Origin of the sequence: Novipirellula caenicola (genome assembly GCF_039545035.1) — a bacterium.
GTDB lineage: Bacteria > Planctomycetota > Planctomycetia > Pirellulales > Pirellulaceae > Novipirellula > Novipirellula caenicola.
Genome location: NZ_BAABRO010000003.1, coordinates 576,713 through 634,383, shown reverse-complemented (window position 1 = coordinate 634,383; position 57,671 = coordinate 576,713). Strand labels below are relative to the sequence as shown.

The window sequence follows — 57,671 nt, the reverse complement described above, 5'->3', positions numbered from 1 at the left end:
ACTATTCCCAGCGGTGTTTAACAAAGCCGTGGGCTCGACCATTACCGACATGGAGGGAAACGATTTCATCGATTTCTTCTGTGGTGCGGGGTCTCTGAACTACGGACACAACAATCGGCGAGCCAAAGCGGCGCTACTCGCGTACATCCAAGCGGACGGGATCCAGCATTCGCTCGATACCGTTACCGCGGCAAAGGTTGACTTTCTAGAGGCCTTTAAACGAATCATCCTCACGCCTCGCGCGCTCGATTATCGCGTTCAGTTCACCGGCCCCACCGGAACCAACGCAGTCGAAGCCGCCGTCAAACTTGCTCGCAAACAGACCCAGCGTTCGCATGTCGTTGCGTTCACCAATGCCTATCATGGCCACTCACTTGGCGCGTTGGCATTGACGGGGAACCAGTTCTACCACAGCCAGTTTTACGGCTCGCACAACAACGTCACTCATCTGCCATACGATGGCTACATGGGTGAATACGACACATCGCTGCTGCTGGAAAAAATGCTCCGCGACCCGAGCAGCGGATTGCCGAAACCGGCCGCCGTGATCCTTGAAACCATCCAAGGCGAAGGGGGCATTAACGTTGCCAGCGATCGCTGGCTTCAGCGGATTGCATCCCTTTGCCAAGAGCACGACATTCGCTTGATTGTCGATGACATCCAAGTCGGAAATGGTCGCAGCGGAAAGTTTTTTAGCTTTGAGCACGCCGGCATCACTCCTGACATCGTGTGTGTTTCAAAGTCGATTGGTAGCGGCATGCCGATGTCGATCGTCTTGATCCGTCCAGAAATCGACACCTGGAAACCGGGCGAACACACCGGCACGTTCCGTGGCAACAACTTGGCATTCGTCTCGGCTCGCGCCGTGCTCGAATACTGGACCGAACCAGCCTTCGAAAATCAAATCGACGAACGCAGCCAAATTGTGCAAGCGAAATTGAGAGCGATTTGCGCCAAACACGCCGATCATGCGATGAGCGTTCGCGGCCGTGGGTTAATCTGGGGATTGGATTTGCGTTGTGGTGACTTGGCGAGCCGAGCGATTCAAAACGCGTTTAAAGAAGGGTTGTTGATCGAGGGATCGGGTGCATTTGACCAGGTTTTGAAGGTGATGCCCGCATTGACGATCGATACCGCATTGCTGAATCAGGGACTGCAAATCCTCGAATCCGCAGTGGATGCCGCGGTCGCTAATACCACGCATCGCCCGTCTGCCGTGCCTACCACCGTGAACTAGAACGTTTGTACAACGCCCGCCGCTCTAAAACTACAGACGTTGATCCCGTATGTCTTCCATGCCTAAATCTTCTAGCCGCGAAACGATCGAAGAACTGATTTCGTTCCCAGAACTATGGGCCCGTCAGCTCCAGCAAACTCCCCACCAGGTGGCGATCGTTTGCGAGGACGCCGAGTGGACGTATCGGGATCTTGAACATCAATCCAACGGGATCGCCAATACGTTGGTCTCGCTGGGAATCCACCATGGTTGCCGTGTCGGCTTGTGCGTGGATCGGTCTCCCGAAGCGATTGCGGCGATGCTGGGGATCATGAAACTGGGGGCCGTGTTTGTTCCGCTGGATCCCGATTACCCGGTGGAACGTCTGCGATATATGGTCGAAGACGCAGCCATCACGACGATCGTTGGTCACCGCAGTTACTACGATTCGATTGGCATTCCGCTGATCGATCACGGCGCGGACAACCCAACGGCCGCGTCAAAAATCCGCTGGGTTGACTGCGTCCCCGACGAATCCGACGCGGTTCGATTGACGACGTGTCCAAACGTCTCGATCGCACCGAGTGATTTGGCGTACATCATGTACACATCGGGATCAACCGGGAAACCCAAAGGGGTGCAAATCCAGCATTCGGCGTTGGCAACCTACTGTTTTGCCGACATCGAAGTTTTTCAATTGACTGAGACGGATCGCACGCTGCAATTTTCGACGCTGTGTTTTGACATCGCGATCGAAGAAATTTTCCCACCGCTGCTGACGGGCGGCTGCGTGGTGGTTCGCCCTCGCGACCGAGCCAACCACCGCAACGAATTGTCCACGCTGATCGATCGTTTTAAAATCTCGTCCGTTCACATCGCCGCGGCTTATTGGCACCAATGGGTCGATTTGATGGTCGCGTCAAAAGAACGCGTTCCGCGTTCGCTGCGATTGATCATCCCGACGGGCGAAAAAGTCTCGGTCGAGCACTATCGACGATGGCAATCGTTATGTGATCACGACGTGATGTTCTGTAACGCCTACGGTCCCACCGAAGCGACCGTGACGTCGACCGTTTACATCCCGGACGATTCGTTTGATGCAGCGAATATGCCGATTGGCAAACCGCTGAAACGCTACACGGCCCACATTTTAGACGACGATTTAAAACCGGTCGGCGAGGGTGAAACGGGACATTTGTTTATTGGCGGTCCCGCATTGGCCTTAGGCTACCTGAACCGACCTGAATTGACCGCAGCGGCGTTTTTAAACGTCGAAATCGACGGCAAGACACAGCGTGTGTATCGCACTGGCGATTTAGCCCGCTGGTTGCCCGATGGGAACATCGACTTTGCCGGCCGCGTCGATCACCAAATCAAATTGGGATCGTACCGCATTGAACCCGGCGAAATCGAAGCCGCGATCGACCAGGCCCCCGGCGTACTCGGGTCGCTGGCCAGCTTTGATGAAGTGGACGGCAAAAAATACCTTGTCGCCTATATCGCTCATGGCAAGCATGACGTTTCGGCGAACGCGATCTCGACGTATCTGCGCAGTGTGTTGCCGGCATACATGATCCCGGCACGCTATGTGTTCCTGGAATCGTTTCCGCACACGATCAACGGCAAGATCGATCGACGCGCGCTGCCACCGGCCAGCCAAGGCGTCGTCGCTCGCGATGAAACCTACGTGCCGCCTCGCGATGATCTGGAAAAACGATTGGTCGAACTTTGGCAGGACGTTTTGAATGTGCCCGAGATCGGAATTCACGACGATTTCTTCTTGCTTGGCGGTAGCTCGTTATTGGTCACGCAAGTGGTCGCTCGATTGACCAGCGACATGGACATCGATTTGCCCGTACGTGATTTCTTTGCCAATCCGACGGTTGCGACCTCGGCAAGGCATCTGCGTGAATTGCTTGGGGAAACCATCACGTCGTCGATCGATGATGACATCCGTGCCCTGCGAGACCGCTTGCCCGACGTACATGCGTCGTTCTTTTCCAGCGGCGGACAATCGATCTATGCGGTTCATTATCGTCCCCGCGAAAACTCGCTCGGACGTGGGGTGGTCATCTGTCATCCGATCGGTCACGAATATGCTCGCGGCTACCGCAACTTGCAACAATTGGCGGTCCAGTTGTGTCGCGTTGGTTTTAATGTGCTGCGGTTCGATTACGCCAACACGGGCAATTCCGAAGGTGGATGTGCCGAGTTGACCGCCGAGCGAATGCAACGCAACGTGATCGATGCACGTGATTACTTGATCGCACAAAGCGGTGCAAAACCGATTGCGGTGATTGGACTGCGACTTGGGGCCACAATCGCGGGCACATTACCGGAGGGCACGTTTGATGACGTCGTGTTGTGGGATCCAATCGTCGATGGTCGCCGTTTTGTTGAAATGTTGGACCAATGGCATCAACGTCAATTGACGGAACTGCGTCGCTTTAGCACGATTCGCCAATCCAGCGAGATCGACCAAAGTTACGGACATGCGATGTCGGCAGCGAAGCGAGCCAGTTTGTCGGCACTGAAGGTGCCGGTAAATCGCAAAGACGTTTCGGTGGTGCTCAGTGAGAACAGCCTGACTTCGCTTGAAGAGCAGTCGTGGTTGGCGTCGCAATCCGACGTCATTCATGTTGCCGACGCCATTTATTGGGATTCGAAGCGGTACACCGAAAGCGCATTTTCGTCGCCCGAAAGTGCCACAGCGATCGTGAATCGGCTGCTGAGAAAGTGTGACAGCAGCGGGGCAGCCTGCACGCGACCTACGTCTGCGTCCCCAACCGCGTCCGTTGCCTCCCCCACCACGCACTCAAAAGCCGCAGTCGTGTTTGGCAACTACGAACACCTGCTTGGCGTCTGGCAGCCACCCACCACGACACTCGATTGCGATACCGCCGTCATCCTGGTAACCCCTGGGATGCTGCATCACGTCGGCCCATTTCGTTTGCATGTGGACATCGCCAACGACTTGGCTGCCCGTGGGATCGCATCACTGCGTTTTGATATATCTGGGATCGGAGAAAGTTTCGGCGTCGGCGTTGGAGGCCGATCGATTGATCGTGCCGCAGACGAAATCAGTCAAGCAATCGATTGGATCCATCAAAACAGTAAGCTCAAAAAGATTGTGCTATTCGGTTTGTGCAGTGGCGCCGACGACTCATTGCACGCCGCGGTTCGCGATAATCGCGTCACCGCTGTGGTGCCGATGGACGGCTGTGGATACCGAACGCCTGCGTACTATTGGCACCGTTTCCGCGGCCATCACTTGCACCGGATCATGCGTCCGCAAAAGTGGTGGGAAGTAGCTCAGCGGATGATTGGGCGAAATACCACTGCACCTCCATCGCTACAACAGGGCAACGACATCCGCGAGTTTCCGTCGCGAGAAACTGCAGTCGCGGAATTAAGTAAACTCGCCGATCGCAAGACGCGGCTGCACTTTGTCTACACCGGCGGCGTGGGAATGTACTATTGTTATGCTCGACAGTTCTACGACATGTTCCCTGAACTCGAGGGACGCGAGGAAGTTTCGATGTGCTTTCATCCTGCGATGGATCATGTTGCGTATTTGTGCGAAGACCGAGCGGCGCTCGTCGATCACATTGGATCTCAGATTGGCGAGATCGCAACGCAGCGGAATCCGTAGGGCAGCATCCGCGGTGCAGGTCGTAGCGAATCGCTTGTTCTGACCACGAGAATCCCACCATGTCCCAGTGCCCGAGCACAATGGTTTGATGGCAGGCGGTAGTGGACGAGGCTACGAGTCCTGCAGCTTTATCCAGCCAAAAAGGACTCGTTGCCTCGTCCACTACGGAAGACGCCGCCAGTTATTCTTCGCCGCCGCTAAGGGCAGCAGCGTTTAGCGAACCTTGCAGCGGAAGCGAATGGTCACGCTTTCGCCGACCTTCAATTCGTCCGTCAATTTCCACTGCAACATCAACGATTCGGCTTCGTTTCGTTTTGTCGAGAACACCGCTCCACCGCTGCATGTTTGGCTATCCGGCACGTACTCAAGTCGAGTGGTCAGGTTGTCGGTCAAGGTGACGTGATTGACCGCCGAATCGCCTACGTTTTCGACGCGAATCGCGAACGAAACCACTTCGCCGGGCTGAGCATGTTGACGATCGGCAAACTTGCCAATCTGCAATCGGCCTGCATCGGGAAAATCGTAGACGCGAATCTCTTCGACACGCAAATCCCGCGTCAACGTTGGTGGCTTCAAATCTTCGATCGCCACTTCGATCGACTCTTCGACGCTCCACGAGACGGCCGCGTTGGCGGATTCCTGCAGCAGGGCCAGTTGGTTTTCTTGTAGCTGTGCCAAATCGAGTACCGACAATCCAGCCAATGCGGCCAGCACGTCTTCGGTCATTTCAGGCTGCAGTACATTTTCGATACGAACGCCACGATTGCGGTCTCGCATCGCGTCGATCCGCCGGGTCACGTCGGCATGGGCGAGCCCTTGGGTGTCGTTGATCACTAACCCAGGCAATTCGTCTTGAATTCGATTGAGTCCAACGTCGTGTTTGACGCCGGCGACCCCAACCACATGTCCGCCAGAGGCGGCACCGGTGATCTTGCGTACCGAGGCAAACCTCGGAGCGTAAACGCAAACGCGATTGCTGGCTTTGACCTCGGTATCGCCCGCTTCGGTCATGTAGTGAACCACCGTGTCTTCGGGATCCAGCCCGGCCAACGTATTGTTGCGACGAACGGCAACATCTTGGTGATGATCGCCGCCGTCACACAGAAATTCGTTGGGGTCGATGCCGTGGGCATTCCAACCGCCGGCACCATAGGTCGCGTAGCCTTGCGGGCCACTTTGACATGCGTTGGCATTGCCCGCAGCACATCCACCGCAACCGCAGGCCGCCACACTTTGGGCGTGCGGTTGATGCTGCCAAGCGACCTGTTGGACCGCTGGGTTCGGCCGAGGCTGCGTGTTTTGCATCGCCGTTGCCGCTGGAACGGGCATCGGTTGTGTCGGATGCGTCGCGGGATTTTGCGCGGCATAGCCGGGCTGCGTCGGCATTGATTTGTTTTGCGGCAATTGACATCCGGTCAACACAAATCCCGCCAACAGGGTGACGACCAGCATTACCAAGCTGGCACGTTGGCGACGGTGAGCGGAATTGCGTTGGTTCATCAGAGCGTTTGCTTTCGGAGTCCGCATCATCGCTGCGCTCCTTGCTCGGGTTGATAAATCGGCGTCCAAGCGGGGTAGCCAAAGAAAAATTGAGGCATCAATGCAGCAGCCGACGGCGGGGCCACCGAGCCGATGCGAACGATGGCGACGGGCCGTCCCATCCGATCGGCCACTTCCAACGCATCCTGGTGCTCTGAAAGCTCGATGGCGCGCGAGGTCTGTGGCGTTTCCGCAATGGGAAATGCGGTTGTCGGATCTTCCAAATAGATCACCCGAGTGACCAGCCGGCCTTCGAGTGCGGCTTCGAGATCATCGCGGTCCAAATTGATTGGAATCGGATAACTTGTCGCCAATCCCGGTGGTGGGTAGATGCGATCGATCAATTCGACCGTGGGGTACAACTCGGCACCTTCTGCATCCGGAATGCCGGTGATTCGAAAACGATAGACACCCCCAATCAACAACCCGACTTGCAGCGATTCTTCTTCGGTACCGAACAACTCGCTTCCCTGAGGCATCGAAAAACCGACCCCTGCGGGGCCTGAAAATGCCACCGGCTGAAAGTAGTTTTGCACCGGACCGCGACCCGCCAAGCGGGCTTGTCCGATCACGCCGGCAGGCATGTCGCCGCGAAGGATGTGGTGCCTTTCGCCGCTGCCGAGATAGTCGCTCGGATCCGCCGCCATTGCCGTGTTGCTAATCAAAACATGGCACGACAACGTTGCCAACGCGAGCATCGTGGTGGATAACGCAACGTTGGTTCGAGAGCGGGTTGGGCGAGTCATCATGAAGAACCGGGACGGATCGCGTTTTAGAGAATATGACAGTGAGTGTCGCCTTTCGCATCGCGATGCTGCAAACTTGCTCGCGAGGGGAAAGGCAACACTCGACCCGAAGGTCGAGCGTTGGTTGCCCGAATCAAAACCAAATTACTGGTTGTGATTTCAATGCACTTCTTCGCTGGCGTGTTGGTACAGCGGCCGTGCGTTAGGAACACCCGGGTGGATGTTCTGCTCGGTGATATTGATGTTGCTAACCGGGTTGGGATAGCTGTATCCGGGTTGCATTCGCACTCCGATTTTGACCTTGTCCACTGGTTGTGGCATGTGCATCGGGGTGTGGTTACGCATCACGTGTTTCTTCAATCCGGCGGGGCTTCCCAATGGAATGTGTGGTGGTCCAGGCAATCCGATCGGTGTGCCGGAGATTGGCATTCCGTATTGCGGAGCGTTGACACCGGCGATCATTCCGGGCAATCCCATCGGCAGTGAAGCACCGCCGCCTGCGGGTCCACCACAACCTTCGGTCATGGCCGCCGCGAACGGAGCTGGCAAACCTGCGATCGGTGGCCCCATCATTCCGCCCATCACTCCGCCACTTCCACCGGCTCCCATCATTTCGATGTCTTTGTCACCTAGGCGAATGATTGCAAGGATTGATCCCCGACGATCGGCTTCCACGATCGGATCGATTCCTGGATCAAGCCGAGTGCTGACCAGCGTATCGATTCCTGCCAGTGCAGGACCTTGGAAATCGGGATCGGGTAGGTAGATCACTTTGGTGACGAAGTTGCCCGTCAAGACTTGGTCAAAATCTTCCGCAGTGAACTGGATTGGCACCGAGTTGTGGGCCAAGTAGGCTCCGGTACGTGGGTTGGCATAGGCCAATTCCACGGTGGGGTACAACTCAACACCTTCACGGTTTGGAATGTTGGTCAGCTTCAACCGATACAATCCTCCCTGAGGAAAGTTTTGGCGAGCAGGAACGACGAGCGGTTCGCTGTCGAACATACCGCCACCGGACGCATCGTAGCGAACCTGCATCCCTTCGGGTTGGCTCATCGTGACTTGCACGGTCGAGGGAACACCTGGCATCATGGGCATCATTGCAGCCCCGCCGCCTTGGACGGCCCCGCCGCCTTGACCGATTCCGCCGGATGCGCCGCCGTTGCAGTCGGCACAGGCCGCGCCGGTCCGCATGCTGGCGAGTTGGAAGTTGCCTTGACCGCCTGCCTCGGGGCCGAGCGGAGCACTTCGCATGACATCAGGTCCGGCTTGCCCAATCGCGCCCTCTGGCATTGGCCCGCCGCACATCATTCCACCGGCTCCCATCATACCTGCCGCTCCCATCATGGGCATTCCCCCGCCCATTCCAGCAGCCATTGGCATTGGTCCCATGACTCCGGGACCGGGTCCGCCAACTCCTGGACCCGGTTCGAGCATACGCTGTTCGGGCGGCAAGTTGTGGCGAACCGGCACGCACCCGGTGGCGAGGACCGCCGTGGCCGCCAGCAGCGACATATGAGTGACGATTCGTTTCATCTTTCCCCTCGTTCCTTGGGAGATGTGTCGTTGGCGTTGGGGCTCGCGGCGTTGCGATTCCATCAACCTAAACACATCCAATAAATGTTTTGTAAGTGTGAACGATCTGGGTGGACGCGTGACCGGGAATCCAACTACGATCCGTTCGGCATTCGGCCAGACCTTCTTCGTAGTTGGTCATCGGCACGCGGAGGGTATTATCTTTGGAAAAATCGACATAACCGGACTATGAAGATTGACCGCTACAACCGTGTGATCCGCGATAGCAAATTCGCTTGGAGTTTCCCTGCGAGTTTCACGCGTCGTCATGGCGGATCCAAGGGGATCGTGCTGGTTTGTCTGTGTATCGTTTTCCTCACGTTTTCCGCACTCGATTGGCAAATCACCGTCGCCGACACGCCCTACGACGAAACCGCGGCAGCGGCTGCCCCAAGTGACCAAGCCGCGGTGATGGAAAATGAAGACGCGGCAAAAAAACTTTTGCGACGGGTCATCTTTCAACTCGCCAGCGGACCTGCTTTTGAATCCAAAGTGCGTCAACGCGTCTGGACCACCGGTCGCGAAGTCGTCGGCGTGGGAACGTATGAACAGTCCGGCCACACGTCAGGCCAGTTCAATTTCCAAATGACGATGCACGATGGCGAAGGCAAACACACGCTGCAACAGATGAGCGACGGCCGCTTGGCCTGGACGCGGACCGAAGTGGCAGGCGAAATTTCACTGCGGCGAGTCGATGTCGCCCGCTTGGACGAATGGTCGGCATCGTCGCAACACGACGGCATGTTGCCGCTGCGAGTGCGGGTGGGCGGATGGATCGAATTGCTCGAACAAATTCAACTCGACCATCAATTGCAGATCGCCAGTGGCAAGTTGCAGGGGCAACCGGTTTGGGTCGTCACCGCCACGCTGCCCCAAAGCAAACAAGATCACATTTTGCAAACCTCCGGGCGTGATCAATGGCCCACGCTATATCCCGTCAAAGTGTGTGTGGTGATTTCCAAAGTCGGCAATCAAGAAACAGGCTTTGGAAAATTCATGCCCTTGCGGATCGAACATTGGAGCCGTGAGATGGATCCACCCTCGGGTCCCGAACCCGAGGAAATTCCTCAAGCCGAACGGCTGATTTCGCTGGTCGAACTCTATTCGATTCGTCAAATTGCTCCGCCACCGATCGAACGATTTCGCTTCGAAAACCGTGATGCCGAAGTCAATTTCACCAACGAAACCGACCGCTATCTGAAGCGGTTCGGCGTGAACGTGGCCGAGCTCGCACCGATCAAACAATATCGGTGATGCGGGTTGCGTCCGCGCCCCCTTTGTTCGTCGGCTATAATGCGATTCCTTGATTTGCATTCACGTCGCTCGCATCCATCCGCCGGGGCGCCATGTACGGCAACCAATCGCATCATGCTTCGTTGATCAGCAGCGGCCGCGTCCTTGTTTTCCTGTTCGCCGGCCTGTTGTTGCTGGGCGCCATCTTGTCGCTTCATAAGAGCGAAAAAAGCCTTGTGCAAACCGCAGGCGGATTGGACCAAGCCGCAGCGGCGGTGATCGAAATCAATGCGGCCGAGCCTCACCCCAAGCACGATGGCAAACTGGTCTACGTTACCGGTCGCTTAAAAACATCCGCGCCGATCCGAGACGAAACCTTCGCACTTGAAGTCAACGCAGTTCGCTTGGAACGCCACGTGGAAATGTTCCAATGGCGTGAAGTTGAAAAACGCCGCAACTCGCTGTCGAACGATCGCTCGATCGGCAGACGCCGAAAGGTTTATCGCTACGAGAAAATTTGGTCCAAACAACGGATCGATTCCTCGACGTTTCGGCACTCTGGCCACGACAATCCCACGACGATGCCGTTTGCAAATCACAGCGTCCAAGCCGACGTGGTGCAACTCGGCGGTTTCCGGTTGTCCGATTCGCTCACCGATCAAATCCCGCCCAGCGATCCGCTAGACTTCCAACTTGCGGATCTGCCGCCGGAAATCGCCCGTGACGCGTTCATCCATCATGATGCCCCTAACCAATCCCCGCGACTGTATTGGTCGGCTGGACGTGGGCGAGCGAAACGCGACGCTCAGATTGGTGATGCGCGGGTGTACTTTACGATGCGTCCGTGCAGTACCGTCAGTGTGATCTCGCAGCAACGCGGTGATTCGTTGGTCCCGTTTCGTACCGCCAAAGGCACCCAAATCGAGCTGTTGTCGGTGGGCACCGTCACGCCGGACGCGATGATCCAACAGGTCCGCGGGACGACAACACGTTCGGCATGGGGCGGCCGTTTGATCGTAACCACGATAATGATGGTGTCGCTGTACTTGCTGCTGCGGCTAGGATCGCGGTGGATCAATCCTTATGCATTTTTGACCAGGATCACTGAACTGCAGCGATGGCGGATCGCAGCTTCGGTCGCCATCACATTGGCCTGTTTCTGCATCTGTAGTGCGTGGGTCATCGATCACCCCTGGTACGCCGTGAGCGTGTTGGCGATTGCGGTTCCCATCATTCCGGCAAGTGTCCACGGCATCCACCCCCGCAGCACGCCCCTCCGCCGCGACGTGTCCCATTCCCAGGCGGAACGTCGCGAAACGCAAGCGGAAGATCGCAAACGACGCAAGCGAAAACGGCGCCGCCGACTGGCCAAACGCCGCGGGTGACCGCGGTGGCTTTGCAGTCGTGCGGTGGCCTTGCTGCCGTGAAGCAGCATGCAACGGCTGGAAATACGGATTAGCGAAACAATGATTCGCTAGCATCCTGGCGGCATGACGGGGAAAATCGTTGGCGAATTTACGGGGGACAATTCGTCGACCCTGTGATATCAATCCTGCTCATTTCGGCGTCTCCGCCAGCCCATTTTCGCTACAACTCTTTGTAGCCAAACGACTTCGGCTATTGAACAGAATTTGCATGATGTCAAATTTCTTGGCTCAACCGGGCTCTCTGCCTTTATAATGAATGGGACCTTGTTCTCTTGATCTTTTTTATCCCGACGAAACGCAAGAATGCTTCTTGCCTCACCACGCGCCGGATCCCTGTCGTCTGACTAAGCTAAAGTTGGCGATGGCAATCTCCTGGTTCTACTGGCGACTGTTCGTCGTTCTTGGTTGCGTTCTCCTTTGGAGCTGGATATCCATGACTGATAACCCCACTGACATTCTGCGTCTGTATTCGGAAACTTACGAAAAAGCGAAGCAAATCAAGCTAACGCTCAAGGAGTACCTTGAAGCGGCGGGTAGCGATCCGTCGTTATACAGTTCCGCAGCCGAACGAATGGTCGAGGCGATCGGCGAACCGATCCACGTGGACACATCGAACGATTCCCGGCTGGGCCGGATCTTTATGAATCGCACGATCAAGACTTACCCTGCGTTTCGTCAGTTCTTTGGACTCGAAGAAACAATCGAACGCATCGTAGGTTACTTTCGACATGCCGCGCAAGGCCTCGAAGAACGCAAGCAAATCTTGTATCTGCTCGGTCCGGTCGGAGGCGGCAAAAGCTCGCTTGCCGATCAACTTAAAAAATTGATGCAGGCGCGACCGGTCTACGTGCTGTGCGCCGATGATGAGATCAGTCCGATCTTTGAAAGTCCGCTGGGCTTGTTCGACCCCAAAACGATGGGACATGTTTTGGAAGAGGACTACGGTATCCCCACACGACGATTGCCGGGATACATGTCGCCGTGGGCGTTGAAACGGTTGGACGAATTCGGTGGCGACATCTCGAAATTTTCGGTCGTCCGTGTGATGCCTTCCGAGCAACGTCGCTGCTTGGTCGCCAAGACGGAACCGGGCGACGAGAACAACCAAGACATCTCGTCGTTGGTCGGCAAAGTCGACATCCGCAAACTTGAGCACTTTGGCCAGGACGATGCAGATGCCTATTCGTATTCAGGCGGACTGAACCGCACGACGCAGGGGCTGCTCGAATTTGTCGAAATGTTCAAAGCTCCGCTGAAGATGTTGCATCCACTGTTGACCGCCACGCAAGACGGTTCCTACGTGGGGACTGAAAACGTTGGAGCGATGCCTTACCAAGGAACGATCGTTGCCCATTCGAACGAGTCCGAGTGGGAGTCGTTTAAATCGAATCGTAACAACGAAGCGTTCTTGGACCGGATCTGTGTCGTCAAGGTTCCGTACTGCTTGCGGGTCACCGAAGAGAAGATGATCTATGACAAATTGATCCACAACTCGGAACTGGGTAACGCGCCCTGCGCCCCCGACACGTTGGAAATGATGGCACGGTTCTCGGTGCTGACCCGGCTGAAGGAACACGAAAATTCGAGCCTTTATTCGAAGATGCGTGTCTATGACGGAGAATCGCTGAAGGACACCGATCCGCATGCCCGCACGGTGGGCGAATACCACGACGCGGCAGGGGTGAGCGAAGGGATGGACGGCGTTTCCACCCGCTTTGCTTACAAAATTTTGTCTGAAACATTCAACTTTGACACCCACGAAGTGGCCGCCGATCCGGTTCACTTGATGTACGTGTTGGAGCAATCGATTCGGCGTGAACAGTTGCCCGAAGATACCGAACAGCGATATTTAGAGTTTGTCAAAGAGGAATTGGCATCGCGGTATGCTGAATTCATCGGCAACGAAATTCGCAAAGCGTATCTCGAGTCGTATCATGCCTATGGGCAAAACATCTTCGATCGTTACATCGCCTATGCCGATGCTTGGATCGACGACACCGATTACAAGGACCCCGATACGGGTCAATTGATGGATCGAGAAATCTTGAACGAGGAACTTGAAAAGATTGAACATCCAGCAGGCATCTCGAACGCCAAAGATTTCCGTTACGAGGTCGTCAAGTTCGCATTGCGTGCCCGCGCGAAAAACGAAGGACGGAACCCGGCTTGGACCTCGTATGAAAAAATCCGGGATGTGATCGAGAAACGAATGTTCGGCCAAATCGAAGAATTGCTTCCGGTCATCAGTTTCGGTGCCAAGAAAGACAGCGAAGCGGAACAGAAGCACAACGAATTCGTTGAACGATTAACCAAACGAGGCTACACCGAACACCAAGTTCGTCGCTTGGTCGATTGGTACATGCGAGTCAGCAAATCAGGGTAGTTTTGAATTATGCACGTCATCGACCGTCGTCAGAATCCAAATGCTAAAAGCCTGGGGAACCGGCAACGGTTCGTCCGCCGGGTCAAATCGCATATTCGCAAAGCGGTCAAAGAAGCGATACGGCACCGTAAGGTCGCGGATCTCGAAGGCAGTGAGAAAATTTCGATCAATGCCAACGACGTCAGCGAACCCAATTTCAACTTCGAATCGGGCGTCGGAAATCGCAACTACGTGCTGCCCGGAAACCGCGGTTACCAACGTGGTGACCGCATCCGCAAACCGAGCGGCGGAGCAGGGGGCAGCGGTGCATCGGGTAGCCCCGATGGTGATGGCGAAGACATGTTTGTCTTTCTGCTGACTCGCGAAGAATTCATGGACATGTTCTTCGACGATCTCGAGCTGCCGAATCTCGCCAAACGCAAATTGAAATCGATGACGACGACCTCGCGAGTGCGGGCGGGATATTCGGTCGACGGCGCCCCTCAGCGGCTGAATCTGCGTGAAACCATGCGGCATTCGTTGTCGCGACGGATCGCGCTGCGTCGCCCCAAGACTTCCGAACTCGACGCATTGCTGGCGGAATTGGAACAAGCCAAGGAACAAGACGACGAGGAAGAGATCAAACGGTTGACCGAATTGGTCGCAGTCACCCAGCGGCGGATGAAACGCGTCAGTTACCTCGACACGGTCGATTTGCGGTACAACCGATTCGAAACGCGGAGCAAACCGACAACGCAAGCGGTGATGTTTTGTTTGATGGACACGTCCGCGTCGATGACCGAAGACCTCAAGGATTTGGCCAAGCGATTCTACATGCTGCTGCATCTGTTTCTGACTCGCTACTATCAAGCGGTAGAGATTGTCTTCATTCGGCACACCTACACTGCCACCGAAGTCGACGAACATACGTTCTTTTACGGACGCGAAACCGGCGGCACGGTGGTTTCGTCGGCGTTGATCGAAATGGAGCGAATCGTCAAAGAGCGTTATCCGGTCGAGGATTGGAATATCTATGCCGCGCAGGCTTCGGACGGTCATAACTTTGACCATGACATGCCTCAAACGATGTCGCTATTGGAAAAATCAATCCTGCCGATGTGCCAGTATTACGCGTATATCGAAGTCGGAGACGAGCCGCTGACGAGCGACAGCGTGCTGTGGAAAAACTATGAGTCGTTGGTCGCAAGGATTTCGCATTTCCAGCGTGCCAAGGTCAGCGAACCCGCCGACATCTACCCCGTTTTCCACAAACTGTTTTCCAGCGACAAACGTCAACAGTCTCAAACGGCGGCTGGCTAAGCGGAGGATCCTCCGCAAGCTGACAATTGAGAAAGAACCAATTGAGGGATGCTCACGCGATGACCGGAACGAATCTGATCTATCGTGGCTCGGAATGGGATTTCGAGTCGCTGCACCGCGCTCACGAGGCGATCGAAGAAATCGCACTCGGCGAGTTGGGGCTTGATGTCTATCCCAACCAAATCGAGGTGATCACCAGCGAACAGATGCTTGATGCCTATGCCGCGATTGGCATGCCGCTGATGTATCACCACTGGTCCTTTGGAAAACACTTTGCTCGCGAAGAACTGCTGTATCGCAAAGGAGCACGTGCGTTGGCGTACGAGTTAGTCATCAACTCGAACCCATGTGTCTCGTACGTGATGGAAGAAAATACGATGACAATGCAGGCGTTGGTGATCGCGCATGCGGCGTTCGGACACAACCATTTCTTCAAAAACAATCACCTGTTCCGCCAATGGACGCGGGCGGATCGTGTCTTGGACGATCTTGCCTATGCCAAACACTACATCTCGGATTGCGAGCAGCGCTATGGGCTGCAGGCGGTCGAAAGCATCCTGGATGCCGCGCATGCGTTAATGGGGTATGGCGTCAGCCGGTACGCTCCCAAACGTGCCGCCACCACCAAGGACCGAATCGCCAAGGCGGAATCACGTCGACAACACGAACAATCGACCTACAACGACCTTTGGCGGACCCTGCCCAATAAAGGCAAGACTGCCGCCACGGGAAACGAAGAACTCGATAACGGGGTGGCCAATTCACTGAGTCTGCCCGAAGAGAACGTGTTGGCCTTTCTTGCTAATCATGCACCGAAGCTAAAGGATTGGCAACGTGAGATCTTGCACATCGTTCGTCGCATGGCGCAGTATTTTTATCCTCAGCGTCAGACCAAGATGATGAACGAGGGTTGTGCCACCTATGTGCATTACCAAATCATGAACCGTTTGTACGACGCCGGCAGGATCGAAGAGGGATCGATGCTCGAGTTTCTGCACATGCACTCGGCCGTCGTCACGCAGCCTCGTTTTGACGATCGTCGGTTCAGTGGTATGAATCCGTATGCGATTGGTTTTGCCATGATGCGGGACATTGCACGAATTTGTGAGGATCCCAGTGACGAGGATCGGCAATGGTTCCCCGAGTTTGCTGGCAACGGCCAAGCGATGGCAACGCTGCGAGACGCATGGTCCGAATATCGCGACGAAAGCTTTATCTTGCAGTTCCTCAGCCCACGGCTGATCCGCGACATGCACTTGTTCGCCGTTGGCGACGAGAGCGGGTTGCCTTATTTGGCGGTCGAAGCGATCCACGATGAATCAGGATATCGTGAAGTCCGTCAACGGTTGGCCGAACAATATGACATGCTCAAACATGAACCGGAAATCGAGGTCACCGAAGCCGATTTGACGGGCAATCGTCGTTTAGTGCTGACTCACCGCGTTCGTGGTGGACGGCTGTTGTCAAAAAATGACTGCAATCGCACGCTATGCCACATCGCCAATTTGTGGGGCTATCGCGTGCGATTGGTCGAAGTCGATTCGCAAACCGGCAAAACCTTGAACGACTACGATGTCGTCGCGATGCCATAACGCTACGGAGCAGGTGTCTTGTTGGGATCCGCGGTTTCCAGGAACCATAACATCTCAAAAATCTCGTCCTGAGTGTACTGGTCCATCAAACCTTTGGGCATCATCGAATTGGGCGACTGCACCATCTCTTCGATATCATCTTGTGCGATCACCGTCGGCGATTTGGCTTCGGGGTTTTCCAACACCGTCACGTTGTCTTTGTCTTCGTTTAGGATGATCCCCGTGACGACGCGGCCTTGAACGGTCAAAATTTGGTGCATCGCGTACTTGGCGTCTACTTTGTGCGACGGATCGATGATCTCTCGCAATACCGCAGCTCGGTCTCCTTTGAATCGGCTGAAGACCTCGGTCAAATCCGGTCCGATCGTGCCACCTTCGCCACGGACTTGATGACACCCTTGGCATGAAGCTTCGGCAAAGATGCGAGCTCCGATATCCGGAGAACGTCCTTTCATGCCATTTTCGATCTCGCCCAATAGGTCATCCATTTTCCATGCTTGCACAAACGTGCGGTTGCTACCGATGGGGTTAGCCGGTTCGACGGGATTTTTCATCCACGCATCCAAATCCTTGACCACCACCATCACGCCGTACATGCGGTACCAGTGCTGAGGAAAGGTACAAACGTAGGGATATTCGCCCGGTTCGGTCGGCGCATCGAAGGTGATTCGATCGATTTGATCGGGCTGAACCATTTGGCTCGCTGCCAACACGCTGTCGAGTTCGGGAACAAACGGCAAATCGTTCCAACCGCCCGCTGATCCGACAACGGCACCTGCTTGAGCCACTTCTTTGAGCGCCCCAGGTGCGGTCACGACCAAATTGTGAGGCATCAAGTCGTGGTTCTCGAGCACGATTTGCACGGGGCGGCCGGCTTCGACGGCAAAGTAGGGGATGTCATATCGCATCTCTTCCTCGACCGCTCGAATTCGCACCACGCGAACTGAGACTTCACGCAATCGGCTCCGATACGATTTGACTTGTTCGGCGGATACCGCAGCCATCAATTGATCGGCCAATTGCATCGCATCGACAAATTCAGCCGTCGTTCGCTGAGCCGGTGCGGTGGATTCAGCCAAATCGACAAGCGTCGCCACCAATGCTTGGCTGGTCTTTGCCGGTCTTTGTTTCGTTGGCACACGCAATAGCGTTCGCACCGCAGCCGATCGATACTCGGGGTCCGCAACAAACGGGGCGATCAAATCAAACGTTTCGGACGGTTGCGACGAAATCGCTGCCATCGCGGTGATCGCACGATTACGAACCTTTTCGGATTCCGTATTTTGGATCAGCTCGACGACATGATCTCGCAACGCGTCACGCTGCGAAAGGTCGGGAACCAACCCCACTGCGTCAATCCACGCCAAAGTGGATGCATCGTCGGTCGATGCAATCGCCCATGCTGACTCGGCATCCCCGATGTGAATCAAGGCCGCTAGCCCCACCGCACGCAGGAAAGGATCTTTAGCATCACTCGCGGTTTCTTGAAGCATCGACTTGTTTTTTGACAAGGTGGCAACGGGCTGATCAAGCAACATCTCGGCAAGCACCTTGGCAGTCCGTTTGCCTTGCCGATCATCCAATTTGATCTTCCCTAGCGCGGCCAAGGTTTCCTCGGCAATACTGGTTTCACGCAGTTTTGCCAACGCCGCCACCGATTCGTGCCGGAACTGAGGCGACATTCCATCGCGACTGAGAATGGCTTCGTAGACAGGAATGTATTTCACATCGTCGGTTTGCCGTGGCACCATCAGCAACCGCTCGCTATCGAGCCGGTTTAGTTGATAGGCCACAATCCGTGGACTTTTGTCCAAGAAAACCGTCGGTGGTTGGACCGAACGCTCGGTCGTGCCGTGCGAATGATCGTCGGCAAAACAAACCAACGACGGTGCACAAACGCTAAACGCCAAAACAACGAAGAAACGCATTTCCAAACCACCCAACGGAACATCAACACGAGAAGAAACAGACACAAAAAGGAGTCCGTCGCCCGAAGATGGGCAACGCACTCGTTCACAATCACCGACACGGTTGCCGCGGCCCGCACCGGCGGCGACCGCTACTGCCGCGGGCCATACTTATTACTGCCGCAGCCTCTACTACCGCGGGCCCTACTGCCGCGATCCCTATTGTTCGAGGGCTCGCATGGTTTCATCGAGCGTGTACTGCAAGTATTCGTCCATGTCGTACTCTAGCACACCGAGGGCGAGTTCGATCGCTTCGTCGCCCTCGAGGAAACTAACCGCCCGCACCGCTTCCAGACGAACGCGAGGATGTTTGTCGTGGATCGACTTTTCAATCAAATCGCGATGATTGGGAAGTTGGTCCATCATGAACGAAACGACGCGAGTCGCAGCCGCCCGAGCACGATGATCTTTGGCCGCAAGGACCTTTGCCAGCAGCGTTTCGTCAACTTGATTGTGACTTTGATGAACCCACAATGCTTCGAGCAGGTGATGTTCGTAGTCTTCATCGCGGGTGTCGAGCGATGCGACCCAAGTTTTCAGCGCCGCAGCGACCTCGTCGGCATCACGTTCGGCGAGTTCACGACGCGCCCGGTAACGCGTGCGATCCTCAGGCAACTTCAACAGTTCCAACAGATTGGCAATCGGTTCTCCGGCGATCTTGGCCGGCTCGACCAACGGTCGCGTTTGATGCGTGATTCGCCAAATACGTCCGTGCGAATGATCACGACTGGGGTCACGCAAATTGTGTTGCAAGTGACCGATCAACGCATTGTGCCAATCGACGATGTAGAGCGATCCATCAGGAGCGATTTGCACGTCGACGGGCCGAAAGTTGCCATCTTCGCACGAAACGATCGGCTCGACTTCGACGCCCACAAAACCGCTGCCTTGTTCGGTTACTTTGTGGCTCATCACCATCCGATCACCGATGCAATTGGTCACCAAGAAATTGCCTTGCATGTCCTCGGGAAAATGCCGGCTCGACATCATCGCACATCCAGCCAATGGACGCGTGCGTTTGGGATAGAAACGAGGGTAGCTGTAATTCGGATCGCCCCCGGTAATGCTTGCCAATCGGCGGTGTTGAGATCCGCCAGGGTGTTTCAGGGGATACTCGATGTGTCCCGAAATCGGCGTTGCCCAATAACCAAACCCTGGCGACGCATCGCCGATAAAGTTTTGGCCCCAGCGATCAAACACGTGTCCCCACGGGTTCGAAAACGCCATCGAAACATGGACTCCGAATTTTTCGGTCGTCGGATCGTATCGCCAAATTCCGCCTTCGGCCAAACGGACCAACCCGTGAGGCGATTCGACCTGAGAATACTTGAACGTTCCTTCTTGGAAGTACAGCCCTCCATCAGGCCCCCATTCGAATGCGGCAAGCCCGTGGTGCGAGTCGGCAGAATCGAATCCGATCAATTGACGCACTCGCGTGTCCGCTTTGTCGTCACCGTCGGTGTCCTTCAACAACAACACATCGGGTTGTTGTGCACAATAAACGCCGCCTCGACCGATCTCGAAGCCCGTCGGTTGGTGCAAACCACCGGCGAACACTTTGCACTCGTCCGCGGTGCCATCGGAATCGTGGTCCTCGAAAATCAGCAGTTTGTCATCCATCGGCGTCTTGGGTTTCCAGTGTGGATAGGACGCCATCGTCGCGACCCACAACCGGCCTTGGTTGTCAAAATTCAGTGCAACCGGATTGGCCAATTCAGGGAACTCTTCTTCCGAGGCAACCAATTGGATTTGGTAGCCCTTGGGCAACGTAAACAATTTTTGTTGTTCAGCGGCATTGAGATAATCGAGCGAGCCCAGCTTTCCACGTTTGGCATTGGGGTCATCGGGGCCGCCGACGTTGGTTTTGGGATTGATAAAGGCAAGGGTGTTCGAATCGTCCACCTGATCGGGAACCGATTTCCCTTGTGCAACCGCCCAGATCCGTGCGTCGCGATTGGCCGTCATCTGGTCCAAAATCTCGCGTTCGCGTTCCATCACATCGGTGTTGTTGTACGTCCCATCGCTGCCCGCTTTGCCGCGAGCCCCATAGATCGAATAACCGTTGACGGCACGATAGCGATGGAACCAATGGAAATTCTTGTCTTCCACCTGTTCTTTGACCGCCGCATCGACGCTTGTCGGCCCTCCATCCCCAAACAGCCCTCGGTCCAAGATCGGAGCCAATGCCGCATAACCGTTTGCGTTTAAGTGAGCACCGTTGATCGTCAGTCGCTCGTCCGATTTTTCGAACAGTTCTTTCGTTGGCGAATAAAGGTCGACAAACCCCACACCGGTTTCTTTGGCAACACTTTCAAGGGCATTGGTATAGAGGGCAAGGTTTTTGTTTTGTTCTTCGCCCGAGGTGACGTTGGGATCTCCGACGTCTTCGAATGCGATCGGCGAAATCAGCACAATCCGTGGGTTTCCCTTGCCGTAATCTTTGCCCTGAGTTTCCTTGACCAACTGGGTCATCTGCTCGGTGAATTTGCCGAGCCCTTTTTTTCCGTCAAACGATTCGTTGAAGCCAAAGAAGTAGAAGATCACGGACGCTTGGCTGTGAGCGAGGTGTTTGTCGGGATCACCAAAATTCTGCGAACGAATTCGCTCGTAAGGTTCATCGCCTGGAAAACACAAATTACGAACCACCAACTCCAAGTCGGCGAAGCGTTGATGCAGCAAACTCTCCCAATTGTTTTCAGTCTGCAAACGCTCGCCGAGTGCGTTACCCACTAAACAGATGTGGTCGCCTTTCTGCAGTTCCACTTCGGCCGCACTGCATGGCGTCGGTGCCACCGTCAAACTCACGCCGTAAAGCATGAGAGCAACGAGGTATTTCGTATATTTTTGCATCAGGTTTTTATTCTCCGAATGGTTTTCTAGACGTTCGCGTTCGCTGGACAAACGCTGCATTGCAAACAATCACATCCACATCGAGGGGCACATCCACATGGAGGGGTTCCGATCATACACGGAGAAATGGGAGGTGGTAGTTCGCAGTGACAGACAAATGGAAACGCAAGCGTGTGCGGGGAAGGAAAGGTGATAGGGGAGCGTAACGCGTAATGGGGTAGGTGAGGGTAGGGTAGGGCGGGGCAGGGTGCAGCGTCCGAGGTTGCAATGGTTCTTAGTCAACCGCTCGCTGCGCCCCATCCTGTACCACGGGACTTGAAATATCTTGTATCATTCAGACATCCTTTATCAATTATCCGACACAACACCCCCGTTCCACAAGAACCCATTATGATACAAGCGGAATCCATACGGGGCACGAACGGCAACGAAAACAGCTTTAAAAGCAATTTTTTTAACCAGATGGAGCCCTCGGATCAAATTCAAACCCTTTTCGACTACGTGCCTGGCATCTCGTTTTTTGTGAAAGACGAGCAGAGCCGTATGGTTAGCGTCAGCCAATCGATTGTCGATCGATTTGGGTTTGAACACGAAGATGAGGTGATCGGCCGCACCGACTATGACTTTTTCCCGGCTCATATCGCCGACAGCTTTGTTCGCGACGACCAACAGGTGATTCGCACCGGCGAGCCGATGATTGATCGTGTCGAAATTTGGTACACCGAGCAGCGGATGTTGGATTGGTTTGTGACCACCAAGCTACCGGTTTATGGCAAACAGCGGGCGGTGATCGGGATCATGGGAGTGATCCGCAGCTACGAAGGGCATCGCAAAACCGCGTTGCCGTACAGTCAAATCAGCGGAGTGGTCGAACATATCCGCGAAAATCATCGCGGACGCATCACCGTCGCAGAACTTGCTCAACGAGCCAATCTTTCGACACGTCAATTACATCGAAAATTCATGGACGTGTTTGGAATGAGTGTGCAAGACTTTCTGATGAAGACTCGGATGCAAGCGGCATGCGATGAACTGATCCACACGCACACTTCGATTGTCGACATCGCCAACCAACTTGGGTTCTGCGACCAAAGCGCGTTCACGCAACAATTCCGCAAACATATCGGGGTCACCCCGTCACGATTCCGTCGTCAACACCGATTGTCGTGATCGCGACGTAATACGCAGGTTATCCGAGCGAACCACGACGATTCCCTCTCCCTCTTTCCGGAACCTCGAAACATGAAAATCGGTTGCCTCGTCCTCCTTGCCTGCCTGATCGTCTCTCCCGCTTTTGCCGACGACATGACACGATTGATGACCTACAACATTCGCTACTTGAATCCCAATGATGGCCCCGACCACTGGGATCATCGCGTCGATGCCGTGGCGGAAACCATCAAAAGCGCCGATATCATCGGGTTGCAGGAAGCGACGCGAAAACAGATCGATGATCTCGCGAATCGACTGCCGGAATTCCAGTGGTATGGTGTTGGACGCAGCGATGGCAAGGATGGTGGCGAGTTCTCGCCCGTGTTTTGGCGACGCGACCAATTCGACGTGACGCGAAAAGGAACCTTTTGGCTCGGTCCCGATCCACAGGCCGTAGGTAAAAACGCGTGGGGCGCGAATCTGCCCCGAATTTGCTCGTGGGTCGAAATCCAATCCAAACACAACGCCACTCAGATGTTGCTGATGAACACTCACTTTGATCATCAAAGTGCGACGGCGCGAGAAAACTCGGCCAAGTTGATGCGAACCAAAGCTGCCGAGCTGCGTGGCCAACTGCCCGTGGTGATGATGGGAGACCTGAATGCGACTCCGGACTCGCCCCCTTTAAAAAACCTGCTTGCCGAAACCGGCGAAGGCGTGACGTTCCTAGATGCGAGCAAACTCAGCAAATCCGAACCAACCGGCCCGCGGGGGACGTTCAACGGTTTCAAGGCGATTCGCGCCGACTTCAAGATCGATTTCATTCTATTGAGTGATCGACGAATTGATGTAGTAAACCACCAAACACTCGACCCGAAAACCGAGAACGGCCGTTTCGCTAGCGACCACTTGCCGATCATGATCAACGTTCGTTCGCATGCGTCCCAAACCCCAAAAGACGAATGATCCCACCGGGGCCGCTATCCGGGACCGCCGAGCCACCCCAAACGTGGTCGACGGACTACGAAATAATGTCGCGGCGGTTTTGTACATAGTCCCAAACCACGAAGCGATCGAGGTCTCGGCCGCTGGTAAAGAACACGCGGCCTTTGGTGGTTTCGGCAAGCCGGTAGGCGAAGCGGATGTCTTCTTCGCTCTGTGACCAACTTGGGACCAGAAAGATGTTGATCGTGATCCCTTCCTTTTGGCACAACCGAGCTTCGCGCATCGTCGCTTGCTCGGTCATCGGATCGGGTGGATACAGCATGTACAACCATTCGTCTTCGAAATGCGCCGTTGGCAACCCATCGGTAATCAACACAATTTGTCGATTCGGAGTATCGCTGTTGACAAGATTCTGCCTCGCGAGTTTCAGCGAGTGCTGGATATTGGTGAAATGGGGATGGACTTGGTGCTCGCTAATTTCATTGTCACTCATGTCGGCTTTGAGCCGCACCCAGGGGTCATGAATGGTCACGTTCTTGGGCATCAGCTCGATGATTTCACCGGGCGAGATGAGCTTGGCGAACGTGTACATTTCAATAAACCGCAAGAAATCTCCCGGGTACTCCGACTGGATCAACCCTTGCATCGCCAGCGCCATGCGTTTGACATTGATGTATTGACCGTCGTACCGCATCGACCCGCTCATATCCATGATCACGCAGGTCGCACATTTGGGGTGATTGCGTGTCTTGTGAACAACGATGTCGTCGCCATGCAGTCGCAGAGGCCGCTCATCGCCATGCCGCAACAGCGCATTGATGATCGTTTGCGGCAAATCGATGTTCGCAACACTGTCGCCAAATTCGTACGGCTTGGTTTGCTGTAACTCGACCGCCCCTTCGCCCACGACGTCGCCGTGGTGACGCCCTGATCGCGAGGGTGCCAATTGGCTAAAGATTCGCTCGAGCAGCCGACCTTGAAAGATCTTGTAGGCCTTGGGGGTCAGCCGAAAGCCGCCTTTGTTGTTCGGATCCTTCTCTAACCCTTGGCGTTCGGCCTGTTCGCGAGCCAGGTTTTCGAGATGACGCCGCATCTCTTCGAGCTGCTGCATGTCGCCGGGCTGCGTGAACTCGCTTAACATCTCCATATCGATGATCGCGATCTGAGCGGTTTTCGCGGCCTCTTCGAGTTGTTTCAATAACTCGTCAATCTTTTCGAGTTCCTCTTTGACCTCGAGCGCCTTGGTGATCGTCATCGACTCGATACCGGTGAAATGGTACTTCGAGGCCAGTTCTTCGATGTTATGCTTGTCACTCATCCGCTGAGTAACCTTCAAGAGGTTCCGCGCATTTTGGCTGTTGTCGTCCCCTGCTTGGTACCATAACGATTCCAACAGGTACGGTTGTTCTTGCATTACGGCGCGGCGAAAGAACTTGTCAAGCTCCTTTGGCAATCGCACTTCTTTGGTCGATTGCTGAAACGCACGGCGTGCTTTTTTCTGGACCGTTTCACATTCGTAAGTCTCTAAGATTTTGCGTTTGCGTTCCTCGAGAATCGCTCGCAGCATCTCCAAACTTGGCCCCAGTCCAGCCATCTGACTGGCGTCCAATCGAATCGCTCGAGCAAGTTCCTCTTCGGTCAACTCGTGATAGTTGCCGTACATCAACGCCTGCTCGAACGCCGAAGAAACGAGATCCGGCGGAGGCTGAGTCGGCGATGGAAACTTGGTCGGGTCGTATTTTTGATAGGCGTGAATCACGCCCCCGAGTCGACGGTCCATTCGGATTTCCTGAGAATGAAATGATTTGAGGAAAAAGCTTCGAGCCAGTCATATCGGTGATCGGTTCAGCGAACACAGGCTAGAAGCCTATGCGTTAGCAGCCTGTGTGACGGGGCTGCTTAGAACTCGTATTGGATTTTTCCAAATCGCTGCGAGCGACTGATTCGTTCCATGCTGTACAGACCTGCCAAGACAAACTCGACACAACTGGCGCGGACCGCATCGTTTTCGCTGGCATTCAATTCGAACGCCTTATTCCAAGCCGGAGGCACTTGGCGAAGTCGTTCGGCATAATGGCTGCTCGGCAGCATGTCGCCGACTTCGACACGCACACCACCGCGAAAGATCTCGGCGATATCCGACAATCCGTGCTCTTCGACATACTCTTTGAAAACAACTTCAATCGCCTGCGCGACCACCGCATCCAAGACTTGCCGCTCACTCATCTGATGGGTTCCCATCAAATCAAGTTCTAACTTGCCGAGTGAACTGGAATAGATATGGCCGAGATCACTGATTCGCGGCACCGCAGGTTTCTCACCATGCAGCACGCCTCGTTGACGTGCCGAAGCAATCAGCGTGCGGAAGTTCGCCAGCGAGAATCTTGCCGATACACCCGAGGCTTGATCGATGTACTTGCTGCGACGCGCCTGGTTCGTGATTTCCTCGACGATTTGATACATAAAGTACGGCACTTGGACGGGGTAGTTTCCGTCAAGATCGTCCCCGACTTCCTGCTGTAAAATCTCGATTCCTTGATCACGTTCGCTGGGATAGTGAGTCTGGACGATCGAGCCGATTCGGTCCTTGAGTTGCGGGATGACTTTGCCGCTGCGATTGTAAGTCGACGGGTTGGCTGAAAACAAAATCACCAAATCAATGTCGAATTGAATGGGATAGCCACGAATTTGCACGTCACGTTCTTCGAGGATATTGAACAGACCGACTTGGACCAGATCGTCCAACTCGGGCAATTCGTTCATCGCAAAAATGCCGCGATGCATCCGCGGAATCAAACCAAACGACAGCGCCTCTTCGGTACTCATGCTGACGCCACCGGTTAGCTTGGCGGGGTCGATTTCGCCAATGATGTCGGCAAACTTTGTTCCCGGACTCAGCCGTTCGGCGTAACGCTCGCTGCGGTGCCACCAAGCGATGCGGATCTGGTCGGCCGGGGTGTCGCGACACAAACGCTTGCCAGCCGCAGAGATCGGTTTCTCGGGATCCTCGTGGACAGGCAGCTCAGGATGGTCAATGTAGGGCACCCACGGGTCAAGAAAACGGGTCAACATCCGCATGATGCGGCTTTTGGCTTGCCCCTTTTCCCCCAGAAACAACATGTCGTGCCCGGCGAGCAGCGCCAAATTGATTTCCGGAATCACGGTATCTTCGTAGCCGACGATCCCAGGAAACAACGGCTCGCCGCTTTCCAGCATCCGAACAAAATTGTCCTGCATCTCTTGCTTGACGCTTTTCGAAGTCCAACCGGACTCGCGTAACTCGCTCAGCGTCGACACGCGGGGGCGTTCACTCGCAACGTTCATAAACTCTCAGTCCAAGGTTTTGTGACGTACCATCTCTGTGCACACATTCTCTGTGCAGACATTGTACGAGCTTGGCGAGCGTTATTGCATGACTTTTGAATGAGTTAGATTCAGTTCGCCCCGAGTCAGCACATCTTGAACTCGAAAATACTCGTTCGCTAGCGGGGTTACCCGCACATGCCATTGGAGCTGATGGCTTCCCGAGCCAAGCCAAAGATCGACGTATTCCGAGTCGGCATCGAGCGAGACAATCTCGCCATCGACTCGAACCTCGCCATAACGATGGCGTCCCGCCGAAGAAGACATCAAGCGAACTTCCATCGGAGTGGACAGTTGCAATTGCCCCGAAAATTCAATTTCAACGACTTGCTCTTGCAAGCTATAAATTGCCGAATATTGAGTCAGCGTCTCGGGTGTGACCAAGCCACCAGGCATATAGACGATGCGAAAATGAGTCGGTCGTCCGTCGATCTTCACTCGCCCGATCATCCCCGTCGCGCTATCGACCAACGCAGGCCCGGGGACCACGTTGCGTGACTCGGGCACTGCGGCCGGTTTGACGTTGTCCCACTCGCCGAGTTTGACAATGTAGAACGGCAACTCCGATTCCAAGCTGCGGATCTCGCGTTGCAGTTCGAGCCGCTGCAAGCCTTCGGCATCGGCTTCGATTCGGCGTTTGATCGCGATCACATGAGAACGAATCGAATCGGCCGAACGTCCGTCCGCTCGATCGGCTGCAATCTTCCATCGATCGGCCAACGCATTCCACTCGGCGATCGACGAGGTCTTCGACAACGCCAACTCTTGTTTGACCAAACTCGCAATCCGAGCATCGCTGACTTTGGCTAACCAAGGCAATCCTTGGTCCCAATTGCGAAGCATCAAACAGTAATATCGGCCTGCGACCCCCAGATCCAAATCTGAAGCAAAGGGAATGGCATCGGGGCGGACCACCGTTTCCGACATTTTGGTGGACAATTCAATCGCTTGGGTCAACCGCTGTGCGTCGATCCAAAGCGGTTCGTCGTCCACCGCGTTAGCCAAACTGGCGGCGCCGCGGGCGACTTGGTTACTCTTTTCAAGCGATTCGCTCGTCAATAAACGTTCGGCCAACACAAAACCATTGCGTGCTAAAAAACGCTTGGTTTCGTCGAGATCCACGATCGACAAGGAAGCCAAGTACGTCTGCACCAATGTCTCGTCATTGTCCAATTCAAAAGTGCGAGTCAGCTCATGAACCAAAGCTTCGACCTTTGCCACGTCTTGAACCAACCAAGCATGCTCGGCAACGGTTCGCTGAATCACGTAGGCATCGTCGCTGTTAGCCGCGTCAAGCAAGGCGTCTTGCAACTGTTCGATCAACTCTTCGACCGCTGCGGGCAGCATCCGCGTGCCGAGTCCAGGAAAACGCGATTTCAACTTTTCGCGAGCCGCCGCCTGCTGCGCCAACGTGGGAACGGCAATGCGTTTAGGATGATCTTCGTTTACGTCGCCCATTTCAGTGATCGCGTCGTTCATCCCATCGATCTGGCTCAAACGATCGAGCGAGTCGATCCACTGAAGATCGTCCGTATCGGAGGTTACGATGGCGAAAGGATCGGGCAAAAATTCGGACGCGGAATTGAAGTTCGAGTTGGCTTCGAGCGAGCCCGCCATCACCACCGATGCCGAAGACTTGCTCGGCGAAACCTCGCTAGGGGCCAACGAAGGCACCGATGAAAGCGCGGCCAACGATGCGTCGATAGCTACATCCAATGGATCGATCTCGGACTCGGCCTTGGCACTCGACTCCGAAGTCAACGGGCCGGCAGTCATCGGGGCGGCCGCCGCTGGATCCGCTGCGACTGCAACCGATGTCGCCGGAATATCCATCGCGTTTTCAGTGGTCGTCGGAACCGACTTGGATGCTGCAATGGCGTTCGTGTTCGCTGGGGTGGACGGTTCAGTCGAGACCGTGGCCTGGGGATCGGACGCGGTAACTGCGGTCGCCAGAGGAACGCTAACCGCTGCGGCAGCAACCTTTGGCACGACAGCAACCATTGCCTCGGGGGCAACCTTTGGATCCGTGCCGGGCAACGCGTCTGCCACCGACGCCTTGCCGGGCACGGCGTCCGTGGTGTCGGCGTCCGCTATCGCAGGCGCGTCCGCAAACTCACCATTGAACGCCTGATACGATTCAGGCCCCAAATATTCTTCGGGACCGAGATCCAGGTTGGCAACTCCAAACAGCGTCGCAACAAGCAACCCGAACAACGAAAGCAACATCCAAGGATGTTGAATCGAATTCCGCATGTTGACGAGTCGACGTCGCCGCACGCCTGCTTCGATCAGATCTTGCGAATCGAGGCTCTGCGTCCAATTGGCAATCGAAGCTCGCGTTTGGACCATAAACGGAGTCTGACTCGAGCTCGAAAGATCAAAGTCAAAGGGATCGTCATCCGATGCTGCATCGGCGTTGCTTGGATTGCCAACCGATCCAGCCACACCGATACGAAAGGTCTGCTGTTCCGACCACAGCGTTCCCTCGGGAAGCAAACGCCCCACCAGGATTCGCTGAACAAAGTCGTTGCGGTTTCGAGGATCGAGCACTCGGTAAGCCGCCGTCACCAGCCGCGACAATTCACGTTCGCGTTGGGGTGAGGGCGACGTGAGTTGTTGGTCAGCAAGCAATTTACCACCCCGCGCAACCGCCTGGCGAATGACCGGCAATCGGCATTCGTTCAGACGTAAGCCGAGACGTCGAAATTCTTCGACACTCAACTCGCTCGTTTCGATGTTCGTGCGTTGCATCAACTCTCAAAAAAACCTTTACTCAAACCGATCCGGTGTTGTTTCGATCCGGCGTTGTTTCTGTTGTCTGTACGTTTCTGTTTTCTGTACTTTCGTCCCACAAACCGAATTGTTATCAAACGGTTCTAATCCGACACATCGGTGCCGGGGCGGGTTCTCAGTGGAATGTCGTTTCGTGCCGTTTCTCCGCTGCGTCGCATCTTCTGCGGTGCATGTATCGATTTTTCGGAAATTCAAACGTCGCAAAGATGAAACGCTTTTTCCAAAGAATCGATCGGATCGTCGGCGGTGGGAATAAATTCTTGGGCGATATAGCCCTGATATCCCGTTGCGACGATCGCTCGAACAACCCCTGGGTAGTTGATTTCTTGGTTCTCGTCTAGCTCGCCACGCCCTGGATTTCCGGCTGTGTGATAATGCCCCACAATCGGATGATACTGGCGAATATTCCGGATCAGATCCCCGTTCATGATCTGCACGTGATAGATATCAAATAGCAGTTTGAACTTGGGCGAATCCATCGCGTGAACCAAATCGGCACAAAGGTGTAAATCATCGCCCCAATATCCGGGGTGCCCCTTCATGGGGTGTGAATTATCGCGACTGTTGAGGTGTTCCAGCACGATGCCGACGTTCTTTTCTTCGGCATAAGGTAGTACACGTTTCCAACATTCCAAACAGTTGCGACGTGCTGACGCATCACTGATTCCTTTCTTTGCCATTCCGGTAAAGGTAATGACGTTCGGCGCACCATACTGCACGGCGAGATCAATTCCTTGACGCAGCTTTCTTTCCACTTCGGCGTGATTTTCAGGATCGAGAGGCCCATTGGCAAATCCATGACTGCCGGTGAGAGCGATTTTAAGCCCAATCTTCGTCACCGCGTCGTAACTGGACGCCGGAATCCCCTCGATTGCTTCGAACCCTATCCGCTTGCAGTGCTTTGCCAAGGTCACCGGATCGATGTCGCTGAAGCACCACCCCATCACCGATTGATGAACACGCCGTGTTTTCCCGTCGGTGGTGTCAGCGGCATCGTCGGATTTTGCTGAGTCCGCAGGCGTGGTTTGAGCGTGACACATGGTTCCGCTCGCCATCGAGAATGCCGTGCCTGCAAGCAAAGCCTGAGTTGTCAAAAAATCACGTCTCTTCACGGGGCACGCTCCTTGGGCAGCGAATCAGTGGTTGGGGGGAGTGACACGCCATTGTAGACGATGCCCAACTCGGGATATGCCCAATTTGGACGGGTTGGGGGCGAGGAAAGTTCGTCACATCGCCGAAAAAACCCTAAACGCAGCTTTGCGTGAGACACCGTTCCCTTAGCCATTTAGCAGCAAAGCGAAAGAAATGGACGGCAACCCCCACGAAACACGACACCCGCGATCGAAATGGCAGGGCTCCCGTGGAAGCAGGGCTCCCGCAGAAGCAGCGAGCTAAGGAACCGCGACGCCGGCCCAGAAAGGACGTTTTCGATCCGCCCGGCGGCGGGCGTCTTCGAGCAACGTTTCGAGCGAACCGTCAAAGTCAAACATCACCCGACGCGAACGGTAACGAATCGTCAACGGTTTGCTCATATCGACGTTCCGCATCGGACGCAGCCAGACCATAAATTGCTCGGCCGGGCCTTGGATGATGCGAATCTGGTTGTCGCTGCCAATCGACGCCGAAACCGATGCTGCACGAAGCCGTTCGGATTGCTCCCACAACAATGGATCCACGGCGACATCCGACTTGATCGCGCCGAGCTCTAACCACCAAAAGAAATTGTCGCCCGCGCGCATCGTGACCGCATCGATGTCATCCGGAGCCTCTTTGCGAACGTGTGACGGCAAACGCATCCACTCGAACAAGCGATGAATCTCTTCATAGAAAAATTCGCGTCCACGGCCTTTGTACATCACCACCATCGCGTCGCTTTTGAATTTGACGTAATCGTCCATGATCGGTCCGTTACGGACCAGCGGCGTGGGGGCTCCGTCGCGTTCTCCCATCACCAAGTACATCGGCACATAGGGAGCGTTGGGATGGTAATGGGCAATGGTCTTCGCCGGTTCACCACTGATCGAAATCATGCCAGCCCACAGATCAGGATGCGAATAGGCGATGTCCCATGCAGCGGCGCCCCCTTCGCCATGCCCGGCAATGAAAATGCGATCGGCATCGATCGAGCTGCGACGCATTGCATCGCGAAGTGAAACGAGGACGCGTTCATGTTCTCGTGCACTGTATTCGTAATCCCGCTGCGAATCGCGAGTCCACAGCGGCGCGACGACGATGAATCCGTAACGAGACGCGTGCCCTAGACGAGCCTGCATCTCTTCGTTGTAAACCCCGCTCCACCAATCAATCTCGGACACCGGAGTGCCTCGAACCGGATGCAAGGCAAGCACACAGGGGTACTCGCGAAGCGGGTTGTAATTCGGTGGCAATTGCACCACGTAGCGAGGCCGCGGCGGCTGATCCAATTGCTCGGTTTCGTCGCCGACCAAGTACATCCCAGGAATCGTCGCGTGCGCTGCCCCCTCGGGCCAATCGAGCGCCGGCGTCAGCAGCGGCAACATGCGATCAACATACTCGGCTTCGGCACCTTCTAGATTTTGAAGCTCTGCCAAAATCGCTTGACGACGCCCGGCATCGGAGGTGCCCAAATACTCCGCCACCAAATCGCGCACCTTGACCAGCGAGATCGTGATGGTCAGGTTTTGCTCGCCAGATCCGCTACCGAGCAACCAACCGGCAACGGCCAACGCGACGCGGTTTTCGAGCGGCACCGCTTCGGATTGCCCCAAACGGATGTAGTCGCTCAAACGGATCATCGTCGCCGACGAGAGTCCTTGTTTGATCTCCGTGAAAATGGGCTGCAAGTCTTCGGCTTGTTTTAGCTGCTGAATCTGGCCATCGAGCTGTGCGATCAACGCCTCGGCTTGACGCTGCGAATCCCGAATCTTTTGCTTTGCATCTTCGACTTGCAATCGGGTCACACGGCCGAGTTGGTCGGTGGGAAATTGTTCGAGAATTTGTAACGCCAAATCCTCCTGCCCCGACTCCGCACGCAACTTGGCCTCGTCGAGCAACTGATTCGCTTGACGTTCGATCAAAACCACGACTTGCCGCTGCATTTTTGCAGCCTCTGGAAACGTATCGATCGCTTCACGCAGCACATCGATCGCGTCGCCGTTGCGACCGGCTTCCATAAAAAAGCGAACCGCCTCAAGCCGTTTGTCGAGATTGTCCCAATCCATTCGCCGGCGGAAGATCGACTTCAGCGTCTCCGACTTCAGCGAACTGGTCGCCAATCGCATATCCCATACATACGATTTTTCGCCTTTGAGCCCCTGGACTCTGGCATAGCGGCCATTGATCTCGGTGATCCCTTGGACCAAACGCATCGGCGACCCATCAACCCCGCGAACCGTCATCACGCGGCGGCCGAATTCATTAAACGGCGAAACGCCAAGAATGCTGCCAATCGCCGAAATTTCCTTGCCACCAAGCGGTGTTGGCTGCCAAAATTCAATCGATTGTTCGATATCGCGAACGGCGACCGGCGGGGCGGCCGACATCCCGTTGCCATGCAAATAGATCCGCGTCAAACCGTCATCGATCACCCAAATTGGCCGCAGTTTGATCTCACCTGCGGCGGCCGCTGAAAATGCATTGGCGTTGAGCGAAGCAATCTCGGCCTTGGATCCCCGCAACGTCATCCCGTTGCGAAGCTGAAACAATTCCTCGGCCGATACACCGGACGCCAAGCCGCAGGTCATCGCCACGACAACCACCCGCACAGCGAAGCCAATTTTCAGACGCAACCAAGTGTTCAAACGACCCTCGTTCTCAATTTCCGACCCACACACACGCTCCACAGCAAACAGTCCGCTGCAAACAGCCTGCAACAAAAGTCGATTGCAAACAGTCCGTTACAAGCATTCGACACGCTGCCAAGCTGGGGCAGTCGTTCGGCGACTCTATTTTACTTAAGACGGCTGATCTTTGCCCGCGGTCGTCAAAATCGTTACCGCCCGCAACAACGAACGGCCGATCGGAGCCACCCCCTCACGAAACGATTCGACGGTCGGCATCGTCTGGCCCAACCAATTCTGCGGCTGAACGCTATGAAACCACGCCACCGGGTTGCCCCGCATTCCATTGGCCGGGCCCTCGCCCCCCAATCTTTTAACGGCCAAGCTCTCCACCGCCAAGTTTTCAGCAGCCAGAATCTTTTCCGACGTCAACATCGACAGCGTGTTTTCGGACGAAGGGACTTCGCCCGACGATGGGACAGCGGACGAGGCAATCGACGATTCGGCGACCGGCGTTGTTGAGGGTGCCGAAGGCCATCGAAACGCAATGACCATCACCGCGGCTGCCACGAGAACCATCGCTGCGGTAGTACGTGACGGCCAAACCCGAGGTTCCGCTTCGCCGAGGAAGGATTCGCGACCATCGACATTCGCATTCGCTGCGCCGATCAAAGCATCACCGCGTGGCTCGCCACAACGCAGCACCGATGCGATTTGTTGCCAAGCGACCAGACGCTGATGACAGGATCGACATTGCGAAGCATGCGACTGCAGAAGGTCGTCGCCATCGAGCGATTGCCGCTGGTCGATCTGATGCTGAAGCGTCCGCAAAAATTCGTCGCAAGTCATCGTTTCACCTCCGCGGCAACGAGACTTTTGGCAGCCACGACGACTTCGCGTTGAAGCAGTTGGTCCATGATGGCCACACGAGCGCGATGAACCCATGTTTTCGCCGTGCCCAGCGGACAACCGAGCTGGTTTGCGATTTCGGCATAACTCATCGATTGTTCGTGAAATAGCTCGAACGCTTGTCGATGGTTTGCGGGTTGTGAGGCGAGTGCCAACCGGACTTCTTCACGCAACGAGTCGGCGGCGATTTTCTCTTGGACTCGATCCGCCGCCGGTTCGACTGGAACCCCGGTGGCGACTTCGTGGCGATGTCGCGACAAAACGGTTCGGCAACGATTCCCTGCAATCGTGACCAACCACGGTTCGATCGGGCGTTTCGAATCCCAACGCGACAGATACCGCGCCAAACGAGAAAAGGTTTCCTGGGTCATGTCCTCGGCGTCTTGGCGGTGACGCATGAACCGCATACAGACGCCAAAGACAAGCGAATGGTAGCGTCCGACGAGCTTTTCGAACGCGGCAGGATCGTTTTGACGGTGACGTTCGATTAGAAACGCAGTCGATTCTTCCATGCCATTTTCCTAGCGACCGCTAAAGAATCGTTTCAGTGCATCATCGGCGGCGTCGCGTGAACTCTCTTTCATGTTCTTTTTCATTCCCTCAGGCAGCTTCTTCGGTTTCTGCTTTTCAGGAATTTTGCGTTTCCGCGTTGTTGAGTCCTCTTCGTTGACTGACAGCTCGGTGCTATCGGAATCGGTGTCGTTTTTCGCTTCGGCGGGATGGTCGAGCCGCAATTGTCGTGTTTCAGGATCCGAGATTTTGCGGACGCGATCGATTTGATCGGCTTCGTCCAACCATGAATTGACATCGACCTCTTCGAACTTGCTGTCACCCGATCCGGCTTGAACCACCCGTGCGGCGGCGTCTTCGACGTTCGCGACTTGCGGTTTCTTAGCCGCCTGCAACCCATGCTCGATCAGCACTTCGAATTCCAACTTGCCGATCGTCAGCTTGTCGCCCGGCTTGAGCACTTTTGCCATATCGGTGGGCAAACGCTTGCCGTTGACCAAGGTGCCATTGCGACTCTTCAAGTCCTGGACAAGAACGCGGCCATCCTTCAAGACAATGATGCAATGCTTGCGGCTGACCGATTCGCTCTTGGGACGCAGCGAACAGGAATCGCTTCGCCCAATCAGAAATTTCTCGCTGGCAACGGCAATCTCCTTGCCGGCGTGACTTCCCGTCAGAACTTTCAACATAACTTTCATGAAGCACCTCTCAATTGATGGCTGACGTCCGCGTCGCGAGAACGATCATCCCACCTCACTCGGCCACAAAATACTCTTGGACGCTCGTTCGCCAAGAATCATTTTCGCTCCGCCTGATCACAATTGGGTTGCGAAAGGATTCCCAATCGTTTTTTCCAACATCACTCTCCGCAGGCTATCTAGCACGATAGTGCTTCGACGCAGGACGTACGGTTCGGAACGACTCATGACAAGCCTATTCACCCCGCACGCAGCTGGCAGCGCCCATTCCAACAGGCGCCCCCTTTTTTTTCTCTACCCTCTCGCATTTTGCGGCAGCTCACCCCCCGTCTAGAGTCGTGTCCAAGGTCAGCGAGTGCCACATCTGCAATAGAGAACTGATGTACATCCTTGTCAGTCTACCACCACAGCTCTGATTCTAAACCGTCGCAAGGAACGGATCATGCCTTTATTTTGTTTTTAAAGCAAGTCCAGACGCCTTAACGACACCGTTTCCACCTGGGTTGAATATAACGATGCTGCTTCCCGACCGTTTGTCCCTGCGACTACCATTTAACGCTTTTCATTCCAATCGACCTGACCAAACCGACTCGCTTGGATCTGGTGCGATCGCTCGATCAGCGTCTCATCCAATGCAAACTTAACAAATTTCATACCAAACGCCTCCGCCATCGCCGAAGTCAGTTCCGTTGAGAGCTCTTGCAGCGAAATTTTCTGCGGCGTCAGACTTACCACCCCCGGTAATTCGGGGGAGTGGGGGCTGACGTCCATCAAGATACTGCCGTGCTGCAGAACCGCCTTACGACTGGTCCGCTGGGCACTTCCGCACACTTTGTAGCCCGCTACCACCAAATCCTCGTCGGTGCGTCGCTGAAAACAGAGGAACGGCTCGTCGCGTTTTTCGCCTGACGCAACCGTTTGGACCGCCTGGGCCCCCAAATCAGCATACCGAGACGCCGAGACGCCGAACCGCCCGAGCGACTCGATGATGGCGAGATGGATTCGCTGGTAAAGATCCGATTTCGCCCCCGCTGGCACATTTTCCAACGGCCACACAAAGCTGTACGTCAATTCGTTGTGATGCACGATCGCACCGCCACCGGTCGCGCGACGCACAAAGGCGCAATTCGCGCTGGGCGAATGAGCCAACCGATCCCTCGCCTTTTGAAAATAGCCGAGTGAAACGGTTGGTTCGGACCAGGTGTAGAAACGGAGCGTCGGAACGGCATCACGGTCGACCGACTCTAACAGCGCCTGGTCGATCGCCATGTTCTCTGCAGCCCCCCCGGCGGCAACCTCGATCAATCTCGCTTGCAACACGCTCCCTTATCTGGATTCGAGTAATCAACCGCTCGCATGCGGAGCATTAACCGGATTCGGCGCATTGCTTTTTGTAGGCGGCTGCATCCATCAACGATGAAAGATTCGAGTCGTCGCTGACTTTGACCTTGATCACCCAACCGAAGTCGTAAGGGTCGTCATTCAATTGGTCCAAGTTATCAGGCAATTCACTATGAACTTCGACAACTTCGCCGGTGATCGGGCTGTACAACGGGCTGACCGCTTTGACCGACTCGACTTCGCCGAATTCTTCGCCTGCGGTGACCTGTTTGCCGACTTCGGGAAGGTCCATATAGACGAGGTCGTTGAGTTGCTCGATCGCAAACGCGGAAATCCCGATGGTTGCGACTTTCTCGCCACCTTCTTCGGCCACATCACACCACTCATGTGACTCGGCATACAACAATTTTTCTGGATCACGGGCCATGCAAAAATTCCTTCTCTGACGATCGAACGGCTTGGACGATCAAGCCTTGGTAGGACGTTTGTAAAAGGGAAGGGGGGTTACGTTTGCAACCACGGTCTTCCCGCGAATATCAATTTGAAACTGTTTTGCATCAGCATACTCGGCATCAACGTAGGCCATCACAATCGGATGACCGAGCGTCGGTGATGGACCGCCACTGGTGACAAAACCGATTTTCTTTCCATCGGCATCGAGCACGTCACAGCCTTCGCGAGCCGGCCGTTTGCCTTCGGGAATCATTCCCACGCGAACTTGCTTTGGCCCTGCCGCCTTCACTGCCCGCAGCGCGTCGTCGCCAATGAACGAACGGTCTTTTAAATTACACGCAAACGACACCCCAGCCGAAATTGGATCAATCGATTCGTTTAACTCATGACCGTACAGCGGCATCCCCGCTTCCATTCGCAACGTGTCGCGAGCCCCCAGCCCGGCGGCGGCAAAGCCTTCGTCACGACCGGCAAGCATGATGTTTTCCCAAATCCGGTTGGCTTCTTCGGCGCGAACGATCAACTCGAACCCGTCTTCGCCAGTATAGCCGGTTCGGCTGACAATCACTGGCTTTTTGAACTGATCGGTGATGGTGGCTTGGTAATATTTCAAGCGGCTTGGATCAAACGCAAACAATTTCTTACAAACATCGATCGCCTTGGGACCTTGGACGGCGATCATCGCCGTCAATTCGGTGCGGTCAGACATTGTCACCGTGGGAAAATCGGGCAGATGCGGAGTGATCCAGTCCACGATTTTCTGATGATTCGATGCATTGACGACCAACAAATGAAATCGTCGATCCGAGGGCGTCTTCAAATGAGAGACCAAGACGTCGTCCAACACGCCGCCTTCGGCGTTGCACATCAATCCGTAGCGAACGCCGCCAACCGGCAAATCCGAAACTCGACGGGTCAACAGATGATCGAGCAGTTGTTCGCTGCCATCTCCATCAAAGCGAATCCGTCCCATGTGCGAGACGTCAAAGAGGGCCGCCGAGGTTCGACACGCTTGGTGCTCGGTGACGATCGAGGAATACTGGATCGGCATCTCATAGCCCGCAAAGGGGACCATTTTTGCACCGGCGGACCGGTGCCATGCATCCAACGGGGTGGTGGAAAGCGAGGTATTCATGGCAAGTCCGCTAGGGGCAGGAGTGTCCATCGATTTTTCAGCACCGGCAAAGCAGCACAGATAGCTACCGCGGATGCGTTAGTCAGGGGAAAGGCGGCCGTGATGTCAACGATCAGTGTGTGACCGGCAGACGCCGATCAACACGCGTCAGTTTATACAGAACCCCACGCTCGAAAAGCCCCAAGCGGCCATTGCGCTATCGCTTTCGCCGCTTCTTCTTTTGTCGCGCTTCGTTCTTGCGTTTTGTCCCCACCCGTTCCTTGGTGTGTTTCGGACGTCGTGAACCCGCAACGCTCGGTTCTGAGGAGTGGTTTTTAACCAAATCAAAAAACAGCTGGCGTTCTTGCAGGTCGATTTTCGCAATCTGGACCGTCAATAAATCTCCGAGCCGGAATCGATTTCCATCGCGGAACCCGACCAATTGTTGCCCCTGACGCTCAAAACGGTAGCGGTCCGAGGGCAATGCCGAGACCGGCAAGAATCCATCGACAGGCAGTTTGATACAGCGTGCGTGGATGCCGTCGGCAAATACCCGGCTGACCACCGCATCGAGTTTCTCGCCCACCTTCTTTTTCAAAAAGTGAAGCAGTTTCAACTCGATCAAATCACGTTCGGCTTGCTGCGCATTGCGTTCCATGTCGCTGCAGTGATGGCCAAGCCGCAGCAGCACTTGGAACGAATCATCAGGCGTTTTTTGTCCGTCAAGCAGTTTTTGCACCAACCGATGCACCGACAAATCGGGATACCGACGAATCGGACTGGTGAAGTGACAATAATGCTCCATGTCGAGCGCGTAGTGGCCTTCGCGCTGAGGCCCATAGACGGCCTTGTTCATCGCCTTCAGAACGGAAAAGTTGACCGCTTGCTCTAGCGTCGTGCCAGCGACTTGGTCGAGCACCCGTTGGATTTCAAAGCGACTTTCGAGCGATTCAACGTTGATCCCTAAATCGCGGACAAACACCTGCAAATCACGAATCTTCCGTCGCTGCGGCGGCTCGTGGATGCGATGCAGGAAATTCAATTCCAAATCATCCAACCACGAAGCCACGGCTTGATTGCCAGCCAACATGAACTCTTCGATGATCTGATGGCTCTCAGTGTTCTCGGACAAATGGGCACCGCGAACTTTTCCTGATTTGTCAAAGTCCAATTTGACGTCCGGCATGTCCAACGACAACGAACCACCCTTGAAACGAGCTTTTCGCATCTGCATTGCAAGGGTGTGCATCCGGGAAAGCAGATCGCAAATCGCATCGCCCCACGGCTCACGCTGAGCTTCGGGATCCGCAAGAAACTTGTCGACTTGCTCGTAGGTAAACCGTTTGTCACTGAGGATCGCTGCATTGTGGACTTCCACGTGCGTGATCGTCAGATCATCGAGCATTTCAATTTCGACGGTCTTGGTCAATCGAATGCGGTCCGGCTGCAGACTGGCCAAGTGATTGCTGATGATTTCTGGAATCATCGGCACGACGCGATCAGGCAAATAGACGCTGGTCGCCCGGTTTTTCGCTTCTTCGTCCAGCACACTTCCTTCGGGAATAAAGCTGCTGACGTCGGCGATATGCACCCACAAACGCCAACGTCCTTCTTCACGCTCGAGCGAAATCGCATCGTCAAAATCACGTGCGTCAAACGGGTCGATCGTGATCGTCAGCAATTGGGTCAGATCCTTGCGTCCCTCCGGCACCACCTCGTCGTTGAACGCATCGGCTTGCTCGCGAGCTTCATCCAGCACGTTTTCGGGAAAGTGGTCGGGCAATCCGTATTGACGCATGATCGTCAACGTATCGATCGCTGGATTGGTACTGCTGCCCAATCGCTCCAACAGCACCGCTTCGCCACCATGGCCGTCGTCGTCGGGGAACTCGACCATCTCGACAAACACTTTGTCATCGTCGCTGAGCGGCAGCCCACGAACGTCACCGATCGAAACCGGCTGGCTGTAGGGCGTCCCGTCAAGGAACACTGCGGGCTCGCCGCGGATCATGCGAAACGTCCCGGTGAATTGGCGCCGAGCACGCTGCAGGATTTTGACGACGACGCCCTCTTGGCCTCCCTTGCGACTCGGTTGGACCTTGACTTCGACCACGTCGCCTTCGAGCGCCCCGTGGGTCGATCCCGGAGGGACAAAGAGATGCTCGGCAATCTCGCTTTCGTCATCATGTTCGCCGGGGCGAACGAAACCAAAGCCGCCGCCCATCGCGCGACGGAAGGTGCCGCGAACATAATCGCTGCCTCCTTCGAAAGCCCCGGCAGGAATCACCAAATGATTCGATCCGTAAACCACGCGGCCTTCGATCACGAGCTGTTTGACAACTCGCCGAAGCTCGCGATAGCCATCGGAATCCAGCTTCAACGCCTTGGCGATCTGCTTGGGTTTGCTGGGGCGGTAGACAGACGAGCTGATATGACGAAGCAGCTGGTCGGTTAATTCGGGTGATACATCCATTCAGAAAAGAATATCCGATTGATAGGTTCCGAACACTCCATCTGTGGAGACCGGCGGTCTCTTACGACACAGAAAGTGCTCGTCAGGCATCCGATTGGGCTGAAACGCACCAAATACCGCTTGCGATTTTAAGAGAAATCGTGGAATGCGGCAGCCATACAACAGCAATACCGCGCGGTCAGAGCCTGGGGATTGAGAACTTAGACGCAGCGACTCGCCAAATGGTTCACTTTTTTTACGCAGCCGACCATGCCCCCCACGGCTGAAGACGCGATCACGTTGGATTACAATTGCCTCCCACTCTCCCACTCTCCCACTCTCCCACTCTCCCACCCAATGCCCCCCATGCGAAGCACCGCTCTCTTTCTGGTCCTCTTGCTACTGATCTCCACCGCCCTCGCCGATGGTCCCGGCGATAACGTCGCCGACCAAGTTCGTCCGGTTCCTCCCGTTGGGATCGAACTGAGCCAGCCCGATCGAAACGAACTCGAAGACGGCTTGGCAAAGCTAAATGCAAAAATCGACCAGCTTCGCAAATCGAAAGACACAAAAACGCAATCGCTGATACCGGATGTCGAGATTTTCTCGCGAGCCATCCGCGATGCCATCTCTCACCGTGAACTGTTCCACAAAAATGACGTTGCCAAAGCAAAGGAAGTCTTGGCCGAAGGACATGCTCGTGCTGAGGCGTTGCAAAACGGAGACGCTCCGTGGACGCAGCAAACCGGCTTGGTCGTACGAGGATTCCAATCGCGAATCGACGACACGGTCCAGCCCTATGGGGTCGTCGTCCCCGAGTCGTATTCATTCACCGGAGCCGCCGAGTATCGGACCGACGTGTGGTTACACGGACGCGGTGAACGATCCACCGAATCGCTCTTCATTCACGAACGAATGAACCGCGTCGGCCGTATCTCGCCCGCTGATACGCTCGTTGTGCATCCCTATGGTCGCTACAGCAACGCATTCAAGTTCGCTGGCGAAATTGATGTACTCGAAGCCCTTGAGCACGCGAAATCGCAATATCGAGTCGACGAAGACCGCATCAGCATTCGTGGATTCTCGATGGGCGGAGCAGGCTGTTGGCAATTCGCGGTGCACTATCCCGGCCGATTTTTTGCTGCTACGCCTGGTGCCGGATTCTCCGAAACTCCGGAATTCTTGAAATCGTTCCAAGGTGAAACCTTGACGCCGACTTGGTACGAGAAAAAGCTGTGGCAATTGTATGATTGCACCGGTTACGCGAACAACCTGTTCAACGTGCCAACGATCGCTTACAGCGGTGAACTGGATATCCAGAAACAAGCCGCCGACATGATGGAACAAGCGATGGGCGAGCAAGGATTGAAGCTAACGCACTTGATTGGCCCTCAAACCAAGCACGCAATTCACCCGGATTCGCTAACGACCATCGAGAGCAAACTTGCCAATCTTGCGGATCGAGGGCGTGACCGGGTCCCTACCGCAATCGACTTCACCACCTACACACTTCGTTACAACCGCTCGTTCTGGCTGACCGTTGATGAACTAGCTGAGCACTGGAACCAGGCAACCGTCACCGCCAAGTTATCCGCTTCGGAAAACACCGTTCGCGTCACCGTTGATGGCGTGCGAGGGATTCGGTTTGATCTGGCCGCAGGCGACGCTCCGTTTCATCCTCGACAACCGGTGCAAATCGAGATCGTCGACTTCAGCACGGACAATGACAGCGAAACCGGGGCGAACCGGCAAATCCTGGTGGCCCCGCGACCGGAATCCGACCGCTCGTGGCACTGTCAAATCCATCGCGATGGCGATCAGTGGAAAATTGGATCACGTCCCACCACCTCAAGCATCGCAAAACGACATGGGGTACAAGGACCAATCGATGACGCGTTCATGGATCGATTTATTATTGTTGCCCCCAGCGGCAAAGGACTTCACCCCGTGACCGATGCCTGGGCAAAATCGGAACTCGATCATTTGGTGCGTGAGTGGCGTCGCCAATTCCGCGGCGATGCGATCGTCAAGCAAGACACTGAAATCAGCGACGAGGATATCGCGACCAGCCACTTGATCGTGTTCGGAGATCCTTCAAGCAACGCGTTTCTGAAATCGATCCACCACGAACTTCCCATCCAGTGGAGCGAAGACCAAAGCAGCGTGAAGGTTGGGCAAGACAAACATGTTGATGCAGCTCATCACGCGCCAGTAATGATCTATCCCAACCCCAAGAATCCAGACCGCTACGTGGTCATCAACAGCGGGTTTACGTATCGCGAGTACGCCTATCTAAACAACGCACGCCAAGTCCCCAAGCTTCCCGACTGGGCGATCATCGACGTTCGCACTCCGGCCGACGCGTTATGGCCCGGCAAGGTCGTCGACGCCGGATTCTTCGACGAAACATGGAAGCTAAAGTAGCGACCTGTTGTCATCCTCGCTCCGCACGCCGATCCGCCTCAATCCCCACCCGACGTGTCGGGTTTGACGTTGCGTTTTTTTTACTTTGCGTAACCAACTTTCGGTGAGAACGTATTGCACCTTAGCTAAACGCGACGGGCGAAATCGGGTAAAACGGCGACTTGCTGAATGACAACCGACTTTCTTACCGAACGGCCCTTCGATGCTTCCTGTTAGCCAAGTGATTCGTCAGCGGCGGACGATTAAACCGACGCAATATTCTGACCGCGAGGTGGACGAGAGTATCGTTCGCGAATTGCTCGAAAATGCAAACTGGGCACCCACGCATGGGATGACCGAGCCTTGGCGGTTCACCGTGTTCAGCGGCGATGCTCGCGTTCGCTTGGCCGAGTTCCTGGCCGAAACCTACAAGAGCCTGACCACCGAGGATACGTTCAAGCAGAAGAAATACGACGGGATGCGAGTCAACGCCACCTGTGCTCCGGTTGTGATCGCGATTGGCATGAAACGCCAAGCGAGCGAAAAGATCTCGTTGCTGGATGAACTATTGGCGGTCGCTTGTGCGGTGCAAAACATGCACCTGACCGCAACCGCCCATGGACTGGGCGGTTTCTGGTCGACCAATGTCGCCGCCACCAGCACGGCGATGCGTGATTACATCGGACTCGACGAGAACGACCACGCATTGGGCCTGTTTTATCTCGGTTACCCCCAAGGCGATTGGCCCGACAGCAGTCGCGGCGAAATCGACGCAAAAGTTCGCTGGGTCCGCGAATGATCGCCGTAGCACAGGCTGCCAGCCTGTTGAGGTAGTGTGCTTGAAGTCCCACAATTGTCATGACCGGCTCGAAGCATATCCCACGTCGAATGGCGACACCTTATTCGGGTTCGTAGGCAAGGTTCGGGCTGAGCCAACGCTCGATTTCCGAAAGTGGCTTGCCTTTTCGCTTGGCGTACGCTTCGATCTGGTCCTTGGTCATTCGGTCGACCGTGAAGTATCGCGATTCGGGATGACCGAAATACAAACCACTGACCGCCGCACCGGGGTACATCGCATAGCTCGATGTCAACTCGACTCCGGTGTTCTTCTCGGCATCAAGCAAATCAAACAGCGTTCGCTTTTCGGTGTGATCCGGACATGCGGGATAGCCGGCGGCCGGACGAATGCCGCGATACTTCTCGCTGATCAAGTCGTCTTTATCAAGCCCTTCGTTTTGGCCAAACCCCCAATCCGCCCGAGCACGTTCGTGCAGCAATTCAGCAAAGGCTTCGGCGAATCGGTCGGCGACCGCTTGAACCATGATCGCTTTGTAATCGTCCAGTTCCGCTCGGAATTTCTTGGCCAACTCATCGGCGCCAATCCCAGCGGTGACAACAAAGCCACCGATGTAATCTTCACGACCACTGTCGACCGGCGCGATGTAGTCGGCCAGCGATCGATAATCTTTTTGCCCCTTGCGTTCCCACTGCTGACGCAAGAAATGGAACCGCGACAATTCCTTGCTGCGTGATTCATCGGTATAGAGAATCACGTCGTCTCCGTCGCTGGCCGCAGGCCAGAACGCATAGGCGGCATTGGCGGTTAGCGATCCATCGGCAATGACTTGATCCATCAACGCGTTCGCATCGTCATAGATTTTCTTGGCTTCTTCGCCGACCACGGCATCATCGAAAATCTTGGGATACTTGCCTTTCAATTCCCAGGTCATGAAGAACGGCGACCAATCGATGTACGGCCGAATCTCGGAGAGCGGAAAGTCCTTCAACACTTTCACGCCGGTAAACGAAGGCTTATCGATTTGCACGTTGGCCCAATCGGTTGCGAATCGTTTCTCGAATGCTTCGGCGTACGGCACCAATTTTTGTTGTCGATCGCGGAAACTGGCGACCAACTTCTTCTGTTCTTCGACGTTTTTGGCAATAAACTCGTCACGATGCTCTTTACTCAGCAACCGTTCAACGACATTCACACTGCGGCTGGCGTCGAGCACATGGATCACCGGTCCATCGTAGGCAGGACAGATTTTGACCGCGGTATGCTTGGCGCTGGTCGTGGCACCCCCGACCAACAACGGCATCGTCATTCCGGCTCGTTTCATCTCGCGTGCGACGTGCGTCATCTCATCAAGACTTGGCGTGATCAGACCGCTCAGCCCAATCATGTCCACGTTCTGTTTGACCGCTTCTTCGAGAATCTTTTCGGCCGACACCATGACGCCTAGGTCGATGACTTCGTAGTTATTGCACTGCAGCACCACGCCGACGATATTTTTACCGATATCGTGCACGTCGCCCTTGACCGTGGCGATCAAAAACTTGCCTCGCGCGGCATCATTTTCGGTTCCCGCAAGCCGTTTTTCCTCGTCCATGTACGGTTCCAAATAGGCCACCGCCTTCTTCATCACACGTGCACTTTTGACGACTTGTGGCAAGAACATCTTGCCCGCACCAAACAGATCACCGACGATTTTCATGCCGTCCATTAACGGTCCCTCGATGACTTGCAAGCACTTGTCAAAGTGCTGCCGAGCCTCTTCGGTGTCCTCGGTGATGTACTTGTCGATTCCTTTGATCAGTGCGTGTTCAATCCGCTTGGCGACCGGCTGTTCACGCCACGAGAGATCTTCGCCCGATTTCTTTTTGCCGCCGCCTTTGACAGTTTCAGCAAATTCAAGCATCCGGTCGGTCGCGTCGGGACGACGATTGAGCAGCACATCCTCGACATGCTCGAGCAGATCCTTGGGCACCTCTTCGTAAACTTCCAACTGTCCCGCATTGACGATCCCCATGTCCAAGCCAGCCTTGATGGCGTGGAACAGGAACGCGCTGTGGATCGCTTCACGAACGGGATCGTTTCCGCGGAAGCTGAAGCTGATGTTACTAACTCCGCCGCTCGTCTTTGCACCGGGACATTCTTTCTTGATTCGCGCAACGGCGTTGATAAAGTCAACGGCGTAATTGTTGTGCTCTTCCATTCCCGTCGCAACGGTCAGGATGTTCGGGTCAAAGATGATGTCTTCGGGTGGGAAGTTGATCTTTTGAGTCAGCAGATCGTAGGCGCGTTTACAGATCCGCACCTTGCTCTCTTCGTCGGCGGCTTGGCCTTCTTCGTCAAATGCCATGACGACCGCGGCGGCACCGTATTGGCGAACCAAACGCGCCCGACGCAGGAACTCTTCCTCGCCGTCTTTGAGCGAAATCGAGTTGACGATCGCTTTCCCTTGAACGTTACGCAGTCCCGCTTCGAGCACTTCCCATTTACTGCTGTCGATCATCACCGGAACAGCCGCCACCACGCCATCGCCCGCGATCAGCCGTAAAAAACGCTCCATCGACGCGACGCCATCGAGCATCCCTTCGTCAAAGTTGACGTCGATGATCGTGGCACCGTTTTCCACTTGCTCGCGGGCAATGTCGACCGCTTCCTCGAATTTGTCTTCGCGGATCAAACGAGCAAACTTTTTACTACCAGCAACGTTGGTTCGTTCGCCGATCATGGTGAAGGGGATTTCGGGACGCATCACCATCGGCAGCTGGCCGGACAACCGGGTGTAAACCGGTCCATGCGTTTCCTGTTTCGGCTTGCATCCTTTGACACGTTCCGCCATCGCGCGGATGTGATCCGGAGTCGTGCCACAACATCCGCCCAAAATATTCAACCAACCATTGTCGGCGTATTCACCCACCTTGTCGGCCATCGCCTTGGGACCAAGATCGAATTCGCCCATCTCGTTCGGCAATCCAGCATTGGGATGGCACGAGATCGGGATCTCGGCGACGTGCGAAAGCTCTTCGATATGAGGCCGCATCACATCGGGGCCGAGGGCACAGTTCATGCCAACCGATAGCAGCGGAAAGTGATTGATGGCGGTCCAAAACGCTTCGACGCTTTGAGCACTGACGAACGTACGTCCACCATCGCCGAACGTGCCGCTGGCCATCACCGGAACCCGGCGGCCTCCGGCATTAAAGAACTCTTGGATCGCGAACAAACACGCCTTCAGGTTGAGCGTGTCGATAGCGGTTTCGGGCAACAGGATGTCGACGCCGGCGGCCACGAGCGAACTGACCTGAGCTCGATAACTGTCGACCATTTCTTCGAAGGTCGCCCCACGGTGAGCCGGGTCTTCCTCGGTGCTGATCGCCAATTGTTTGGTGGTCGGGCCGATCGATCCGGCGACAAAACGCGGTTTATCCGGTGTCCGCTCGGTCCACTCGTCGGCCGCTTTGCGGGCACAAGCGACGGCCGCGTGGTTGATTTCGTCGACCAATTCCAACGGCAGCCCGAACTCGATCATCCCGACCGGCGAAGCGCCGAAGGAGTTGGTTTCGACGATGTCGCTGCCCGCTTCGTAGTAGGCCGCATGGATCGCGGTGATCTTCTCGGGATGGGTCAAACAAAGAATATCGGAAAAATTCTTCAAATCTTTTTTGGGATCATGATCGGCAAATCGCTCGCCTCGCACCCCCGCCTCGTCCAACCCAAGACGTTGGATCATGGTCCCCATCGCACCATCAAGGAGCAGAATCCGCTCGCGGAGGAGTTCGGAAATAACAGATTGAGTTGTTCCAGATTGAAGCATTGCGCCGCGTTTATTTAGCGAAAAATGGCAAGGGGAGGCATTTCCAGGACACGTATCTTCGTTTCCTGTTCGCTGTTTCACAAGGTGATGCGTCGTTCAGCAAGCAAAATCCCCTCGTTTGCTGGCATTACGGTTTGCTGGCATTAAAAGATGTCATTTCATCTTGATCAATCGGCAGAGTTTGTCTATTCCGCAGATTCCTAAAGATCATCCATGTCGCGTACCGATCTAGTCCTGTAGGGGATCCGACCCGGCTCGCCATGTTTGTCCGTAACGCTTGAAACGCCTCGCACTCGTGTATCAGGAAGATCACATGACCGTCTCGCAAAAAGCCACGCAAGACGTCAAACGCTCGCCAGTCAGAGCGGCAGACGAACGCTCGATGGGCGACGGGCACGCCACGACCGCTTTGCCACCGACGCTGTTTAGCCTCAAGAATTTGACGCCAAGCAAGCTGGCAACCCCGACATCGACCGCTAGCGAGCCGGAGTCTGCGGCAGCGGTGCTGCCAACGGGATCGCCGTCGCAGCCGAGTTCTACCGCCAACACCTCGCATCGAGGCGATACAAGCACAGCAGCCCCGCGAAACACCGCCGGTCTGCATACCGCAGCCAGTTTGACCGATACCGCAGCCAGTGCGACCGTGGCAACGAGCGGCGACACACCCGCTGCGACCGTGGCGACCGATGCGGCCTTGCACAACCTTTCCCGCTCGTACAACGCTTCCAACTCGACGCCAACGATGGCGTCGGATGCGGGGATTTCGTCCGCGATTTTCGCGGCTCCCGAGCCCGCAGCGAAGCCCAACGCTCCGACCGTCACGCTGGCCGAACCGCCGAAGAGCCGAAGTTGGCAACAAATGATCAGCGCCAATGCATTGGTCATTGCGATGCTGCTGCTTGTGATCATCTTTGCCGTGAAAGTAACCCGCCGAGCGACGCAATCGACAAGCGAACCGTCCATCGCGGATTCACAGATGACCGACCTGCTTCCTCCAGAAGATTTGGTGGTGTTTGCCGAGGAAGACAAGGGCATTGATGACACCTTGATTGAAGAGAAGGACGCCAAATTAGCAGCGCATGGAAAACCCGCATCATCAAAGCCGCCGGCTGCGACGCCGAACGTCGCTCTGATGTCACCGGATCCATCGCCTGCCACAACCGCCGCTGCTGATATCCCGGCCCCCAAAGACAATCCAAAATCGTCTGCAGGAACGCCAGCCAATACGGTCAGTACTCCGGGCGGGATCGATCCCGAGATCGCGGCGCTGAACGCCACCGTTCATTCGCACAAGGCGGCAACTGAAAACGTTTCCACGTCGATCTCCGAGCCCTCCGGCACGCTGAATCCAGGCGGAACAGCAGCTCATTCCGAGCTACCTGATTTGTCGGCTGCCAAACCGACCTCGGTCACGGCTCCGGCACCGGCAACGCCCCAAGAATCCGCCACCCCACGTGGCATCCACAATTGGGAACAGTACTTGCCATCGCAGCCGGCTCCGAACTAAGTCACTCGCGTCGTGAACTCGCGTCAACCTCATCAAACGACATCAAGCTTCAAAATTTCATCGCTCGGTAAGAACCATGACTGCTAACAACCAGGCCTTTGTCAAAGCCTTTGCACGACGAAACCGCAACGCGGATCCCCATTCGTCCCACCAGCAGAATCCGACTGGCGTGGAAACGAAGTCACCGTCACCGGCGCCGGCACCCGCAACATGGTGGATCGACGAAGCCGATGACCAAAAAGTCCGTGCCGATCATGAGGCGACCACTCCCGTCCCCGCGCCGCACTTTGCCAACGACATTCGCGTGACGAATCAACGCGATGAAATCGCAGCCGAAACCGAAGACGCAATGCAGTCGTTTCCTGAGCCGGAATCGGATCCGATCCCCGATGCCAACGTGCTGGCATCACTGCAACACACCATCACCTCGTTTGCCAGCGAATCGTACGCGGGTACCAGCGATATCATCGGTGGCGGATTCGCTCCCTTTGTTGCACGCGAGTTGGACGAAAACGTCAAAAAAACAGCGACCTCCACCAAACCGCAAAACACTGCAAAACCAGCGACCGCGAAAGTAGCCACGCGAACGTCCGCTCCCACCGCAGAAAAGCCGATCGCGGCCGCGCCCCACGTCGCCCCACCGCGAGTGAACACGCAGCCGACCAACCCACAGGCCGGTCACGCCAAGGCGAATCGCGAAGCGTCCGCAGCCAAACCCACGTCGCATGAAGCGTCGATCATCGAGTTGCAACGTCTGTTGTCGAGCAAGACCGCTGCGGCACGAACGGCGCAGCAGCAAAAACCACAAACCGAAACCGCATCGATCCAGCCGCAATCCCAATCGGCTGTCGTGACGTCCTCACCTGCGGCGGTACCTGCAGCGGCGGCAACAACCATTCCCAAAACAGCCACCGCCGCAGCAGTGGCACCTGTGACGGCTGCTCCGGCCATCGACACGACGCCCACCGCCGAAGCGAGCGAACCAGTGGAAACGTCGTCTCGATTGGTAGACGAAGTGGCAGCTGACAAAGTGGCGGGTGACGTCGCGGTGAAATTGAAAGCGGCTTGGGAAGTGGACCAATTTGACGTTCCCAGCAACGTTGCCAAGCTATTTTTCGATGGCGAGGTCTTTCAAATGGTCGCCGAGCAGATGCTGAGTGCCGTACAAACCGGATTGGACTGCGTGTTGGTCACCAGCGTCCATCCCGAAGAAGGCCGCAGCACCGTCGCCACCGGCGTCGCGATGGCCGCGGCGGCAACCGGCATTCGCGTTGCCCTGGTCGACGCCGACTTGGTCACACCGACGCTAGTCGACGAACTGAGCTTGGACGTTGAATATGGATGGCTCGATGCGCTACGGGGCGGTCTGTCGCTTGGCGAGATCGCGGTGCATGCAGTCGAAGATCATGTCACGCTGTTTCCCTTGTTCCCCAGTGAACCCCATGCCCAGGCAACTGCGGCCGAGATCGCGACGCTGATCGAAACGCTAAAACAAAACTATGACCTCGTGATCATTGACGGTCCGCTGGGCGATACGCCCGTTGCCCGCTTGATCGCAGGCCTTGTCGAAAGCGCCATGATTGTTCGCGACATCGAAAACACGACCAACGAAGAGATCAACGCCCTGTCGGCCCAACTGCGTCAATCGGGTATCCAAGGCGTTGGTGTCGTTGATAACTTTGCCTAGTCCCGTGTCGGGCAGGTTCACGAACTGCCCCACCGAACCACGGCGTCGATCGGTTGAACGCCGCAGGACGTGCTAACAGCAACCGCCGTTATCGCAACACGAATCGGATCCGCCCGAAGACGCATTCGATGCGATTTGCATTTGGTAGGTTTGCGGCTGATTGGCGACCGGCAAACCCGAGGCGGGTGTTTGCGGTTTTGCGGGAACACGAATAAAGTGACTCGCATACGGTTCGCCCGCGAGCACCGCGGCCGCGTCAGAACCGACCGTGGTCATTTCAGCTCGGCGATACTCGTTTCCTTCGTCGTCTCGAACACTGGCGAACGGTCCTCGATACATTACTTTGTCTTCGCAAGCGGCGTTGGGTTCACGGCTAGCGTCAGCTTTGTAAGCGATCACGGTTGCCGAGCGAAACTCGATCCCTTCGACGACCTGCCACGGCTCGGGTTGCATCACCACGATTTCGACACCGTGAAACCCGGCCTGTTCAAACGCTCGAACAAAATCCTCGTCTCGCAGCGCCCCGGAAATACAGCCACTCCACAACGTGGCATCTTGCTGAAGATGTTTGGGGACGACTTGATCCGCGACAATATCGCTAATCACAGCCCGGCCCCCGTTTTTCAGGACCCGGTAAATCTCTGAGAACAGCGATTGTTTTTCCGCCGAGTCCACTAGGTTTAGCACACAATTGCTAACCACCACGTCGACCGAACGATCAGGGATCATTGGATTTTCACGGCGCTCGTTGGCAATAAACGATTCGAGGCGACGGAGACTCGCCTCATCGACGACCGGACTGGACTGCAGATAGCGATCGACCGCATCGCGATCAACCGCCATATCTTGAATGCGTCCTTTACAGAACTTGATGTTGTCATAGCCAATCGCCTGTGCGACCACCGGCTGACTCTTTCTCGCCAACGCCAACATTTCGTCATTCATATCGACGCCGATCACTCGCCCGGACTCGCCGACCACTTGCGAGGCAATGAAACAAATCTTGCCTCCGCCGCTGCCAAGATCCAACACCGTCTCGCCCGGACGAACGTATTTGGATGGATCGCCACAACCATAATCACGCTCGATGACTTCGCTGGGGATGACCTTTAAATAGTCGGCGTTGTAGTCGACGGGGCAACATAGCGCCGGTTCGACGGCCTGTGCGGCAGCCGAGTAACGCGTGACGACGGCATTTTCGGTATCAAGACTTTTCGACATGAAGTTTTCGGTGTGAACGAGAGATTGAATAAATCAACGAGAAAATGAATCAACGGAAAAATGGATTGATGCGTGTGTTGGCCCACGGTGCCGAAGCAAGCGAAATCAGCAACCTCGACGTCCGCTGCGCCGCGTCAACCGATCACTACAAATCCAATTCCTCGCGAAGTGCACCGACCAATCGCTGGACTTGGCCAAGATCGTTGTAGGCTTGAAGTGCAATGCGAAGCAGATAGGTCCCCGGTTGGTTCCCGGGAAAAATCGGACATTCGATCTGGTACCTTTGACGCAATCGTGATTGTAGCGTGTCGTAGCCCTCATCCGCACTCGAATTGTGGCCACGTGGCAATGCCACCGTGACAAGGCTGCCGATCATCGACGGTGGCGTGGTGACGTCGATCCCCAATCCAGCGGACAACGTCTGATACGCATCGATCGCGAGATTTCGATTGACCTGCATCCATTCATCCAGTCCGCCTGGATAAAACGAACTCAAAAACTCAATCGCTTTGGGCAATGCTAAAAGTGGTGTCGGATCATACGTTCCTTTCCAATCAAATTCCGCTAGGAACTGCGATCGCCCCGGACGCGGTCGGTTGGCCGCATGGCTGATGATCGTGGGTCGCACCTCATGCTGCCACTGGGGATGCACCCACAGAAACCCTGATACCTTGGGGGCACACAGCCACTTGTGATGATTGGCCGTGTAGTAGTCGATCCCTAGATCACGAAGATTGACCGGAACCATCCCAGGACCATGGGCTCCATCGACCAACACCCGAATGCCACGACGCTGTGCCAGTTCCGCGATCGCTTGGACGGGAAAGACCAAGCCGGTGGGGCTGGTGATATGGTCGATCATGATCAATCGCGTTCGATCGTTTAGCGATCGTTCGATCGCCTCGACCACTTGGCCTGGATCGCGAATCGGAAAAGGCACCTCAGCCACTCGCACCACCGCCCCCGCACGCTCGGCGGCAAATTTCGCTGCGTTGATGCAGGCGTTGTATCCGTGGTTGGTGACAACCACCTCATCTCCCTCGGCAAACGGGAATGAGCGGAGGACCGCGTTCACCCCGTCGGTGGCATTGAGCACAAACGCCACGTCGCGATCATCCGCACCGATCAGCTCGGCGAGCACACGACGAACGTGATCGAGTTTGGGTTCCAATTCGCGTTCCGGTGCCAAGAAGCGAATTGGATCGCGTTCCAATTGATCCCGAAACGCGTGTTGCGTCTGCAACACAACCGTGGGCACGGCTCCGAACGAGCCGTGGTTGAGAAAGTCAAGCTGCGGATCGAGTTGCCAATGTCGTTTGATGTCGCTGACGCTAGCCATGTTGTTCCTCTTCAAAGCGTCACTCGGAATCAAAGACGAAAGGTTTCGCTGGCAAAAGTGCTTCGCAGGTAGTTAAAGTGCTTCGCAGGTCACTAAATTGCTTCGCAGGGCAACCCAAACGCATCGGCGACAGGCTGATGAACCACTTTGCCTTGATGGATATTCACCGCCGATCGCAGCGGAGCCGAGGCATTGATCGATTCCATCACCCCTTCGCTGGCAATGCGGATCACCCATGGTAGCGTCGCGTTGCAAAGCGCAAATGTGCTCGTCCGTCCCACAGCCCCTGGCATATTGGCGACGCAGTAGTGAACCACATCGTCGATAATATAAGTCGGATTGCGGTGCGTGGTGGGACGCGTGGTTTCAATGCAGCCTCCCTGGTCCACTGCGACGTCGATCACCACGCTGCCTGGTTTCATTCGCTTCAAATCTTCGGCTCGTACCAACCGAGGTGCTTTGGCGCCGGGAATCAGCACCGCACCGATCACCAGATCGGCCCGCTGAAGTTGTTCAAGAATATTGTGTCGGTTGCTGTACAAACAATCGACATTGGCGGGCATCACGTCATCGAGGTAACGAAGTCGGTCGAGGTTGACATCCAAAATCGTCACATCGGCGCCAAAACCCGCCGCGATTTTTGCGGCGTTCGCTCCGACCACCCCGCCGCCGAGGATGGTGATGTGCGCCGGTGCAACCCCCGGCACGCCGCTGAGCAAGATGCCGCGGCCCATTTGTGGTTTTTCGAGGTACTTGGCACCTTCTTGGATACTCATCCGCCCCGCCACTTCGCTCATCGGGGTCAAAAGCGGCAAACGTCCCTGGTCGTCACGCAACGTTTCGTAGGCGATACAGGTCGCTCCCGAAGCCAGCATGCCATCGGTCAAATCGCGGCTGGCGGCAAAATGGAAATAGGTGAACAGGATTTGCCCGGGGCGAACCTTGGCGTACTCGTCCGGCTGAGGCTCTTTCACCTTGATGATCATATCGGCTCGCTCGAACACCTCGTCGGCCGTTTGGCACAGTTCGGCGCCACATTCCAAGTAGTCTTCATCGGTCACGCCTGATCCCACGCCAGCCGCCGATTGGACCAAAACTTGATGCCCGCGTGCGACCAACTCTTCGACTCCCACCGGCAACAACGCCACGCGATATTCGTCGGACTTAACTTCGGTGGGTACCCCAATGATCATTTTTGATTCCTTCGATAGCAGCGAAACGTGTGGCAATGTCCTGTGATGCGGCCCAATCGCTAAGGAACACGATCTTTAAATAACATAGTGTTCTGAAGCGGCAACCCGGCCATCGGTCGCATAGGACGCAATCACAAGTTGGCAGAAAGCGAGACGATTTTTAGGCAATGTACGATTGCCCCTTTGGTCCGTCGACCGCTTCTCTCGCGGCGATGTTTTGCCGGTCTCGAATTGCCCCCTACCTTTTGCCCTTACGTGGCGGATTCAGCCTCCAACGGTCGTGCCTCTTTCGACAATCGTCCAATCATCGAGCTCAAACGATCGCGAAGCTCGACCAGCAGTGGATCCTCGACGCCTCGCGGTGCCTTCGCCGCCGGCACCGGGATTGCCGAATCAAACTCGATCACCGCATGCAATTCGATCCCCACATCCGCTTTGCCCCACAGCGATTCCTGCATCCGCTGGATCGTTTCTACGATGCGAGAATCGGTAACGTCATCGGACTCGAGATAGCAATTGGGGTACGAGACTAGCTCTTGAGCAAGATCCGCAGCCACGATGTCGTTTTTCAATCGCAGCTTTTCCTGTTCGTCTGGATTTTCCGAAAACCAAATCGAGGAAACTTTGGTGCGAATCGCACGAACACGGGCCCTCAGATCCTCGTTCCCCACCGACATCTTTAGCCGCGATTCGGTCTCGGACAACAGATGCTGGATCAGCCGGTCACGACGCTCCGACAAATTCCCCTCTCGCGTGCAGCCTAGGTACTGAACCTCGCGTAAAGCCAACAACGCCTCGGCAACACGAATGGTGCGACCAAGGATCGAACCGCCAAGTGACTTGGTCCAACCGAGATGTGATTCGATCACCGACAATTGCTGATTCGCCCACGAATCGATTCTGTGTTTACAGAGGTACTTGATGGCGATTGGATGCATGACCACCTTGCTGCCGTAATGTTTTTCACGTCGGCGAGCGGCGGCCCTCGCCATAAACGTCACTCCATCAAGCAGCGGCTTGAGCACGTCGTTGGTGCGATTGGTGGTCCCCTCGGGAAAGACAATCAAAGGGCGTTCGGCTTCGGTCAGAATCTCGATCGCGGTATCGAGCGCCTTGCGGTCGGAACCTTCGCGAAAAATACTGAATGCTCCCATCCGCCGGATCGCAAAGGCATCGAGCCAACCGTCGTTGAACAAATGCCAAGACGCCATCGCATACACCGGCGTTTTCGCGTGCCGAGCAGGCCATCCCAACACAAGCGGATCGGCATAGCGACAATGGTTCGGGGCTAGCAGAATTCCATCGCCGCGTGCGAGTGAGTCACGAAAGACATCGAGATTGCGGCATTCGTATGAAACGACGCCTTCTTTTTTGCGGAGATAGCGGTCGACGATCCGAAATTGCTGAATGAACGCAGGCCACAGATTGTTACGGCAGGGCGGAACAAACTGATACGGCCGATCGAGAATCACAGTCACGTGGTTGAAACTCTACTGCAGTATGCAAAGGGATTTCCGTGAGACACGCGGCACGGTAAAGCGTCGTCAACCATATCGGCTTGCCGTGACGATCGCCAGCCGGTGAGAGCAGATCGTCGAAATGAAGGACTCACCGTCGCTTACCCCGACGTCATGCGGGCCAAGTAAAACCCGATCGCGATGGCAACGACAAACAACGCAAACGCTAACGCCCCAAGTAACAATGGGTCGACCGATTTCTCGTTGCGTCGCCGCGACCCATTGCCGCCGCGACTGCTGCCTCCTCCGATTTGGCTTGTCGAACTATTGTAGATGTCCGAATCGCCCCCCACATGCACGCTGGAACGCCCCGAGGTGGCACGGGGGAAACGTCCGGACCCCAAACCTTCCTCGGACGATTGATACGAGATCCCGCTACTGGGCCGATAACCCGACTCGGCTTGCAGATCGATGAAACTGCCATCCACCAAATCGGGACGCGGACGCACGTTGACCAACCGGCCACTGTCACTACTGCTGATCCCTTCGTTCAGCAGCAACGACGCCCGGCTGCTAGAGATCGTGTCACCGGACTTGTTCGAGATCGTGTCGTTTTGCTTTTTCGAAATCTGCGAGTCATCGAAATTGATCGACGAACCCAACTCTTCATCCGGCATCGGAGCATCGCCCAAGCCCGAGGTCACCTTGGCTCCCTTAGGAACACGAGCGACAAATCGCTCGAGCACGTCCGCCACCTCTCCGGCATGTTGGTAGCGATACTTGGGATCCTTTTGGATCATCTTGACGCAGATCCCTTCCAATTCGCCTGGGCAATCTGGACGCAATTGGCGAATCGACTTGGGCATCTCGGTTTGATGCTTGGCAATCCGCTGTGCCAACGTGCCATCGTTAAACGGCGGTTGACCGGTCAACAGATAATAGAACGTGCACCCAAGCCCGTAGATGTCTGCGCGATGGTCCACGGTGTGGCTGTTTAGCGCTTGTTCGGGCGCCAAGTAATCGGCCGTTCCTAATACATTTTCGTTGTTCGCCACCGTCAACGATTCGTCGTCGCCCGATGCGACCAATGCCAACCCCATGTCCAACAATCGCACATTGCCATTGAGATCCAACAACAAATTGGCGGGTTTGACGTCACGGTGCACCACGCCTTTGTCATGCGCGTGGTCGAGGCCGCGTGCGGCTTGAGCAATCAGATCAGCCGCGGTGGAAAAATCGAGCGGCCCATCGCGTTTGACCAACATCAGCAGATCGATGCCGTCGACGTATTCC

The 57,671-nt window shown here is 55.5% G+C and carries 37 protein-coding genes (2 of these 37 running past the window's edge); 14 read left to right on the top strand and 23 right to left on the bottom strand.

Annotation, left to right across the window (positions count from 1 at the left end; translation table 11 throughout):
* Positions 1 to 1,237, top strand: partial view of a diaminobutyrate--2-oxoglutarate transaminase gene (ectB, locus tag ABEA92_RS09680; RefSeq protein WP_345683615.1) — the 3' portion only. 50 nt of this gene lie to the left of the window's left edge; the window shows 1,237 of its 1,287 coding nt (coding positions 51–1,287); its start codon lies beyond the left edge, outside the window; the stop codon is at positions 1,235 to 1,237.
* A 58-nt stretch (positions 1,238 to 1,295) separates the two neighbouring features.
* The gene (locus ABEA92_RS09675; RefSeq protein ID WP_345683614.1) at positions 1,296 to 4,868 is read left to right on the top strand and encodes an amino acid adenylation domain-containing protein; all 3,573 of its coding nucleotides are present in this window, start codon (positions 1,296 to 1,298) and stop codon (positions 4,866 to 4,868) included.
* Positions 4,869 to 5,081: 213 nt separating this feature from the next.
* Here ABEA92_RS09675 and ABEA92_RS09670 read toward each other — a convergent pair whose 3' ends face one another.
* The 3 genes from ABEA92_RS09670 to ABEA92_RS09660 form a co-directional block, all read right to left on the bottom strand.
* Positions 5,082 to 6,368, bottom strand: a complete 1,287-nt coding sequence (locus ABEA92_RS09670) for a DUF11 domain-containing protein (protein WP_345683613.1) — start codon at positions 6,366 to 6,368, stop codon at positions 5,082 to 5,084.
* Between the two features lie 26 nt (positions 6,369 to 6,394).
* Positions 6,395 to 7,156, bottom strand: coding sequence for a hypothetical protein (locus ABEA92_RS09665; RefSeq protein WP_345683612.1), 762 nt, complete (start codon positions 7,154 to 7,156; stop codon positions 6,395 to 6,397).
* 156 nt (positions 7,157 to 7,312) lie between these two features.
* Entirely contained in the window at positions 7,313 to 8,689 is a 1,377-nt protein-coding gene (locus ABEA92_RS09660) for a hypothetical protein (RefSeq protein ID WP_345683611.1), read from the bottom strand.
* A 228-nt stretch (positions 8,690 to 8,917) separates the two neighbouring features.
* On the opposite strand from ABEA92_RS09660, the gene ABEA92_RS09655 reads away from it, so the two are divergent.
* The 5 genes from ABEA92_RS09655 (at position 8,918) to ABEA92_RS09635 (ending at position 16,662) form a co-directional block, all read left to right on the top strand.
* Positions 8,918 to 9,982 carry a hypothetical protein gene (locus ABEA92_RS09655; RefSeq protein ID WP_345683610.1) on the top strand — a complete coding sequence of 355 codons (1,065 nt, stop codon included), beginning with the start codon at positions 8,918 to 8,920 and terminating at the stop codon, positions 9,980 to 9,982.
* Positions 9,983 to 10,074: 92 nt separating this feature from the next.
* Complete coding sequence (locus tag ABEA92_RS09650; RefSeq protein WP_345683609.1) at positions 10,075 to 11,346, top strand: TMEM43 family protein; 1,272 nt, start codon at positions 10,075 to 10,077, stop codon at positions 11,344 to 11,346.
* Between the two features lie 475 nt (positions 11,347 to 11,821).
* On the top strand, positions 11,822 to 13,771 hold the full coding sequence (locus ABEA92_RS09645; RefSeq protein ID WP_345683608.1) for a PrkA family serine protein kinase: 1,950 nt from the start codon (positions 11,822 to 11,824) through the stop codon (positions 13,769 to 13,771).
* Between the two features lie 9 nt (positions 13,772 to 13,780).
* Positions 13,781 to 15,070: a YeaH/YhbH family protein gene (locus tag ABEA92_RS09640; protein WP_345683607.1), complete on the top strand. Its 1,290-nt coding sequence runs from the start codon at positions 13,781 to 13,783 to the stop codon at positions 15,068 to 15,070.
* Between the two features lie 59 nt (positions 15,071 to 15,129).
* The gene (locus ABEA92_RS09635; RefSeq protein WP_345683606.1) at positions 15,130 to 16,662 is read left to right on the top strand and encodes a SpoVR family protein; all 1,533 of its coding nucleotides are present in this window, start codon (positions 15,130 to 15,132) and stop codon (positions 16,660 to 16,662) included.
* A gap of 2 nt (positions 16,663 to 16,664) precedes the next feature.
* On the opposite strand, the gene ABEA92_RS09630 is transcribed toward ABEA92_RS09635, so the two are convergent.
* Both ABEA92_RS09630 and ABEA92_RS09625 read right to left on the bottom strand, forming a co-directional pair.
* On the bottom strand, positions 16,665 to 18,635 hold the full coding sequence (locus ABEA92_RS09630; protein WP_345683605.1) for a c-type cytochrome: 1,971 nt from the start codon (positions 18,633 to 18,635) through the stop codon (positions 16,665 to 16,667).
* 153 nt (positions 18,636 to 18,788) lie between these two features.
* Entirely contained in the window at positions 18,789 to 21,479 is a 2,691-nt protein-coding gene (locus ABEA92_RS09625; protein ID WP_345683604.1) for a PVC-type heme-binding CxxCH protein, read from the bottom strand.
* Between the two features lie 390 nt (positions 21,480 to 21,869).
* On the opposite strand from ABEA92_RS09625, the gene ABEA92_RS09620 reads away from it, so the two are divergent.
* Together ABEA92_RS09620 and ABEA92_RS09615 are read left to right on the top strand one after the other, a co-directional pair.
* Positions 21,870 to 22,649, top strand: a complete 780-nt coding sequence (locus ABEA92_RS09620; RefSeq protein WP_345683603.1) for an AraC family transcriptional regulator — start codon at positions 21,870 to 21,872, stop codon at positions 22,647 to 22,649.
* A 72-nt stretch (positions 22,650 to 22,721) separates the two neighbouring features.
* A complete protein-coding gene (locus ABEA92_RS09615; protein ID WP_345683602.1) occupies positions 22,722 to 23,597 on the top strand; it encodes an endonuclease/exonuclease/phosphatase family protein in 876 nt (291 codons plus the stop codon).
* Positions 23,598 to 23,652: 55 nt separating this feature from the next.
* On the opposite strand, the gene ABEA92_RS09610 is transcribed toward ABEA92_RS09615, so the two are convergent.
* The 12 genes from ABEA92_RS09610 to ABEA92_RS09555 form a co-directional block, all read right to left on the bottom strand.
* A complete protein-coding gene (locus ABEA92_RS09610; RefSeq protein ID WP_345683601.1) occupies positions 23,653 to 25,356 on the bottom strand; it encodes a vWA domain-containing protein in 1,704 nt (567 codons plus the stop codon).
* Between the two features lie 119 nt (positions 25,357 to 25,475).
* Positions 25,476 to 26,900 (bottom strand): magnesium chelatase ATPase subunit I, encoded by a 1,425-nt coding sequence (locus tag ABEA92_RS09605; protein ID WP_345683600.1) that lies wholly within the window; start codon positions 26,898 to 26,900, stop codon positions 25,476 to 25,478.
* A gap of 81 nt (positions 26,901 to 26,981) precedes the next feature.
* On the bottom strand, positions 26,982 to 29,690 hold the full coding sequence (locus ABEA92_RS09600) for a holo-ACP synthase (RefSeq protein WP_345683599.1): 2,709 nt from the start codon (positions 29,688 to 29,690) through the stop codon (positions 26,982 to 26,984).
* 233 nt (positions 29,691 to 29,923) lie between these two features.
* A complete protein-coding gene (locus ABEA92_RS09595) occupies positions 29,924 to 30,844 on the bottom strand; it encodes a TIM barrel protein (RefSeq protein WP_345683598.1) in 921 nt (306 codons plus the stop codon).
* A gap of 279 nt (positions 30,845 to 31,123) precedes the next feature.
* The gene (locus ABEA92_RS09590) at positions 31,124 to 33,511 is read right to left on the bottom strand and encodes an alpha/beta hydrolase (RefSeq protein WP_345683597.1); all 2,388 of its coding nucleotides are present in this window, start codon (positions 33,509 to 33,511) and stop codon (positions 31,124 to 31,126) included.
* A gap of 153 nt (positions 33,512 to 33,664) precedes the next feature.
* On the bottom strand, positions 33,665 to 34,339 hold the full coding sequence (locus ABEA92_RS09585; protein ID WP_345683596.1) for a hypothetical protein: 675 nt from the start codon (positions 34,337 to 34,339) through the stop codon (positions 33,665 to 33,667).
* Positions 34,336 to 34,911 (bottom strand): RNA polymerase sigma factor, encoded by a 576-nt coding sequence (locus ABEA92_RS09580; RefSeq protein WP_345683595.1) that lies wholly within the window; start codon positions 34,909 to 34,911, stop codon positions 34,336 to 34,338. Before ABEA92_RS09580 ends, ABEA92_RS09585 begins: the two co-directional genes overlap by 4 nt.
* Positions 34,912 to 34,920: 9 nt before the next feature.
* A complete protein-coding gene (locus ABEA92_RS09575; RefSeq protein WP_345683594.1) occupies positions 34,921 to 35,607 on the bottom strand; it encodes an FHA domain-containing protein in 687 nt (228 codons plus the stop codon).
* A 552-nt stretch (positions 35,608 to 36,159) separates the two neighbouring features.
* Entirely contained in the window at positions 36,160 to 36,927 is a 768-nt protein-coding gene (locus tag ABEA92_RS09570; protein WP_345683593.1) for a lipoate--protein ligase family protein, read from the bottom strand.
* A gap of 46 nt (positions 36,928 to 36,973) precedes the next feature.
* Positions 36,974 to 37,375, bottom strand: coding sequence for a glycine cleavage system protein GcvH (gene gcvH, locus ABEA92_RS09565; RefSeq protein ID WP_345683592.1), 402 nt, complete (start codon positions 37,373 to 37,375; stop codon positions 36,974 to 36,976).
* Between the two features lie 39 nt (positions 37,376 to 37,414).
* On the bottom strand, positions 37,415 to 38,566 hold the full coding sequence (gene gcvT, locus ABEA92_RS09560; protein WP_345683591.1) for a glycine cleavage system aminomethyltransferase GcvT: 1,152 nt from the start codon (positions 38,564 to 38,566) through the stop codon (positions 37,415 to 37,417).
* Positions 38,567 to 38,732: 166 nt separating this feature from the next.
* Complete coding sequence (locus tag ABEA92_RS09555; protein ID WP_345683590.1) at positions 38,733 to 40,988, bottom strand: ribonuclease R family protein; 2,256 nt, start codon at positions 40,986 to 40,988, stop codon at positions 38,733 to 38,735.
* Positions 40,989 to 41,333: 345 nt separating this feature from the next.
* Between ABEA92_RS09555 and ABEA92_RS09550 the strand changes: the two genes are divergently transcribed.
* A complete protein-coding gene (locus ABEA92_RS09550) occupies positions 41,334 to 43,391 on the top strand; it encodes a prolyl oligopeptidase family serine peptidase (RefSeq protein ID WP_345683589.1) in 2,058 nt (685 codons plus the stop codon).
* A 202-nt stretch (positions 43,392 to 43,593) separates the two neighbouring features.
* Positions 43,594 to 44,169 carry a nitroreductase family protein gene (locus ABEA92_RS09545; protein WP_345683588.1) on the top strand — a complete coding sequence of 192 codons (576 nt, stop codon included), beginning with the start codon at positions 43,594 to 43,596 and terminating at the stop codon, positions 44,167 to 44,169.
* Positions 44,170 to 44,269: 100 nt separating this feature from the next.
* Here the strand turns inward: ABEA92_RS09545 and metH are convergent, their stop codons facing one another.
* On the bottom strand, positions 44,270 to 47,974 hold the full coding sequence (gene metH, locus ABEA92_RS09540) for a methionine synthase (RefSeq protein ID WP_345683587.1): 3,705 nt from the start codon (positions 47,972 to 47,974) through the stop codon (positions 44,270 to 44,272).
* On the opposite strand from metH, the gene ABEA92_RS09535 reads away from it, so the two are divergent.
* From ABEA92_RS09535 to ABEA92_RS09525, 3 genes are all read left to right on the top strand, one after another.
* Positions 47,956 to 48,141 carry a hypothetical protein gene (locus tag ABEA92_RS09535; RefSeq protein ID WP_345683647.1) on the top strand — a complete coding sequence of 62 codons (186 nt, stop codon included), beginning with the start codon at positions 47,956 to 47,958 and terminating at the stop codon, positions 48,139 to 48,141. The genes metH and ABEA92_RS09535 overlap by 19 nt on opposite strands.
* A gap of 146 nt (positions 48,142 to 48,287) precedes the next feature.
* Complete coding sequence (locus tag ABEA92_RS09530; RefSeq protein ID WP_345683586.1) at positions 48,288 to 49,481, top strand: hypothetical protein; 1,194 nt, start codon at positions 48,288 to 48,290, stop codon at positions 49,479 to 49,481.
* A gap of 76 nt (positions 49,482 to 49,557) precedes the next feature.
* Positions 49,558 to 51,168, top strand: coding sequence for a division plane positioning ATPase MipZ (locus ABEA92_RS09525; RefSeq protein ID WP_345683585.1), 1,611 nt, complete (start codon positions 49,558 to 49,560; stop codon positions 51,166 to 51,168).
* Positions 51,169 to 51,240: 72 nt separating this feature from the next.
* Here the strand turns inward: ABEA92_RS09525 and ABEA92_RS09520 are convergent, their stop codons facing one another.
* The 5 genes from ABEA92_RS09520 to ABEA92_RS09500 form a co-directional block, all read right to left on the bottom strand.
* Positions 51,241 to 52,389 (bottom strand): methyltransferase domain-containing protein, encoded by a 1,149-nt coding sequence (locus ABEA92_RS09520; protein ID WP_345683584.1) that lies wholly within the window; start codon positions 52,387 to 52,389, stop codon positions 51,241 to 51,243.
* Between the two features lie 145 nt (positions 52,390 to 52,534).
* Entirely contained in the window at positions 52,535 to 53,728 is a 1,194-nt protein-coding gene (locus tag ABEA92_RS09515) for an aminotransferase class V-fold PLP-dependent enzyme (RefSeq protein ID WP_345683583.1), read from the bottom strand.
* A 92-nt stretch (positions 53,729 to 53,820) separates the two neighbouring features.
* Positions 53,821 to 54,921 (bottom strand): alanine dehydrogenase, encoded by a 1,101-nt coding sequence (gene ald, locus ABEA92_RS09510; RefSeq protein WP_345683582.1) that lies wholly within the window; start codon positions 54,919 to 54,921, stop codon positions 53,821 to 53,823.
* Positions 54,922 to 55,172: 251 nt separating this feature from the next.
* On the bottom strand, positions 55,173 to 56,399 hold the full coding sequence (locus ABEA92_RS09505; RefSeq protein ID WP_345683581.1) for a lysophospholipid acyltransferase family protein: 1,227 nt from the start codon (positions 56,397 to 56,399) through the stop codon (positions 55,173 to 55,175).
* A 140-nt stretch (positions 56,400 to 56,539) separates the two neighbouring features.
* On the bottom strand, positions 56,540 to 57,671 hold the 3' portion of the coding sequence (locus ABEA92_RS09500) for a serine/threonine protein kinase (protein WP_345683580.1). 461 nt of this gene lie beyond the right edge of the window; only the last 1,132 of its 1,593 coding nucleotides appear in the window; its start codon lies beyond the right edge, outside the window; the stop codon is at positions 56,540 to 56,542.

What these genes read in the sequence shown, in the direction of transcription:
- ABEA92_RS09525 (WP_345683585.1), top strand. Translation starts at nt 49,558, where the DNA reads ATGACTGCTAACAACCAGGCCTTTGTCAAAGCCTTTGCACGACGAAAC.
- ABEA92_RS09620 (WP_345683603.1), top strand. Translation starts at nt 21,870, where the DNA reads ATGATACAAGCGGAATCCATACGGGGCACGAACGGCAACGAAAACAGC.
- gcvT (WP_345683591.1), bottom strand. Translation starts at nt 38,566, where the DNA reads ATGGACACTCCTGCCCCTAGCGGACTTGCCATGAATACCTCGCTTTCC.
- ABEA92_RS09605 (WP_345683600.1), bottom strand. Translation starts at nt 26,900, where the DNA reads ATGAACGTTGCGAGTGAACGCCCCCGCGTGTCGACGCTGAGCGAGTTA.
- ABEA92_RS09640 (WP_345683607.1), top strand. Translation starts at nt 13,781, where the DNA reads ATGCACGTCATCGACCGTCGTCAGAATCCAAATGCTAAAAGCCTGGGG.
- ABEA92_RS09650 (WP_345683609.1), top strand. Translation starts at nt 10,075, where the DNA reads ATGTACGGCAACCAATCGCATCATGCTTCGTTGATCAGCAGCGGCCGC.
- ABEA92_RS09530 (WP_345683586.1), top strand. Translation starts at nt 48,288, where the DNA reads ATGACCGTCTCGCAAAAAGCCACGCAAGACGTCAAACGCTCGCCAGTC.
- ald (WP_345683582.1), bottom strand. Translation starts at nt 54,921, where the DNA reads ATGATCATTGGGGTACCCACCGAAGTTAAGTCCGACGAATATCGCGTG.
- ABEA92_RS09645 (WP_345683608.1), top strand. Translation starts at nt 11,822, where the DNA reads ATGACTGATAACCCCACTGACATTCTGCGTCTGTATTCGGAAACTTAC.
- ABEA92_RS09515 (WP_345683583.1), bottom strand. Translation starts at nt 53,728, where the DNA reads ATGGCTAGCGTCAGCGACATCAAACGACATTGGCAACTCGATCCGCAG.
- ABEA92_RS09550 (WP_345683589.1), top strand. Translation starts at nt 41,334, where the DNA reads ATGCGAAGCACCGCTCTCTTTCTGGTCCTCTTGCTACTGATCTCCACC.
- ABEA92_RS09520 (WP_345683584.1), bottom strand. Translation starts at nt 52,389, where the DNA reads ATGTCGAAAAGTCTTGATACCGAAAATGCCGTCGTCACGCGTTACTCG.
- ABEA92_RS09545 (WP_345683588.1), top strand. Translation starts at nt 43,594, where the DNA reads ATGCTTCCTGTTAGCCAAGTGATTCGTCAGCGGCGGACGATTAAACCG.
- ABEA92_RS09610 (WP_345683601.1), bottom strand. Translation starts at nt 25,356, where the DNA reads ATGGACCGTCGACTCGGGGGCGTGATTCACGCCTATCAAAAATACGAC.
- ABEA92_RS09615 (WP_345683602.1), top strand. Translation starts at nt 22,722, where the DNA reads ATGAAAATCGGTTGCCTCGTCCTCCTTGCCTGCCTGATCGTCTCTCCC.
- ABEA92_RS09575 (WP_345683594.1), bottom strand. Translation starts at nt 35,607, where the DNA reads ATGAAAGTTATGTTGAAAGTTCTGACGGGAAGTCACGCCGGCAAGGAG.
- metH (WP_345683587.1), bottom strand. Translation starts at nt 47,974, where the DNA reads ATGCTTCAATCTGGAACAACTCAATCTGTTATTTCCGAACTCCTCCGC.
- ABEA92_RS09665 (WP_345683612.1), bottom strand. Translation starts at nt 7,156, where the DNA reads ATGATGACTCGCCCAACCCGCTCTCGAACCAACGTTGCGTTATCCACC.
- ABEA92_RS09670 (WP_345683613.1), bottom strand. Translation starts at nt 6,368, where the DNA reads ATGAACCAACGCAATTCCGCTCACCGTCGCCAACGTGCCAGCTTGGTA.
- ABEA92_RS09635 (WP_345683606.1), top strand. Translation starts at nt 15,130, where the DNA reads ATGACCGGAACGAATCTGATCTATCGTGGCTCGGAATGGGATTTCGAG.
- gcvH (WP_345683592.1), bottom strand. Translation starts at nt 37,375, where the DNA reads ATGGCCCGTGATCCAGAAAAATTGTTGTATGCCGAGTCACATGAGTGG.
- ABEA92_RS09660 (WP_345683611.1), bottom strand. Translation starts at nt 8,689, where the DNA reads ATGAAACGAATCGTCACTCATATGTCGCTGCTGGCGGCCACGGCGGTC.
- ABEA92_RS09555 (WP_345683590.1), bottom strand. Translation starts at nt 40,988, where the DNA reads ATGGATGTATCACCCGAATTAACCGACCAGCTGCTTCGTCATATCAGC.
- ABEA92_RS09655 (WP_345683610.1), top strand. Translation starts at nt 8,918, where the DNA reads ATGAAGATTGACCGCTACAACCGTGTGATCCGCGATAGCAAATTCGCT.
- ABEA92_RS09585 (WP_345683596.1), bottom strand. Translation starts at nt 34,339, where the DNA reads ATGACTTGCGACGAATTTTTGCGGACGCTTCAGCATCAGATCGACCAG.
- ABEA92_RS09580 (WP_345683595.1), bottom strand. Translation starts at nt 34,911, where the DNA reads ATGGAAGAATCGACTGCGTTTCTAATCGAACGTCACCGTCAAAACGAT.
- ABEA92_RS09625 (WP_345683604.1), bottom strand. Translation starts at nt 21,479, where the DNA reads ATGCAAAAATATACGAAATACCTCGTTGCTCTCATGCTTTACGGCGTG.
- ABEA92_RS09600 (WP_345683599.1), bottom strand. Translation starts at nt 29,690, where the DNA reads ATGCAACGCACGAACATCGAAACGAGCGAGTTGAGTGTCGAAGAATTT.
- ABEA92_RS09675 (WP_345683614.1), top strand. Translation starts at nt 1,296, where the DNA reads ATGCCTAAATCTTCTAGCCGCGAAACGATCGAAGAACTGATTTCGTTC.